Below are 46,339 nucleotides of genomic sequence, written 5' to 3'. Positions count from 1 at the left end.
TGGGAGAGTGAAGATGACCCTTGAAACTGAACAGATCATCGCTCAAACCATTTTGCAGGGCTTTGATGCGCAATATGGGCGATTTCTTGAAATCACCTCGGGCGCTCAAGAACGCTTTGAACGCGGGGATTGGCATGCGGTTCAACACGCGATGAAACAAAGGATAAAGCTGTATGACCATCATGTGGGGCTTGTCGTTGCTCAGCTGCAATGTATGGGGCTAGTGCAATCGCTCAGCCCTTATAATTTGGCTCGAATCAAACAGGTCTATGCGACATTACTGCCGGATTATCCGCGTTTTGAAATTGCTGAAAGTTTTTTTAATTCAGTATATTGCCGGCTGTTTCAACATCGAGAGCTGACTCAAGAAAATCTGTTTATCTTTACTTCACAACCAGCACGGCGCTTTTGCACCTTACCAAGACCATTAGCTCGCGAATATAAGCTCAATGGGAACATGGAAACGGTATTTAATGGGATCTTAAGTGGGTTGCCCATTCGCTTAACGTGGCGAAATTTAGCCTTTGATATTGACTGTATTATGGAAACGCTAAGGCAGCGCTTTCCTGAGATTGTTGAACAGGGTGCTCAATTGCATGTGGCGAATGAGCTGTTTTACCGGAATAAAGCCGCATGGTTAGTTGGGAAGCTATATATCAATCACCAAGTTTACCCATTCTTATTGCCTATTCACCATGATGAAGACGGCAAAATGTATGTAGACGCGTGTTTAACTGGGTTTGATGACGCGAGCATCGTGTTTGGCTTCGCTCGTTCCTATTTTATGGTGTATGCGCCATTTCCGGCTGGGTTAGTTTTCTGGTTACGTGAAATCTTACCCAGTAAATCAATCGCTGAATTGTATATGGCGATTGGTTGCCAAAAACACGGTAAAACAGAATATTACCGAGAATATTTGGCGTATTTAAATTTTTCACGAGAACAATTTACACTCGCGCCTGGTGTGAAAGGAATGGTGATGTTGGTGTTTACGGCGCCATCATTTGATCGGGTATTTAAGATTATTAAAGATAAATTTGCGCCACAAAAAGAAGTGACTAAAGCTCGAGTGCTTGAGTGTTATCAAATGGTCAAAGAGCACGACCGAGTGGGTCGCATGGCGGATACTCAAGAGTTTGAAAACTTTATTATTGAAAAGCGTTTTGTGAGTGATGAGCTAATGACTGAGTTACTGACGGAGGCGCCGTCTCAGGTTGAAGATTTGGGGGATAAAATATTAATTCGTCATCTCTATATGGAACGAAAGATGATCCCGCTGAATATTTTTATGGATGAAGCGTCGGATGAGCAGCTTTATCACGCAATAGAAGAATATGGCTGCGCCATCAAACAGCTGGCTGCCGCCAATATTTTCCCAGGGGATATGCTATTTAAAAACTTTGGGGTAACGCGCCATGGTCGGGTGGTATTTTATGATTATGATGAAATTTGCTATATGACCGAGGTGAATTTCCGTCATATTCCTGAGCCGCTTTACCCTGAACAAGAGCTATCTGGCGAGCCTTGGTATAGCATACGAGAGCAGGATGTTTTTCCAGAAGAGTTTGCTCAATTCTTATGCCAAGATCCAAAAATTCGGGATTATTTGCTGGAACATCATCGGGATCTGTTTAGCGCGGATTATTGGCAAAAATTACAACAGCGTATTCTGGATGGGTATGTAGAAGATGTTTTTGCTTACTCAGAAGAGAAACGTTTTTGCCGTCGATTTAAGCAAACTATTTCAGCAGCTTAGTAGATAGAAAGTGGGCCACAATGACCCACTGTATGGCGAGCAATTTATTGAGCACCTTGGACAGCTTGTTGTGCCAGTTCGGTAATTTTCTCGTAGTTACCACTCTCAAGTGCATCTTCAGGAACCAACCACGAACCGCCAATGCACAGCACACTTTCTAGTGCCAGATAGTCGCGGTAATTAGCAAGAGAAATGCCGCCCGTTGGGCAGAAGCGAACTTGGGAGAATGGACCCGCAATAGCTTTCAAGGCTTTTACACCACCGTTGGCTTCAGCTGGGAAAAATTTGAATTCTTTGAGCCCGTAGTTCATACCTGCCATCAATTCAGATACGGTTGAAATACCGGGAATTAATGGAATGCTACCTTGGCTCGCAGCCATTAGTAACTCATCGGTTAATCCTGGGCTGATAGCAAATTGAGCACCTGCTTGAGTGACTTCAGCGAGTTGTTTTGCATTAATGACTGTTCCTGCACCCACAATGGCTTCAGGGACTTCTTCTGCAATTAATCGGATAGCTTCCATAGCACACTCTGTTCTCAGGGTGACTTCCAATACATTGATACCGCCTTTTAGTAACGCTTTTGCTAAAGGAACGGCTTGCTCGAGTTTCTTGATCACAATGACAGGAACAACAGGACCTTGTTTTAGAACATCTTCAGCGGTCATTTTCCAATTATTCATAATAAATCCTAGTAAGCGGTATAAATTAAAAATTAATACAGTCAGTCATTAATACAGTCAGTCATTAATACTACAAGCACCTTCTTCGGCGCCGGATAAATGTTGTCTTAATGCACCAAACAGCTCTCTGCCACAGCCAATTCGTTCTGCACATAGGTCGGCTTGGTAAGGTTGGCGAGCGGATAGTGTTGCTTTATCGACAAGGAGCTCGATTTCTCCAGTCAATGCATTCACGCGAATTAAGTCGCCATCTTGAACTTTAGCAAGCAACCCGCCATTGTAAGCTTCTGGCGTCACATGAATGGCAGAAGGGACTTTACCAGATGCCCCTGATAATCGACCATCAGTGACTAATGCGACTTTATAGCCTTTATCCAATAATACCCCGAGCGGTGGCATTAATTTATGTAATTCTGGCATACCATTCGCAGAAGGTCCTTGGAAGCGAACCACAATCACACAATCCCGATCTAGCTCTCCTGCTTCGAAACGCGGTGCTATGTCATTTTGGTTATTGAATACGATAGCGGGTGCTTCAATGACTTGATTTTCAACAGGAACGGCAGAAGTTTTCATCACTGCACGCCCTAAATTGCCAGACAATAGCTTCGTCCCACCGTGATGAGAAAAAGGGTGTTCAATGTCAGCGATCACTTCAAGATCATAAGAGCTTTTTGCGCCTTCCCGCCATGCTAATTGACCGTTATCTAACCAAGGTTCGAGAGTATAGCGTGATAACCCGAATCCTGCGATGGTGTGAACATCATCATGGAGTAAGCCCTTGGCAAGTAATTGTCGGATCAATAACGAAACGCCGCCAGCGGCTTGGAATTGGTTTATATCCGCTTGACCATTAGGGTAAATTCGGCAAATAAGGGGAACAATTGCAGAAAGATCAGAAAAATCATCCCAATTGATAATGATCCCCGCTGCACGGGCAATTGCCACAAGGTGCATTGTGAGATTAGTGGAGCCTCCTGTCGCCAGTAGAGCCACAATACCATTTACAATCACTTTTTCATCGACGAGCTTACCAATGGGTAAATAGTTTCCAGATTGTTCGGTCAACCGCGTAATTTGACGCGCGGCGGCGCGAGTCAGTTCATCACGCAATGGGGAATCAGGGGGAACAAAAGAAGCGCCCGGTAAATGCAGCCCCATGACCTCCATGACCATCTGATTAGAGTTGGCGGTACCGTAAAATGTGCAGGTACCAATGCTGTGATATGAAGCCGCTTCAGCCTCCAATAACGCGTTACGATCGACTTTTCCTTCGACATATAGCTGGCGAACTTTGACTTTTTCTTTGTTTGGTAAGCCCGTACTCATAGGACCTGCTGGCACAAAAACAGCGGGTAAATGCCCAAAGGAGAGGGCTCCCATCATTAATCCCGGAACGATTTTATCGCAGATACCTAAGTAGAGTGCGCCATCAAACATATTATGTGAAAGCCCGATGGCAGTGGACATTGCAATAACATCGCGACTCAGTAAGGAAAGCTCCATGCCATCTTGACCCTGAGTGACGCCATCGCACATGGCAGGAACACCTGCGGCGACTTGGCCAATTGCGCCATTTTCCAAGAGAGCCTGCTTAAGTTGATCAGGATATCGGTCATAGGGACGATGTGCTGAAAGCATATCGTTATAGGAATTGATGATGGCAATATCAGAGCGGGTCATGCTTTTGAGAATACTTTTTTCTTCATTTTGGCAAGCCGCGAAACCATGAGCCAGATTTCCACACGCTAATTCAGCGCGATGTACCGTATTGCTACGGGCACGCTCAATTTTGGCGAGATAAGCTTCTCGGGTGTCTTTAGAGCGCGCAATAATGCGTTTGGTGATCTGTAAAAGGGTGTCATTAACCTTTGTTGAAGAAGTGACTCCAGAAATATTTTTGCTCATGATAATGGCTCCATTATACAAACAGTACTCTTTATGTTACCGGTAACATTGTTCAATGAAAACACAATGGTTGCAATGATCAAAATGAAGATTTCGACATATCTGTGATCTGAATCAATAAGAGGGTTATCGATATTTTGGGAATAATCGTGGCTTTTTCAGCCTAACAGAATGATAAATAATAACTATAATGAGTTGGTTAATAGCGGTTATATAAACATAAAGTGGGAAAATATGGCGGGGTTGAGAAGGCTGAAGAAACTTGGGTGGCTGTTGGGCGTATTGTGGTCGTATACCCACGTTGTTCACGCCACGGAAGTGCCAGACGTGGTATTAACCATAGGATCTTATAGCGTCTTAGAGAAGGCTATTTTGTCCAGCCAACAGGGGCATGAAGAGCAAAAAATAGTCAATGCGACCACCACTTTATTAGGAACACCCTATAACAATCAAACTCTTAATATGAATGCACTCTCTACTGAACGACTGATTATTGATTTAACTGCGGTGGATTGCATGACATTCATCGAGTATAGCGAAGCTTTTAAGCATGCAGATGATGCAGAACAGTTTGTATCCAATTTAGAAAAAATTCGTTATGTGGATGCTCATGTGGCATTTAATCAGCGTCGCCATTTCTTTTCGGATTGGGCACAAGGTGATTCTAAAATTGCCACTGATATTACGACACAGCTGAGCCCTCATACAATTTCGGTAAATAAACAGCTCAATAAAAAAAGTAACGGTGAACTGATTATTCCGACAATTAAAATAAAGCCGAGAGTTATTCGATATATTCCGACTCAATTTATTGATAAAAATGTGCTGCAACTATTAAAAACAGGGGATTACGTAGGTATTTATTCTCCCACATCAGGATTAGATGTTAGCCATGTAGGCATTGTTATTAGAAGTGGAGATAAGGTTATATTTCGTCACGCTTCTTCACAACGAAAAAATTTACGTGTCATGGATGTGGAGTTATTTTCTTATCTTCAGGGGAAAAGCGGGATGATAGTATTTAGATAAAATCAGCACGAAAAGCTAAGTAATGTAATTATCGATTATCGCTATTTAGTTTTAGATGATTATTATTTTAAATAAATTTTAATTTTTAAAATAAAATGTAATCGTAAAGACAAGTGATTTTTAGTTACCAATTATTGCCATAACTATTTAAATTGTAAAATATTATGAAAATAAAGGCATTTTAATAGTTTTTTTGAATAAAATAAATAATATAGCTAAGTTGAAAAATATTTTATAAAGCAATGAATTACAACCTAGAGTTGTAAAATGATAGATTTAATTACAGACTACCCCATCCGAATTCCTATCAATTAGCATTAATTCAATTGTTTATATCTATTTTAAAAAAATAGATTGTTTTTATAATGCCCGTTAATGTTTGATGGAGTTTTATTTAGAGTGAGGTGAGTGTGTACATGTCAGAAAAACAAAATATTTATGCTTTACTTGGCAATCATCTTCGTAAGGCAAGGGTTCGTAAGGGATTATCCGGGCAGGAATTAGCGACTATTATCCAACTTAGCCAGCAGCAAGTATCTCGATATGAACTTGGCGTTAATAAGCTTAGTTTAGATAAATTAATCGAGATTGCTATTTTACTTGAAATGGATATTCATGAAATTACAACGATGATCGCTCGACAATTTGAAAAAGAAAAAAATAATTCTGAAGACGTCATGTTAGCAAGTTTTTAATTTATTTAAATGGGACGACTATCCGATAGTTTAAAAAAACTATAATGATTAAATGATTTTAATTATTAATTCTTTATTATTATTAAGTAATGAATTATCACGTTCTGACGATTCTGCTTTTAAATGATAAAAGCAGATAACGATAAAATTAGATTAATATTTTTTATAAAAATATTCTTACTTTGCCTTTATTGATACATTTAATTCGTTTTTTTCACCGTGTTAGTTCATATTTAAGCTAAATTTAGTGAAAAGTTCTCATGGTTTTATCGAGGGCGGTGTGCTTAAATGTGCGGCAATTCAACATGGAAAAAGGGCTGTTTTAAATGGTTAGGGCAATATGGATATTTGTCATATTCCTACTCGTCGGTTGTTCAACGACACCTTCAAAAACGGGTTACTATCTCGACCAGAGTTACCCGTCACAGAATACCAGCGAACGTATTCAGTTCATTGTTCTACATTACACTGTTTCTGATGATGCTCATTCAATCAAAACGTTGACGAAAGGAAAGGTAAGCTCTCACTACCTCATTCCGAGCCAACCTGCGCAAAAAAATGGTCAACCGGTAATTTTGCAGCTTGTTCCTGAACGTTTAAAAGCGTGGCATGCAGGCGATAGCCGTTGGCAGTATCATCATGGTCTTAATGATAGCTCGATAGGTATTGAGATTGTTAATGAAGGTTTTGTGAGAAAAAATGGTCAAGATATATGGCCACCTTTTAATGATTCACAGATTGATGCATTAATTCCATTACTGAAAGATATTATGCAACGCTATGATATCCCACCTGAAAATGTCATTGGCCACAGTGATATTGCACCATTACGTAAGCAAGACCCTGGTCGCGCATTTCCGTGGCAATCATTAGCGCTACATGGAATAGGAGCTTGGCCAGATCCTCAAACAGTCACTAAATATTTGGCAGAACGGCAAGTTAATGCGCCTGTGAATGTGCTAAATCTACAAAAAGCCTTGAAATTTTATGGTTATGCGGGGATCCCACAGACAGGTAAGCTGGATAAAGAAACTAAGCAGACACTTCGGGCGTTCCAAATGCATTACCGCCCGCGGGATATTGATGGGCGACCTGATGCTGAAACAGAAGCCATCGCTTTAGCATTGATTGAAAAATATCGTAATATGCCGAAATTTAAACAATCTTTGAAATCGAACAAGCCAGAAGCCTCGTCTAATCAGCAGGGTGATTAGATAAGCAAGTGCGGGATTTTCCCGCACTTTTGCGTTTTAGCGATTGGCACCATATTCATGGCTGATCTCTTTAGCAGCTTTGATCACCATCGCGCCAAGCTCAGTCACACGATCATCCGTGATCCGCGAAAGTGGACCTGAAATAGAGATCGCCGCAAATGCCTCTTTATGTTCATCATAAATACAAGCACCTATGCACCTTAATCCGAGAGCATGCTCCTCATCATCATAAGAAAATCCTTGTTTTTTAGCCTGTTGTAGATTGTCTTTCAATGCTGATGGGTTAGTCAAAGTATGTGGTGTATAGGCATGTAAGCCTTTTTTACTGAGTAAAGGAATCAACTGCTCTTCGGGTAAGTTGGCAATGAAGGCTTTTCCCGCGCCGGAGGCATGTAGAGGCAGCTTTCCGCCAATAGGGGCTGACATGCGCATTAATGCGTTACATTGCACTTGGTCAACAATCACCGCGTCATACTCAGTGTGATCCAAAATCGCTAAATTGACCGTTTCACCAGATTCTTCCATCAAACGACGTAATATAGGATGCACAAGGGCTAATAAATTACGACTTTCAAGGAAGCTACTGCCGATGATAAAGGCATGAGAAGCTATCACCCATAATCCGAGATCCCCTGTTTGACGCACGAAACCATGTTGTTCGAGGGTCATTAATAAACGGTGGGTGGTGGAATTAGGTAAACCTGCTTGAAGGGCTAAATCAGTGAGAGCGATCCCACCGGTTGATTCGGAAATGTATTCCAAAAGCGTCAGTCCACGACTTAAGGATTGAACTTGTCCGGCAGCAGTTGCCCCACTTGCAGGTCCCTTTGCCTTCTTTATTTTTTTAGTAATTGGTGAAGCCGCCATCAAGTGTCTCCTGACAGGAATGAATATTCGTTTCTATTATGAATGATTTCACCCAAAAATACTCATCGGATCAGCAAAAAGTCGATCTTTGGCAACCTGAGAAACTCTCATCATGACGAATAATTTTCCAATCTTAAGTTGTGATAGGATGTGATTTATACAAATTTAGTTTATTTTCAATTTATTGATGGTTTAGCAATATCGTTATGTGGGGCTGATGGGGCCGAAGGATTATCATTTTCAGGAGGACAGTGCAGTGTCCAGTAAGAAAAACCAATTAGAACAACAATTAAAAAATAGAATTTTAGTCCTTGATGGTGCGATGGGAACGATGATCCAGCGCCATAAACTCTCCGAAGAGCAGTTCCGAGGAGAGCGCTTTGCCGATTGGTCCAGTGATCTTAAAGGCAACAACGATCTGCTTGTCCTCACTCAGCCTGACATTATTCGTGATATTCATAACCAATATTTCGCCGCAGGGGCGGATATTATTGAAACCAATACGTTTAACTCCACCATCATCGCGATGGCGGATTATAAAATGGAAGCCCTTTCTGCTGAAATTAACGAGACCGCAGCTCGTCTTGCTCGTGAATGTGCCGATGAATGGACACGTAAAACGCCGGAAAAACCGCGTTATGTTGCTGGCGTTCTTGGACCCACAAACCGCACTGCCTCGATTTCTCCGGATGTGAATGATCCGGCATTTCGTAATGTCACGTTTGATCAGCTGGTGGAAGCTTATCGGGAGTCCACGCGATCGCTGATTAAAGGTGGTGCAGATCTGATCATGATCGAAACTATTTTTGATACGTTGAATGCCAAGGCCGCGATTTTTGCAGTTGAAACGGAGTTTGAAGCGTTAGGGATCCATTTGCCGGTGATGATCTCTGGCACAATTACGGATGCCTCGGGGCGGACGTTATCAGGGCAAACGACGGAAGCATTTTATAATTCTCTGCGCCATTCTCAGCCTATTTCTTTTGGGCTTAATTGTGCCTTAGGTCCTGATGAACTTCGTCAATATATCGCTGAATTATCTCGTATTTCAGAATGCTATGTAAGCGCCCATCCAAATGCGGGATTGCCAAACGCGTTTGGCGAATATGATCTTGATGCCCAAAATATGGCTCAGCAAATCCGTGAATGGGCAGAGGCCGGATTTTTAAATATTGTTGGTGGATGTTGCGGAACAACGCCGCTTCATATTCAAAAAATGGCACAAGCTGTTGAGGGAGTAAAACCTCGGCAGTTGCCAACGCTTCCTGTGGAATGTCGGTTATCCGGTCTAGAACCGTTGAATATCGGTGCACAGTCTTTGTTTGTGAACGTAGGGGAACGAACTAACGTTACCGGCTCAGCGAAATTTAAGCGCTTAATTAAAGAAGAAAATTACCAAGAAGCGCTTGATATCGCCCGCCAACAAGTGGAAAACGGCGCGCAGATTATCGACATTAATATGGATGAGGGAATGCTAGATTCCCATGCTGCGATGGTACGTTTTCTGAATTTGATTGCGGGTGAACCGGATATTGCTCGTGTGCCAATTATGATCGACTCCTCGAAATGGGATGTGATCGAAAAAGGGCTCAAATGCATTCAAGGCAAAGGGATTGTGAACTCTATTTCGATGAAAGAGGGAATCGATGCATTTATTGATCATGCAAAACTCGTTCGTAAATACGGCGCTGCTATGGTTGTCATGGCGTTCGATGAAGTGGGGCAAGCAGATACGCGAGCACGTAAAATTGAGATTTGCCGGCGCGCCTACCAAATTTTAACCGAAACCGTCGGCTTTCCACCGGAAGATATTATTTTCGACCCGAACATTTTTGCAGTAGCAACAGGAATCGAAGAGCACAATAACTATGCGGTTGATTTTATTGAAGTCTGCAAAGATATTAAAGATCAATTACCTCATGCTTTGATCTCTGGTGGGGTCTCAAACGTCTCTTTTTCATTCCGCGGTAATGATCCTGTGCGTGAGGCGATCCACGCTGTATTTTTGTATCACGCAATCCGAAACGGTATGGATATGGGGATCGTCAATGCGGGGCAATTGGCGATTTATGATGATCTTCCTATTGAGCTCAAAGATGCTGTGGAAGATGTGATTCTGAATCGTCGCGACGATGGGACTGAAAGGCTGTTAGAGCTGGCGGAAAAATACCGTGGGAGCGGTGGACAAGAGCAGCAAATTCAACAAGCGGAGTGGCGTAGTTGGGAAGTTGAAAAGCGTCTTGAGTATTCGTTAGTTAAAGGAATTACCGAATTTATTATTCAAGATACGGAAGAGACGCGGCAGCGAGCCGCAAGCCCGATTGAAGTGATTGAAGGTCCCTTGATGAATGGGATGAACGTGGTCGGGGATCTCTTTGGTGAAGGCAAAATGTTCCTGCCACAGGTGGTAAAATCAGCCCGTGTGATGAAACAAGCTGTCGCGTATTTAGAGCCGTATATTCAAGAATTAAAACAGTCTGGAAGTAGCGCAGGTAAAGTATTATTAGCGACGGTGAAAGGGGATGTGCACGACATTGGCAAAAATATCGTGGGCGTCGTTCTGCAGTGTAATAACTATGAAATCATTGATTTAGGCGTTATGGTGCCATGTGAAACGATCCTGAAAACCGCTCGTGAACAAAACGTCGATATTATTGGTTTATCGGGGCTGATTACACCGTCGTTAGATGAGATGGTGCATGTGGCAAAAGAAATGGAACGTCAAGGATTTACATTGCCACTGCTGATTGGTGGGGCGACAACCTCGAAAGCACATACCGCGGTGAAAATTGAACAAAACTATTCCGGACCAACTGTGTACGTGCAAAATGCGTCTCGCACAGTCGGTGTTGTCGCCGCGTTACTTTCAGACACTCAAAAGAATGACTTTGTTGCGCGAACGCGCCGTGAATATGATACCGTACGTCAGCAACATGGACGCAAAAAGCCAAGAACACCGCCCGTTCCATTAGAGGTTGCGCGTGCAAATGCAGTGAAGATTGATTGGCAACATTATCAGCCGCCAGTCCCTAAATTCTTAGGCGTTCAGGAAGTGACTGCATCGATTAAGATATTGCGTGATTATATCGATTGGACGCCATTCTTTATGACGTGGTCATTGGCAGGCAAATACCCTCGTATTTTAGAAGATGAAGTTGTAGGGGAAGAGGCGCGTAAATTATTGGCGGATGCGAATGCGATGCTCGATAAGCTAGATAGCCAAAATTTACTCACACCCAAAGGAATTTTCGGGATTTTTCCTGCAAATCGTGTTGTTGATGATGTGGAGATCTATCGCTCTTCCGAACGGGATCAGGTGCAAGCGGTGTCACTTAATTTACGCCAACAGACACTGAAAACGGATTTTCCAAATTACTGTTTATCTGATTTTGTGGCGCCGAAAGAGAGCGGTAAAGCGGATTATATTGGTGCGTTTGCCGTCACAGGCGGGTTAGAGGAAGATACGCTAGCGGAACAATATGAAAATGCCCACGATGATTATAATAAAATTATGGTTAAAGCATTGGCAGATCGCTTAGCAGAAGCCTTTGCTGAGTATTTGCACCAACAGGTGAGAACGCAATATTGGGGTTATGCACCCGATGAAAGCCTGAGTAACGAAGAACTCATCCGTGAAAATTATCAAGGGATCCGTCCTGCTCCTGGCTATGCAGCTTGTCCTGAACACACGGAAAAAGAAAAAATCTGGCAGCTTCTGAATGTCGAAGACAAAATTGGAATGCAATTGACTAGCTCATATGCAATGTGGCCGGGGGCATCCGTATCAGGTTGGTACTTTAGTCATCCTGACAGTAAGTATTTTGCAGTGGCGCAGGTGCAAAACGATCAGATTGAAGATTATGCCAAACGTAAAGGCATGACCGTAGCGGAATTAGAGCGCTGGTTAGCCCCGAACTTAGGGTATGATCCAGAGGATTGATTTTTCAGTTATTCGCCTCCATCTTATAGGTAAGAAATCTATTGGGAGCAAATGATGAGCTATGAATTTATAATTGAAGGAAAATTGCCGTCTTCGGCAGTTTATCCTTATCAGATCCAAAATAGTGCAGCACCAGACACATTTTTCATGAGTGAAAGTGCGGTGAGTGCCATGATGAGCATTTTGCAAATTATGGATAAGCTGGATACTGAAGATTCATTGACGGAACATTGCTTTAACCAAATTTGGTTAAGAAGTGAGTTAACGCCAGCGAGAGCGGAAGAAATTTATCTGTTCTTAGAAAACCAAGAGCGAGTTGAGCCGCTTCCTTCGCAAGAGGAGATTGATGCATTCTATCAAGCTCAGCAAGCGGAAGAGAAGTTACTCTCTAAAGAAAGCCCAAAAGAAGGTATGGTTCCGGTTCATAAATTCGCGACTAATGATGGCTGGTTAATTACAGCAAAAGAAAGCGAATTAATTGCTGAGGTATTTTCTGCAGAATTAGTGAGTGAAAACCATTTTGTGGTTTCTCAAATATCGACGCTATGTAAAATTAGCCACCAACAATTGGAATTGATTTTAATTGAATGGGGTAAATTTAATTTATTTGCGAGTAAACATGGCGGGTATCGCGTTAATTAATTCCCATCATTAAACCCTTCAATGAATAATAAGAGGGTGATTAGCTCGTTTTGTGACCAATTACGATAATCACCCAAATTATTTTCTTAAATATTCACTTCATTTGCTTATTTTCGACTTATAGTCCTTATGATTTTTGTATGGGAATGATATCTTATATAGCAGTGGTCAATGCCAAGCTGTGAGTATATGTCATGAAATTACCCTCTCTCTTATTTAGTTTCTGCATTATCTGTGCCCCTTATGTGCAAGCAGAGCCAATAGAGTCGGGTGAATTTCATCATCAATCTTCAAAAGTGGTCGATAACCCGTCTTCAACCCCGAATATTACCCCTGTGGTTTTAGCACCTCAGGCGGATTCAGCATTAGTGGAACCTTTTCCTAAAGCGCTTGAAGTGACTGAGCCAACCCATCTGCCAACTGATTTTCAAAGTCGTATTAAAGACGCAAATGCGGGCAAAGTAGATGCCATGATTGATGTTGGCGTTGCTTATTTAGATGGTACTGATTTTCTCGATGCTGATGAAAATAAAGCGTATTACTGGTTTAAAAAAGCCTCTGATTTAAATAGTAATGATGGCGATTATTATATTGGTATGCTGGCACAGCGGAAAAACGATTATGTGCAAGCGGAGAGCTGGTATCGCAAGTGCGCCGAAAAAGGTGATGCATATTGCCAATACGCCATGGGCTATTTATTTGAGCGCGGCTTAGGCGTCGAAAAAGACTATAAACAAGCCCGTGCTTGGTATTATGAAGCGGCTGAGCAAGAGCAAGAATATGCACAGTTTGCGATTGGTCTTTTTTACCACGATGGGCTCGGTGGTGATATTGATTATGATAAAGCGCTGACATGGTATGAGCGCAGTGCAAGTAATGGTGTGGCTTCCGCAGTCAATAACTTAGCCGTAATGTATGAAAACGGCGAAGGGATGGAAAAGGATGAAAGTACGGCAATTTATCTGTATCGCCAAGCAGCGAATATGGGCTCACCAGTTGCACAAAAAAATATGGGTGATTTTTATCATAAAGGTCATCCGCCGTTAGTTGAACAAAATAGCTACCAAGCCGTTTATTGGTATAAACGTGCCGCGACGCAAGGTGAATTAGCTGCGCAATATGCGTTAGCGCAAGCCTATGAACAAGGTGACGGCGTTGGGCAAGATTTGAGTGAAGCATTCAAATGGTATCAAATGGCGGCAGATAATGAATCCGCTGAAGGTGCCATGAAAGTGGCGGAGTATTATGAAAAAGGACTGGGTGGTATTAAGCCCGATATGGTCAAAGCGATTCAATGGTATATGGAGCTTGCGGATTCAGACATTGTTGAAGCTCAATTAAAACTCGCCAATTTATACCTAGCCGGTCAGATTAAGGACGTCGATATCCAGCAAATTGTTAAGTGGCTGCAAGCCACTGAGAAAGACAATATGGATGCCAAAAACCAGTTAGCAATTTTTTACCTGACAGGAACTGGCGTTCAACAAGATAGCCAAAAAGCACGATCGCTCTTAGAGTCTGCCGCTTTCAATGAAAACAGTGATGCGCAAAATAACCTCGGTGTGATGTATGCGAGAGGGGAAGGCGGGAGCAAGAATATCTTTCGTGCCATTATGTGGTTTGAGCGAGCAGATAAATTAGGGAATGTGACCGCAAAAAATAACTTAGCATTATTGGAAAAAAACCAAGATGCGAAAGCCAACATGCTGGAATACACGGAAAGTGTAAAAAATTCATTACCTTCTAAAAAATGAATGAACAACATCCTTGATCCATTGACTTCTGTAAGCCAATAGCCTTATTGATGTTATTGGCTTCTTAATCATTAATATACATTTTACTGTATTACCATATTTTCAAAATATCATTCTGATATTATTGATAATTATTTTAACTGCACTTTTTCTGATGTCTTTTTTAAAAGACATTACCGATTGACAACACCATAAAAATTATCAATCTTTGTGAATTAGGATGGTATTTTTATTTACCTAAATAATGAAGTATAGTTTTATTAACTGGTTCTTTGTTGAGTATTTGTTGTGAATATCTCTATTAGAGTAGAACGAGTTTAGTTGTTTTTTGAGTATGAAAAAATGAGGTGTCAAATGAGCACTTATTGTTTTTTTATTAAATCCGACGAAGTGGTTGCGTTGGAGATGACGGAAAGCCAAGCAGCGGCAGAGTTGCTGAATGCGGGTTACCAAAAGCAGTTTGAAGAGATAGATGCGAATACCAAAGAATTAGCGCTAGGACGCTTTGCTGATATTCGTGGAGAAGAGTTGAAAAGTACCTATGCTTTTGCGGGAGAGTCAACTTTTAGCGGGCTAATTACGTCTTTCCTTAGCCGCTAGCTTTATTTCTTTATCATCAAGTCAAACGGGCAATCAAAAGATTGCCCGTTATCGTTTTTATCTCACTGCTATTCAAACAGACGCTTACTCAAAAAGATTGCTGTGCAAAGTACGCACAATTTCTTCCACATCGTTACCGGGGACAAGCAAGCAGATATTATGGCTGCTCGCACCGTAACTGATCATGCGAATGTTGAATGACTCCAGCACACCAAAAATTTGTTTACCGAGCCCGTTGACTTGTGACAGCTGGTTACCGATGATTGCGACGAGCGCAAGGTCTTCTTCAACCTCCACACGACACAGAGGCGATAACTCCGTCATTAAGGCATTGGTCAGTAAACTGCCATTCGTGCCGGTGGAGCCCGTTGTATCTAAAGTGAGCGCCACACTGACTTCCGAGGTGGTTATCAAATCGACTGAAATATTATGGCGCAGTAAGATAGTAAATATTTCAGCAAGAAAACCGCGAGCATGCAGCATTTTCAAACTGTGCAATGTCAGTAATGTTTGTTTGCGACGTAGTGCTAACGCCCTAAATTGTGGTGGGTTTTCCGTTTTATCGCTCACAATGGTGCCGCCAGCTTCTGGCGCTTTACTTGATCCGACAAAAACAGGGATCCCCGCACGTACGGCTGGCAATAATGTCGCTGGGTGCAGAATTTTTGCCCCGAAAGTTGCCATTTCGGCGGCTTCGTCAAAAGCGATTTCATCGATTTTCTGAGCATTTGGGACTACACGAGGATCAGTCGTGTAAATTCCCGGAACATCAGTCCAAATATCCACACGAGACAGATTCAATACTTCAGCGAGAAGCGCCGCGGTGTAATCACTGCCTCCGCGACCTAATGTAGTTGTGCGTCCTTTGGCATCACGACCAATAAATCCTTGGGTGATAATAATGGAATTGTCTAAACGGGGTAGCAAGTGCTGCTGAGCGAGCACGTGTAGCTGCTCAAGATCCGGTTCAGCACGACCAAATTGTTCGTTGGTTCTCATAACTTTTCGGACATCGAACCACTGAGAAGATGCCCCACGTTGGCGTAATACTTCGACAAATAATAAGGTCGACATAATTTCGCCGTGGCTGACCATTTCATCCGTTAAGGCATCGGAGGTGGCAAGTGAGGCTGAATCAGCTAAATGGGCAATATTTTCAAGTAAGCGGTCAATTTCTTCGCGAATGACATCCGCCGTTTGCAGATGTTCAATAATGTCATATTGAGTCTGTTTAACTTGTTGCAGTAGCTCGTTACGTTTATCAGTGTCACAACCTTCGGCAAGTTCAATGAGCAAATTGGTGATCCCCGCACTAGCAGAGAGTACAACCACTCGCACATGGTTATTTGCCAGTACGATATCCGCACTTTTATTCATGGCATCGAAGTTAGCGACGCTAGTGCCGCCGAATTTTGCGATAACAAACTGATTACTGCCAGCTACTGTATTCATTTTCTCAATCCCTTTAATTAAACCGCCTATCTTTAAATAGTGCATAAATCCAAAATAATTCGTGTGGTGCTGGCTGAATCAGATAAGACATCAACAGCTTGAAATACGTTGGAGTAATAGATTTATCGACTTTGGCACGTATCGTCAATGATGAATCAAGGTAAATCAGTAATTCTAATGATGGATAAAAGATTATCGGTTTTCTCAATACCTTTTCGGGTATGAGATGACAGTTGGTGTTAGGTTTGGGAGAATAGACTTAATGACAGCAAATTATGAGAACGCAGAAAACCGATAAGCTTCGTGTTCTCTGCGAGTTACAATCTATTTTTATTTGAAATTGTTTTGGGAGTGTTATCCATGAAAAGTATCAATCCAAGCCAAACGGCGGCATGGCGAGCGCTAGAGCAGCATTATGCAGAAATGAAAAATGTGCATATGCGTGACTTATTTGCACAAGATGCACAGCGCTTTACGAAGTTTTCTGCCACTTTTGATGATCAAATCTTAGTGGATTTCTCCAAAAACCGTATTACGCAAGACACATTAGACAAACTTTTGGCATTAGCCAAAGAGACGCAACTGGAAGATGCTATCAAAAGTCTGTTTAGTGGTGAAAAAATCAACCGCACCGAAGACCGTGCGGTACTGCACACGGCATTGCGTAATCGCGACAATACACCGGTGCTGGTGGATGGCAAAGATGTTATGCCAGACGTGAATGCCGTACTGGAAAAGATGCAACAGTTCAGTGCGCGTATTATTAGTGGTGAGTGGAAAGGGTACACTGGTAAAGCAATTACGGATGTTGTGAACATTGGTATTGGTGGCTCAGATCTGGGGCCATTCATGGTGACTGAGGCGCTACGCCCTTATAAAAACCATTTGAATATGCATTTTGTTTCTAACGTCGATGGCACTCAAATTGCGGAAACGCTGAAAGACCTCAATCCAGAAACGACGCTCTTCCTCATCGCATCCAAAACCTTTACGACTCAAGAAACCATGACCAATGCGCACTCTGCTCGTGAGTGGTTATTGACGTTCGCTAAAGATGAAAAGCATATTGCGAAGCATTTTGTTGCGTTATCAACCAACAGTGAACAAGTTGCAAAATTTGGTATTGATACCAATAACATGTTCGAATTTTGGGATTGGGTTGGTGGTCGTTACTCTCTGTGGTCAGCGATTGGTTTATCAATTGTTTTATCCGTGGGATATGATAATTTCGTTCAATTATTGAGCGGCGCTCATGCGATGGATAAACACTTCACGCAAACCCCTCTAGAAAGTAATATCCCCGTATTGTTAGCGCTGATCGGCATCTGGTATAACAACTTTTTTGGTTCAGAAACTGAAGCGATTCTTCCATACGATCAATACATGCATCGTTTCGCTGCTTATTTCCAACAAGGCAATATGGAGTCGAATGGGAAATACATCGACCGAAATGGTCATGCCGTATCCTACCAAACGGGTCCGATTATTTGGGGTGAGCCAGGGACTAATGGTCAGCACGCATTCTACCAGCTGATCCACCAAGGAACTAAAATGATCCCATGTGATTTTATTGCACCAGCGGTGACTCACAACCCATTAGGCGATCATCACGATAAACTGCTTTCTAATTTCTTTGCACAAACTGAAGCGTTAGCATTCGGTAAAACCCGCGAAGTGGTTGATGCGGAATTTGCAGCACAAGGTAAAACGGTAGCAGAGATGGAGTATGTTGCACCTTACAAAGTATTTGAAGGTAACCGCCCAACTAACTCTATTTTGCTGAAAGAGATTACCCCGTACTCATTAGGTGCGCTGATTGCGATGTATGAGCATAAAATTTTCACCCAAGGCGCAATTTTGAATATTTTCACCTTTGACCAATGGGGTGTGGAATTAGGTAAGCAACTGGCGAGCCGAATTCTACCAGAGTTGGAAAATAGTCAGGCTGTTGCCAGCCATGACAGCTCAACGAATGGCTTGATTAATTGCTATAAAAACTGGCGTTAATGACGTTTTTTTAAGCGACTAATAGCCTGTAATTGGCAGGCTATTAGTATCCTAATAAAATATGGTATCTGAGCTAACTCATTATAAATCAAATATTTTTTACAAAATTTTCACAATTTGTGTTGAATTAGTGACTTTTTATATAAATTGTTATCTATCTTTAACCTTGCACTATCACAACGTGCTATTCTATCGCCCAATAATTTAGATGAACGATGCTGGTTGTGGCTTTAACACGCTAGAGTAGCAATCAGGGGATAACCATAATTTCTATGGTGGAATTTGATTGAATGCATGAAACGATTTTTACCTCTCATCCTATAAGTTGGTTCGTAGAAGGCGAAGAGAGTGTTCCTGAAAATGTATTAGGTTGGTTGCAAGAGCAAAGGTCGATGACCAAACGGTTTGAGCAGCATTGTCAGAAAGTGACGGTGATACCTTATTTAGAACGCTATATCTCACTGGATATGCTCACCACCGACGAACAAAAATGCTTACCAATTAGTGAGCGTTATTGGCTACGGGAAGTGATTATGTATGGGGATAATATCCCTTGGTTGATTGGCAGAACGCTGATCCCAGAAGAGACGCTCACCGATAATGACAAAAAATTAGTCGAGCTTGGGCGAGTCCCATTAGGGCGCTATCTCTTTAGTCATGAACACCTAACCCGAGATTATATTGAAATGGGCACCAGTGCTGACCGCTGGGTTCGCCGTTCCTTACTTAGACTGTCCCAAAAACCATTATTATTAACCGAAATATTTTTACCTGAATCACCTGCATATAGATAACTATCTAACATAATTCAAATGACGTTTATGGGTAAAATAGAAGCATAAAGGAGCACGACAACGTGGAGGGAAGTATGGCGCTAAGTAAATGGCATGCATACAGCCGTTTAATGCGTATTGATAGACCTATTGGTTCACTCTTATTGCTGTGGCCAACCTATTGGGCGCTGTGGATTGCGGCCCAAGGCTCGCCAAGTTTGCATATCCTGATTGTCTTTACGGCGGGTGTCTTTTTGATGCGTGCCGCAGGCTGTGTTATCAACGATTTTGCTGATCGTCATTTTGATGGACATGTGGAAAGAACCAAGCATCGCCCATTACCGAGCGGCGATGTCACTGAAAAAGAAGCGAAAATTTTATTCGCTGCGTTGGTGGGACTCTCCTTCTTGTTGGTTTTGACCTTAAATACCATGACCATTTGGTTATCGGTCGCGGGGTTAGCGTTAGCGTGGATTTACCCGTTTGTGAAACGCGTAAGTCATTTACCTCAAGTGGTCTTGGGTGCTGCATTTGGCTGGTCTATTCCAATGGGGTTCTCCGCAGTTAGTGAGTCTTTACCTTTAGTGTGTTGGTTACTGTTTTTGGTCAATATTATCTGGTCAGTGATTTATGACACACAATATGCCATGGTTGACCGTAATGACGATTTAAAAATTGGTGTGAAGTCGACAGCCATTTTATTTGGTCAATATGACAAACGTATCATTGGGCTGTTGCAGGTTGTGATGATAGGACTACTGGTTGTGATAGGTGTCTTAGCCAACTTAGGTCTTGTCTATTATGGCTCATTGGTGCTTGCCGCTGCGTTGTTTGTTTATCAGCAGCAATTGATGATAAACCGTGAACGAGCTCCCTGCTTTAAAGCGTTTATGAATAATAACTATGTCGGTTTAATTCTGTTTTTCGGTATGGTTGTCAGCTATTTCTAATCAGTGAAATGGATAAAAAAAGGGTAATGCAAATGCATTACCCTTTTTTGTTGGTGCGTCTCGCTGATTTGTGAGATTACTCTTTCGGTACTTCTGAGCTTGATTCGGTCGTTTCCGGTGTGCTTATTGGTGCCGGTTTCGGTGCTGAAAGCTCTTCAGTTTGGCTCACGCTTTCAATGGTCAAACGGATTTCCGGTGACATTAAGCGGGCAAGCACTGCATACAGTTTTTTCGCATTGGTAGAGAAAATATCGTTCTCGTTATTATCGATGTACCCTTCATCTTTGAGTGTATCGACCAATGTCGAGAACACGGCCTTATCAAAGAATTCAGGGGCATTAATACCGTGTAGAACGGACAGACGCTGCGCGAGCATGCGGCTTTCTTTTTCCAATGTATTGCGGCTGACTTCTGGGCTTGCATTGAGTAATGATAGCGTGATGGCATAACGTTGCAGTGTTTCACGAACACCTGCTGCCAGCAGCTGTAAAGGACGAATACGGCGAGGATTTAATACCACCATATTATCGTCTTTCAGGCAGATCAACTTTTGGCTGTTCAGCTCATCAATCAATGTATCCACCGTTTCCGTGAGCGCATTTGCGTCATAACGCATAAACAGCTCAGCTTTCAGGAATGGATAAATCAGCGCAACTTGCTGGTGAATTGCGTCACGGCTAATGCGCTCATGGTGCAGCACAATGCTGGCGATAAGCGAAGGCAGAACCAGTAAGTGATGAATATTGTTACGGTAATAGGTCATTAAGACGGCATTTTCGCGTGGCAGAATAATAATATCCCCCATGCTGTCTTTTTCGACTTCAAACTTATTCATCTGCAAAGCGTGTTCAAGCAGCTCTTCAGCCGTTTTGTTCGGCGTGGTTGCATCGGCAGTGTAAGGCACATTGCGCAGTAGCTGCAGATAGCACTCGATTTGCTCAATCAGTTGTTCGCGGGTCAGTGAACGTTGACGCGACGCTAACAGTGCTGTTGAACATAAGTTAATCGCGTTAGCGGCTGCCGCATTATTGATATTCACCATAATGTTATCAGCCAGACTACTGACCGTTGGGTTCAACCAAGTTGGGCGCTGAGGCTCAATAGGGTCAATGGATTCACGCCAATTAGGTACGCGATTATTTAAGTATTGGGTGAGTGAAATTGGCTGACCAAAATTCACATAGCCCTGACCTAAATTACGTAACTTACGTAAACCACGTACCATCGAGAAGAAGCCTTCTTTCTCTTTTTCCGCGCCACGTAATTCTTTCGCATAAGTTCCCACTTCCATCACATGTTCGTATCCAATATAGATAGGGACGATAGTGATAGGGCGAGAGTCTCCACGTAACATGGCCTGCAAGGTCATCGACAAGGTACCGGTTTTAGGTTCCAGCAAGCGACCTGTACGTGAGCGTCCACCTTCCACAAAGTACTCAATCGAATAGCCGCGAGCAAAGAGCTCACTGAGGTATTCGCGGAATACGGTAGAATAGAGTTTATTGCCTTTAAACGTACGACGAATAAAGAATGCCCCTAAACGGCGGAAAATGGGACCTGCTGGCCAGAAATTGAGGTTAATACCAGCTGCAATGTGCGGTGGTACCAGCCCTTGATGATAGAGAACATATGAAAGCAGCAAGTAGTCCATGTGGCTACGATGGGACGGCACATAGACAATTTCATGACCATCTTGAGCCAATTGACGAACACGTTCAGCATGCTGAACGTTAATCCCTTGATACAAGCGGTTCCATGTCCAACCTAAAACTCGGTCAGTGAGTCGTACTGCTTCATATGAGAAGTTAGCGGCGATCTCTTCCATCATCGCCACGGCATTTTGCTGGGCTTTTTGTAATGGAATTTTTTTGCTGCGAGCTTCATCTTCGACGGCTTTTTCAATCGCTTTAGAAGAAAGCAATTTATTAAAAAGCTCATAACGTGCAGGCAGTTTTGGACCGACAGCCGCCAAACGTTGGCGAGAGTAATGAATACGCGCCACACGAGCGAGTTTATTGGCAATAATCGTGTCGGTACCATGCTCTTGCGCCATTTGACCCAGTGAAATACTGGGTGAAAAACGCACAAAGCTATCGCGCCCTAACCAAAGGACGGCGAAGAATTTTTGCACACCGTTTAGTAATTTCAGGGGTGCAGGCTTATGGCCTTCGCGTCCAGGCGCTCGCCCGAACATGACCGATGCTGGCAGCATTTGAATATCTAGATTTGGATTATTTTTATGCAAATCAAGATACGCATGGAATATTTTTACTGACTCTTTACGTGGATCTGGAGAGTAGTAACGGAATACACGCGGACCATCATCAATGAACACATAGGCAGGGAGCTGGGTGCCATTGATGTCGTTATCCACGAGAGGATCAGGTAAACCAATCGCTAAGCATTGTTGGCGAAGCGTGAGAAGGTCGGACTTTGAGTGATATGGCAAAACGTACAGCGTTGGCTTGTTTGGATCAAGCTGCAACTCTGTTATCGGGTCCGTTGGAATTAGTTTACTTTTTACCAATAATTTCAGTGGTAAATTCAACGTGTTGTAATATATTTTACGCCATAGTGACATAAACGATTATAGCCTCTTGTTAGTAATGCTGCGCAATCATATCAGAAAGCAGTGTTTAGATCTGTTATCGATAATTCACTTTGACTGCAAAAGTTGATTATTGTTTAAAAATTAAGGAAAAAATATGGCAAGTCAAACTAAGGGACTCACGCGAGTTATCAAAGCAGCTGGGTACTCCCTTAAGGGTTTAAAGGCAGCATGGGTGAATGAAGCCGCATTTAGGCAGGAAGCGGTTGCTGCTATCATTGCGATAATTATAGCTTTTTACTTGGACATTAGCCAAATTGATAGAATTTTACTGATAGGTTCAGTGGTTTTAGTCGCGATCGTCGAGTTAATAAACAGCGCTATTGAAGCCGTTGTTGACCGTGTTGGCACGGAATATCATGAATTATCGGGCCGAGCAAAAGATATTGGCTCCGCTGCGGTCTTTGTCACCATTGGATTGGCGTTATTTATTTGGGCTACCGTTCTCTGGGAACGTTATTTCGCACTTTAATAGTCTAAAAATAACAAAAGAGAGAAAAAGCAAAGAATTCAGCAATAAATTACAGATTTTGGCTAATTTAACAGTTCCCAATCCCCATTTACCTGTATATACTCACAGTTTGACTGTATAAACAAACAGGGGAACGGGATGAAAGCACTGACAGCTCGACAGCAGCAAGTTTACGATCTGGTGCGTGACCACATTTCGCAGACGGGCATGCCACCAACACGCGCTGAAATAGCAGCAAGTTTGGGATTTCGTTCGCCTAATGCGGCAGAAGAACATTTAAAAGCCTTAGCTCGTAAAGGGGTTATTGAAATTGTTTCTGGAGCTTCCAGAGGCATTCGTCTGTTGTTAGAAGAAGAAACCGAAGATTTAGGGCTTCCTCTGATTGGGCGTGTCGCCGCCGGCGAACCATTGCTTGCACAAGAACATATTGAAAGTCACTACCAAGTTGACCCAGAGTTATTTAAACCTCATGCGGATTTTTTATTGCGTGTGAATGGTATGTCGATGAAGGATATCGGCATCATGGATGGTGATTTACTCGCGGTGCATAAAACTCAGAATGTCCATAATGGACAAATAGTTGTGGCTCGTATCGAGGATGAAGTCACCGTTAAGCGCTTTAAACAACAAGGCAATCGCGTTGAATTGATTGCTGAAAACCCTGAGTTTGCGCCAATCGTTGTTGATTTACGCGAACAGAATTTTACTATTGAAGGGTTAGCTGTTGGGGTTATCCGTAATAGCGATTGGCATTGATGATGAGTGATTGAGTCTGGTAGCAGACTCAATATCTCTTTTTATCGGGTGTTTTTTCTTTATATTGTTCTTCCGTTTATATAGGCTTTTCTTTTTATATAGCCATATAACTCTTATTCACTTCGCTCTATCTATCTATCTATCTATCTATCTATCTATCTATCTATCTATCTATCTATCTATCTATCTATCTATCTATCTATCTATCTATCTATCTATTGCCTCTGCCATTAGGTTGTTATCTATTATAGCTATGGCGCGAGACGTTAATCTTATTAACCTTTGCTGATAGGTTTTTTACGGTTTTTTCTTTGGATTAGACGGGGGCTGATGGTCATGATCGCAATGTTCATGATCTTGGCAACTGGTGATTTCAACGCATTTTTGACATAAACCATGGTTTTCTACAACGGTATGCCTGAGATGAAAATGATTTTCTTCAGCAAGCGTACTAATAGCCTTTTCTATGGTTGTACAATCACTTTCCGTCACATTCCCACAATTATCACAAATCAACATCACTGAGATATGGCTTGGATTATCCACATGGTGGCAGACCACATAACTGTTTGTGGATTCAATTTTATGGATAAACCCTTGTTCCATTAGGAACTCTAAGCCGCGGTAAACAGTAGGGGGTTTAGCTTGAGGTTCTATTTCACGCAGCAAATCAAGAAGGTCGTAGGCACTAATCGCCCCATGTTGCTGTGCAATTAGTCGTAAAACCGTTTCTCTTTGTGGAGTTAAACGAACACCTCGAGACTGGCAAATACGTTCGGCCGTCGTAAGCAGCATATCTTCACTGATTATTGTCATCTTGTCTGGCCCCACCTAAATAGCGCTTCAAATGTTTATTACTGTTTAGTTTATCATAACTTCGGCTCCTGTTGCGTTTGAAATGATGTTTATGGAATAAACAATTTTCCCTACAATTAATACAGAGTTTTAACTTTAATAAACGTATGGTTAATAAATAACAGATACCTTATTTAAATGGTCAGCTTTTTTATTTTAAATAAAACTCTAATTGCTACATTTTGGTTAATAAATTGACGATTTATTTAACCAAATAAAAACAAATATTGAAATTTATGGTTACTGCTTGATGCATATTTTAATTAAGACTTATCTTACTGTCTGTTTTTTATATAGCAATTACTTGTGTAAAAATGACTATTCTTGGGTGTTAAATCTAATAAATTTTCCTTTTATTGGGCTATTAGTTTGTAAATAAATATAAATATAGATTTTTATAATTATAGGGTTTTTGCAATATTTTTAAATTTTTATAAATACAAAATGAAGTCTTCATATAAATCTTTCTAAGTAATTTATTATTTTTTCAAGTTTGCTTACTCATTTAATGCTTAAAGCTTGTTTATGTCGATTTTTCGATATAAAAAACCAAGCAAACTCTCTATTTGGGTGTTTTTTGACAACATATATCACATATGTAGAATTGACATCAGAAAATATCACAAGGTAGTCATCAGAATTCATTTAGTGTTCTATATCAATTTTAATTAATTAATGAATGAATCAATAATTAATTTGGAAGTGAGAATGTTGGCTCAATGATTTCTGTTTTTTAAATCACATAGATGAGATGGATCTTGTTTATATAAAAAAATCTCTAACCTGAATGAAATTCATCAAGTAGGAAAGCTAGAGGAATCTTCAAGGGCGCACTACTTAAGTAAAGAAACTTAATTCTGCATCGTAGAAACAGGAAAGAGAAATAGCAGTTCCTACTCATTCAAAGGAAAACTTTTATGAAACTGAATAAATTAGCATTAACTCTAGCTTTAGGTTTAGGTGTTGGCGTTTCTGGTGCTGCTTTAGCTGCTGACCCAGTAGAAAGTTCACAAGGTGAAATTCGTTTTACTGGTTTCATCAATGATGTTCCATGTTCAATCGACGCTGACAACCTGAAGCAATTAGTTGAATTCGGCGAAATCGCATTGCACGAACTGACTTCAAACCAATTCCGTTCAGATAGCAAAACGTTCGATATCGTTCTGAAAAACTGCTCAACTGAAACTTATAAAAACGCAAAAATCACCTTTACTGGTTCAACAGTAAACGGTTTCCAAGGCTTCACTGGTGACTTACTGGGCTTAGGCGGTAAAGTTCAAAACGCAGGTATCGTAATCACTAACGGTGCTGACAAAGTTGTTGAATTTGGTAAAGCATTCCCAGGTACTGGTGACGGTTATGCGTTAAACAATGGTGACGGTTCAGAAACTACTCTGCACTTCGCTGCATACGTTAAAGGTAACGAAGACCCAACTAAGAAAGCAACAACAGGTCGTTTTGACACTGTCGCTAACTTCAAAATTGTTTACCAATAACAGTAAGTTTCTATAGAGAATAAATATGGCGTAGTCATACGCCATATTTTTCAAACTATTTTCATTGTCTTTGTTTTTATAGGTGCGCAGTTAATGAAAAGCATGAAACTAAATCTAATTACAAAATTAATGCTTTTAATGTTAACGCCAATGGTTGCACTCTCTGAAGAAGCCGTTGATTTTAACACCGACTTCATTGATTCTGACGGTAAGGAAAACGTCGATTTCAGTAAATTTTCTCACGCCAATTATGTCCCACCTGGAGACTACTCTTTAGCGATTGAAGTCAACCGCGCTAAAGTTTCTATGGAACAACCTATCACATTTTTTAATCCTAATTACGACGATAAAATTTCATTGGCATGTGTTACCCCTGAAATTTATGCGCTATTGGGATTAAAAAAGGAATGGGATAGCCAAGTCAAATGGCTAGATGATGGAAAATGTTTGGATATTCGTTCTGTTCCCGATATGACAATTCAAGGGGATTTGGCGAAGAACGTTGTAGAGTTCAATATTCCTCAGGCCTACATGGAGTATTCAGACCCTGATTGGGACCCACCATCACGTTGGGATGACGGGATTATGGGCGCATTTATTGACTATAACGCGACAGGACGCGTTGTTAATAAACAAACCGGCGATAAAGGAGCGAAATCAGGTCTGACGGCCACGGGGACTATGGGGGCAAACATCGGAGCATGGCGTTTGCGTGCTGACTGGCAGACACAAAATGGTGAGCTGAATAAAGGCAGTAAATCATGGTCTTGGAACCAGTTATATGCGTATAGAGCCATTCGCTCGATGAGTGCTCGCCTGACATTAGGTGAACAATATTTAACATCAAATCTGTTTGATAGTATTCGTTTTATTGGTGCAACTCTCGAAACCAATGAAGCTATGCTACCACCTCGTTTACAAGGCTATGCTCCTGAAATTTCTGGTGTTGCAAAAACGAATGCGACAGTCATAGTTAAACAGGATGGTCGTATTATTTATCAAACAGAAGTCAGTCCTGGTCCATTCCGTATTCAAGATGTGAACTCATTCGGTGGCGGTACACTGGACGTGTCTATCCAAGAACAAGATGGCACGACAACAAATTACCGTGTTGAAACTTCTCGACTGGGTACGTTAACTCGTCCAGGACAGTTGATTTACCAATTTGTGATGGGTAAACCAACGAAAGATGACCATAACACTCAAGGCCCTGCATTCAGTATGGGGTCGCTGTCTTGGGGTGCGACGAATAACACCACTGTTTATGGCGGTTTGTTGGCATCATCCGAATATCAAAACATCGCATTTGGTTTGGGACGTGACTTTGCGCCATTTGGTGTGTTATCTGGAAACATCAATATTTCACACGCGCAAATGGGTCGATTGGATGACAATGAAACGTTGACGGGGAATTCCTATAACCTGACGTATTCAAAACAATTCGACGAAATTAATAGTCAGATTACCTTCGCGGGTTATCGATTCTCTGAAAGAAACTATATGTCGATGAGTCAATTTGTTGACCGTCGTTATAAAGGGGATAAGGTCGATAGCGGTAAAGAGCTTTATACCATTATTTTTGGTACCGCATTCCCTGATTACAACGCGAATATGTATTTGAACTATTCACACCAAACTTATTGGAATAGAGCGTCTACAAACCAGTACAACTTTACGCTATCGAACTATTTTGATATTGGCAAAATTAAAAATGTCAGCCTGAGTGTGACGGCATATAAAACGAAATCACGCGATAGCGATGATGACGGTATTTATTTAAATCTGATGATCCCATTGGATAAAAATGAATCAAGTATTAGCTATTCCGGCTCGTATGCAGGGGGTAATAATACCAATAACGTTAACTACTATAGTCGAATTGATAATCGCTCTTCTTACTCGGTTTCTGCGGGTAACTGGGATAAAGACAAGTTAACGACAGCTGGTACCTATAGTTATGATGGTGATAGAAGCCAATTAAACCTCAGCGGAACTTATATTCAAGATAATCAAACAACCGTCTCGATGCAGTTAAAAGGCGGAATGACCATGACAGGCGAAGGCGGGGCATTACACCGTAATAATTCAATTAAAGGCGGATCAAGAATATTAGTCGATACTAATGGTGTCGCGGATGTACCCATCTTAAATGGTGTTACACCCGTCGGGACTAACCGCTACGGTAAAGCGGTGATCACGAGTGTGATGGACTATAACCGTAATAACTTAAATATCGATCTGAAAAATGTGCCAGATAATGCCGAAGCATTGCAATCGACACAATATGCAACGTTGACTGAAGGTGCGATTGGATATCGTAAGTTTAATGTCATTACGGGGCAAAAAGTAATGGGAATTATCAGCTTAGCTGATGGGGACTACCCACCGTTTGGGGCTTCAGTCAAAAATGCGAAAAAAATAGAAGTGGGAATTATTTCTGATAAAGGTTTTGTTTATTTAGCGGGTGTTAATCCATCAGAGTCTCTTGATGTGGTATGGGGTGATGATGCTTCATGTCATATTCAATTGCCTGAAAAATTAGATAACAACATGGAACATAATGTTTTATTACCATGTAAATAATTATAAATAAATTTTTAACGTCAACGGTGAAAATATGAATTTATTAAATAAACGTAATGCGGTAGCAGTGTTAAGTGCCTCATTACTCGCTCAGTCAGCCTATGCGGCAATTGCAATTGATAGAACTCGTGTCATTTATAACGAGGGCGATAAGTCGGTGAGCGTAGGTTTAAGTAATGAACATAAAACCAGCCCATATTTGGCACAAGCATGGATAGAAAACGATAAAGATGAAAAAGTCAATTCACCGTTTATTGTGACTCCGCCAGTGCAGCGACTTGAAGCGGATACAAAAAGCCAAATCAAAATTCAATCGGTTCCGGCTATCGCTAAATTACCTAAAGATCAGGAAAGTGTTTATTACCTGAACGTGAGAGAAATTCCACCTCGTAGCGAAAAAGCCAACGTATTACAAATTGCATTACAGACAAAAATTAAATTGTTCTATCGTCCTGCTGCAATTGCAACTAAAGAAAGAATGGATTCAATTCCTCAGGAAAATGATATCAAACTGGTCAAGCAGGGTAGTGGATATATCGTTAAAAATCCAAGCCCTTATTTCTTATCCATAACTCAATTGAAAAAAGGCAATACGGACGTTAGTAATTTTGAGCCAATTATGGTTCCACCGCGTGGTGAAGCTGGTTTAGGCAAAAACACAGGAGATATCGGGGCATCACCAACCTTAGTTTATCTCAACGATTTTGGCGGTACGATTGACTTGAAATTTAACTGCAGCGCGGTTGAGTGTTCTGTCGTACCTAGAAAATAAGGTCTGCCGCTATGATGTCTATTAAAAATTTAGCCAAGGTATTATTGATATCATCGACTCTTTATACGTCAGGTACCTTTGGATTCTCAGGTTACCTGTATGTGGAAATTAAAGGTGTCGTCTTATCCAAGCCCTGCCAGATTAATAATGGACAAGCCATAGAAGTCGATTTTGGCGATGTCATGACTACGCGTGTTGAAGGTGAAGTGTATAAGCAGCCAATGGACTACACGATTACTTGCAAAGACGGTGTTCAGCCAAAATTGAATATGTATATTGACGGCGTGCCTGCGGTGTTTGACCAGCGGGCGCTTAAAACGAGTGTTGATAATCTTGGCGTACTTTTTAAAGCGGATACCAGTGATTTCCCATTAAAAAGTAAGCGCACGGTTAACTTTGCATCACCCACTAAATTATTTGCGGTGTTAGTGAAGAAAAGTGGCGCAGATCTCCCAGCGAAAGCCTTTACCGCCAACGCAACACTCAAAGTCGAATATCAATAAGGGTGATAAACATGCGGGACATTTATAAGCTCATTGGGATGTTTTTACTGTTTATCATCTTCCCTTTCTCTTCAGTGGCGAAAGACAATGAAACAGACATTCTGATTAAAGGTAATTTAGTTACCCCTCCACCGTGCCATATTGATAACGGCAAAGATATTGAAGTGGATTTTGGTAACGTCTCCATTAAGTCTATTCAAGGTAATGCTCAAAAAAGGCAAGTAAATTACCAAATTCAATGTGAAGAAAATAAGAATAACTGGGCCATGTATTTAATGTTGAATGGCGCCAAAAGTACATTTGATATCAATGGATTAAATGCAGGAATTCCTAACCTTGCTGTTAAGTTTCAGCTGGGCGATCAAACATTAGATTTAGGTAAAAAATATTTAATCAACCCAAGTAACCCTGGTGTACTTTGGGCGGTATTGGTCCGAGATGGCAATAAGGAACTCAAAACAGGTGACTTTATTGCAAACGGAACCTTGCTTGTGGAGTACCAATAATGAATAAAAAAATACGTTTTGGAATTTTATTTGTCTTACTGGGAAACCTTGTTGCGATGGGAACGTATCCTGTGCAGGCTGCACAGAATAATATGAAAATTAAAGGGACGTTAGTGAATTCTCCTTGCGTAGTCTTACCTGAAAATTCAAAGGTTGAAGTCGACTATGGGGATATCCGACTTTTGGACATCTACGAGCCTGGATTTCAATTTCCCAATGAGCAATTCACGTTAGTACTGTCTGATTGTGATCTGACGATTGCACAAAAAATGAAAGTGAAATTTTCAGGAACTGAAAACTTACAGTTACCCGGTTCTCTCGCGTTGACAGGCAGTGATTTAAATCCAGGCTTAGGGATTTTTATCGAGCTATCGGATGGCACTCCGATGAAAATTAACCAATTTTCATCGCTAATGCCAATCAGTAAAGCGGGGAAAAATGAATTACAGTTTAATTCATTTATTAAAGCAACATCTGATGTTGTGAATAATAAGCAAGTGAAGGTGGGTAAAATCTCCGCCACTGCAACATTTATATTTGAATATGAATAATTTTATTATCAAAGTGTATTGCTTTGATTTATTTTGGTTTTATTAAATATATAAAGAGAGCTGAAATGGGAAAACGAATTCAAAGGTTATTATTAATACCGTTGCTTTTTATAAGTTCGCTTGGCTATGGATCGACTTATTTTTCGTATGTTGAAGATATTGTTAATTCAGGTAGTAGCCACACTTATTATTACCAATTTGATTATTGGAAAGCGAATTCTCCTACGGAACCAAATCCGTGTGTTGCTGTTTTAGGCTCCGCAGGTTCTCGAAATTGTTATTTTACGATTAACCATCTACATAAAGCACCGAATATTGGGGGGGCTGGGTCTCGTAAGGACTGGGAATGCGCTATAAATTTTGCGACTTACCCGACGATGGCATCGATTATCGATGCTGCGCAAAACCAATGTGGTCTGAGTTTTCCTAAAAAAGGAGAAACCCGTCACTCAGGTTCTATTACCGCAGATGAGTGTGTTGGGATCTTTTTAGACACAAACCGCACCAGTAGCTCAGCAAAAATGTTACCCGGTGGAATTTGTGGCATTGCACCGCCACCAGCAGGTAAATGTTATTTCAACTATGTTGCCAATAACCGGCTCGAATTAGACCATGGATCGTTAAATGCAGGTGATCTGAATGGGAATACTCAACGCGGGTTCTTCTCTATTGTTTGCAACCAAAACATGCGAGTAAAAGTGTCTTCAAATATGTTGCAGGAATATGTGCCTTTACGTTCGAATGGCGAATTAATGTCGCGAGTGACATTGAACGATCAGCCTGCATGGTTTGGTACTATTATCAATGCAAGAGCAAACACGAATGAACTTGTAACTGTGGAATCCGTGTTGAAAACAAATGGTACGGTTGCACCAGGGAATTTTAGTGGTGTGTTGACTCTGGTTATGACTATTCCATGATGTAAAGAAACAAGAATTTTGTATTCGTCATTTTCCCATGTTGACGGTTTTGCCTACTTAAACGTAATTGTTGGTAGGCTTTTTTTATTCTATTTTTTATTTATTAGAAATAGTAGTTATTCAATATAATACTTATTAGGTATTTTGATTGTCTAATTCTATTCTTACTCTGCAGAGCAAGTAAAAGCGGAATAAGCTTCATCTTTTAAAATATAAATATTATCTTCCATTTTATTAACATTTACATAATATTTTATTTTATCTTTTTCTAATTGTATAAAATTAGAAAATACGTCATTAGGGGTGTTATCAGAATTTGTAACAGATGAGGAATTCATTATCACTGCATAATTACCCTTTTTATCTACAGGGGTATAAGAGAAATAAACAGCACGATCTAGTCGATAAATAGTTTCTTGATTTTTTATATAACCATAAAAATTCATTCTCCCATTATGATTGTCTGAAATCTGTAGAGACATTTTAGATTTGAGAATAATACCTTCAGGAGTACTATTTTCTTTTATCCATACTATTTCAGAATGGCAAAGTTTTATATCTTCTTTCTCTTTTTCGAATGTTAAATATGAGATAGGGGCAATAACTGCAGCTAAAGCCGCAGTAATAAGATACTTTTTCATTTAAATTCTCTGATCGTTAATAGAAACACAGTCAAAATGATTATTTTTTTCTTTGCAGATACTTATTGCTGCATTCTTATCAAATGAATAAGATGCATTTACGTCAGATAGAAAAATAATTCTTTTGGGCTCATCACAAGAGATATTATATTTATCTAGCTTTTTATTAATAAACTCTAGATTAGTTTTAATAGCTTGTTCATTCAGGTTTATAGGTGATTGAAATACACAGCTATCTCGAACTCCGAAAGTTGTATAACTATTTTTAACTGCTCCTTGGTTGGTTAACTTATTGATAAATAAATAAAATAATGATATCGCCACTAGTGGTAATATCATAAAAAATAATATTTTTTTCTTTTTATGACTGTTTTTTACAGTATTCTCTTCTAAAGAATCAATAGGTTTTATATTTAAATCATTAGTAATATTACTGAATGGAGTTTGAAATGACATTGTTCCATGAATATTATCAGAAATAGGAATATCTATAGCTTCATCGGGTTGATGGGCTAATAATTTCTTAGATGGTGTAGTGAGCATTTCTGTAATCTGATAATTATCAGAGGTGATAATTTCATTAGATACAATTAGCTTATTGTCATTATCCATTGCAATACTGGAAAGGTGGCTATCAATTCTAAATCCTTTTTTGGGAACTGTTACAATTGTTTTTGGATCAATACCAACCAGCTCAAGCTTTTTTCTGATTTCACTGATATAAGTATTTAAATTATTATTAGAGCCAACAAGGCCATATTCTTCCCAAACATTTGTAAGAAGTTCATCACGAGTTGCAATTCCTTTTTTTAGATTTAATAAAAGGATTTCACCAAATAAACGAGCGGCGGGTTTAGATAATTCAATATGTTGATCTGGATCATCTTTTAGAAAAATACGGCTTGTTCTTTGCTCAAAAATAAATTTGTTATCGATTGTATAATCATGTTTTTCAATCATAGTTACCATCAGCTCTCTGAAATTCAAATAATTCAATAGCTAAGCCACTCATTAATTATTAGCTTAATGTAACTTAAGTGAAATTTATATTGGGGATTTATAGATTTTATTAATTTAATTATGAGTATAGTCTAAATAGGGATTTGAATAACTTCAAGTATTCGGTGATGAGCTTTTTTGCAATAAATTAGCAAAAATATTGATTTGAATATGAAGATGGAGCTATTAACTAAATTAAACAATAATTTTAGATTATTGTTATAAATAAATTCATTTTTTGTGTTACATCGACAGATAAAACTAAATTTTTTAGAAAGTTAGGCAGGGTTATTTATAAGAATAATCCTAAGTGATTTCGCTTAATTTTATTTATAAATTAGTTTAATGAATAAAACAATTTATTTTTTTTGATTATAAGGCAAGAAAGTAAATTCTTGCCTTATATAATTAAGTACTAGTATTTGTATTCAATTCCTAACCAATAGTTACGACCTTCCTCTATATAGCCATCGGTATATTCATAGGATTTGTCGAACAGATTGTTGATTGAGCTATTCACTGAGAGCCCATGCCCTAAGTCATAGTCTACGCGCAGATCTGTTTTGGCAAACCCGCGCACTTTGTCTTCACTATCTACATAGTTGAATGCCCAGCTTCTAGCTTCTTCTGTAATGGTGATGCTCATTGGTTGATAAGGTGTAAATTTTACCCATGCAAAGGCTTTATGGGTTGGCAATTCAGCCACATGGCGGACGCTGTAATGCTGAGGATCAGCATGGATGTAACTGTAGTTTATGCCCGCCTCCATCCAATCCGTAATTTGCCCAGTAGTGCCTATATCTGCGCCGACATAATTCACTTTACCGCTGTTACGGTTTTGCAGCAGTGTGCCGCCTTTTTTATTCTCGCCCACATGGTGCGCCATAATGGCATCCGAAACGTGGTTATAGTAGGTACTCGCCGTGTAGCTCCACACAGGAGTGAAATGCCCTTTATAGGTTAAATCAAAGGTGAGTGCGCGCTCTGCATCCAAATGTGGGTTAATGAGGAATGAATCGTCATTCTTCATTTTGTTTTCGGTGTAGCGTTCTTTTTGTGTCGGGAAACGACTTCGTTCTGATACGGAGAACTGAACGGTATCTTCATTTTCGAGATGGTAACGCGCCATCATTTCCCAATTAAAGGCATGCTGGTTATTATTGTCATAGTGCTGAACACCTTCCATTGCCCCTGTTTTTTTGTTGTAGATGTAGCGCTTACCATCATCACTATCACGCCAGTCATAACCAATACCACCGATAATATCGAGCTTATCCGTAGCAACTCATTGATATTCGGTAGAAACTGACCAAGTTTGGTCTTTATAACGGTCAAAAGGATTGGTTTTATTGCTACGAGAGCGGTGAACATCTTCTTTCCAGTGAGCGGCAAATGACAGCATATCTAATTCGCGTACAGTAAAGTCAGCGCGTAAATCGGCACCATTGCTGTAGTCATCATAGCGGCTATAGTTGTAATTGCCTTTTTGATAATCTTTTACGGATTTATATTGGTGCAGTGTATTTTTGAATGAGTCGTGGTAAATACGGCTTTGTAGTGCAATATTATCGGTGACCTGTGTGGTGCCATTAAAGTAGATGCTCTCTTTATCATAGGCTGGCCATTGCCAGATTTGTTGTTTATCTGAGTTGGCATTTGGCGCGCTATTTTTGTCGCCATCTTGTTTAATGTAAGTGACGACATACTCATCGGCTTCGCGTGGTGTCCAACCCATTTTCAGCATTAAACGCTTATCATCAGTAGCCGAGTTAGTACGGCGCCCATGAGTACCGGCATAAGGGTTATTATCATCAGAACTTGGTAACCCCATAAAGCGTTGCTTATATTGACTACCACTAACTTGAATAAAGCCTAAGTCATTACGAGCACCAAGACGAGCACTGACGTTATGAGCATTGTCCGCACCTCGAGCAAAACCTTGATTAACGCTTAAGTTAGCTTCAAACGGCTTTTTCGGAGTTGCGGTCGTTAAGTTGATTGCGCCGCCCATTAAGTTAGGACCTTGCAGTAGGGATGTATAGCCAGTAGAGAGTTCTACACTGGCGAGTTCGCTGGTCATAAAGCGCCCAAGATCGAGCGTACCATCATAAGGCACATAGGTTGGAATACCATCGAAGAAAACGGGGACTTGGCGGCTGTCAAAACCGCGTACATTCACTTGGGTTTCATTACGGTTACCGGATTTTTGAATGGCTACACCAGGGAGCGTACTGAGTGCTTGTGCGACGTTAGTTTTATTAAGCTGCTTCATTTGTGATTCAGTGATCACATTAGCATCTGCGGCAAGTGGGGTACTCCACACTGACATAACGTCATGGCTGGTTTCAGTTTGCGATTTTTTAGGTGCACTTTCGGTGTTGTTTACTGCTGCTTGCCCGTGTGCTGCGAATAATGCCATTCCTATTAAATAGGTAATTTTTTTTATTTTCATTATTGATTTCCAGTTAGTTTTTATTGCGATGAATTTCGATATATATATAAATATATAGCGATAGGCGTCGCATTTGCCATAAAACAGCATCCCGCGGCTAACCGCAGGACAAGGTTTTAAATCTGTTATTCAGTACGTTTAAGATTTAAATATCTGTACTTTGATATCTCTCGGGTTTGCGTAGTAGGGCGCTGAGGTGACTAATAAAGGGACACCTGTTTGGGCAAAACGCTCGATAGTTTGTAGGTTAACGCCTCCGGCAATGGATAAGCGGCTATGGGATTGGGTATCAACCACTTTGCGCTGTAATTGCTGTATCTGTTCTGCCGGTAGCTTATCAAGCTGCACAATATCGGCTTTGGCATCAATGGCGAGTAAGGCTTGGTCATAGTCATCGGCTTCGACGATAATCTGTTTTTCAGGTGCAGCGGTTCGCAGTGTATGAATATGAGCTTGCCAATCATGAGGATCAGCTAAGCAATTGCGATGGTTGGTGAACAGTAAAACAGTTTCAGCGCTTCCTGCACGATGGATGATCCCGCCACCAGCAAGAATGGCCGTCAGAGCGAGTGGCTTCGTATTGGGAATAGTTTTCCGCGTGCAAGCCAGTTGCCCATTGGGCTGATATTTTTTTAATAGGGTAACCATCTGGTAGGTGTAGTGACTGACACCGCCACACCATTCCAACACATTCTGTACAGCTTTCCAGCCTTGATGCAATGCCTCTACTGAGCCTGAGGCGCTGATTACGCAGCTTTGTGGCTCCACGATATCTCCATCACGACAGTGACATTCGCTGGTAATGCCTAATTTACTTAGCATGCGTTGAGCGATAGCCAATCCACTGATACAGCCTCCTAATTTGGAGGTGAATGTCATGGAACCTTGCTGATGATCAAGTCCGAGAGCACGGCTAGTTAAATCCCCGTACTGAATATCATCGAGGAGCAGCTGGTCAATAAGGGCATCAGGTATATAGATCATAATGTGAGGTCCGCTTCATCCACGACATCCCATGACACCATTGCCCAGCTTCGGGATGGGAATGGCAGTGTTTTGCCCTCTGCGGTTTGTTTATTGTAATAGGCGTGCAGTTTTTCTTTTTCTTCGGCAGTGAGATCTTTGAGTGACCAGTTTATGCTATCAATGAATGCTTCTGCGCTGTCAAATCCGCCAGCATTATGACTGTTAATAAAGTCGACACGAGCATGAATTCCCATTTGATGAAGGATATTGACCGCATAGATATACGTTGGCAGGCTAACAACCTCACGCCCAATTTCACGGATAATTTTTTCATCTATAAAGGTTGGGTTTACGGTATGAGTGGTATAGACGCGTAAGTTAGTCTGGCGATTCAGCTTTAAGAGCGCCGCTTTTAAATCATCTACAAGGGTAGAACGGGATGCGACGGAGATATCGGCTTTTGGTAATTCGTCCCAGCTATCCTCCCATGCTAGTGGTTTAAATTGGGCATTGGTGATGTTCATTTCTTTGGCTCGGATATTCGCCATCTCTAGCATGCCGGAACTGTAATCGATACCTGTAACGGATTGAAATTGGTTTGCGAGATATAGGCTAATGGAACCCGGTCCACACCCGACATCCAGCAATGTATTGGCGCCCGTAAAATCCATTAATTGGCGAAAGCGAATTAAGTATGGATCATTCGGGTTGGCACAGTTTTGTGCCATTTGTTGGGCTTTTTTATCCCAATGTTCAGGTTCTTTACGTGAACGTTGAGCCTGTTGCATGTGCTGCTGGTACATCTGTGCAAAATCGAGTTGGTGAATAAGCATAATCCCTGACCTTAACAAGTAAAATTGAGTGGAAGCTGAAAATGAGCCGTAATGCTCGGCGCATCAATATTATAGAGTTCTGCCAAGTTAGTGAGCGTTAACATACTTTGAGTAGAGCCTTGCCGCGCTTGATGGTGCTTATCTAACAAAATGACATGGTCGGCAATGGCAGCCGCATGCTGGGGATGGTGGGTGGACATCAATACGGTGATGCCATGCTGCTTCAACCCTTGGACATGCTGTAACAAGCGGATTTGGTTACCAAAATCGAGACTAGCGGCGGGTTCATCCATAATCAATAACTGCGGTTTTTGGATTAAGGCTCTGGCAATGAGCACGAGCTGTTTTTCTCCGCCACTGAGCGTGCTGTACAAGCGAGTGGCAAGGTGGGCGATACCCAATTTTTGTAATTGCTCGAGAGCATCGGTTTGCTCTTTCTCGCTCGGGACTGAGAATAAGGACAAATGCGGTGTAAGCCCCATCATGACCATATCGACAACAGAAAATGTAAATGGCGTATCGTGTGCTTGTGGTACGTAAGCAATCACTTTCGCTATATCCCGTGGTTTTAACAGGCTGATAGATTTGCCTTGTAAGTGAACATCTCCATGAATCGCAGGAAGCAGCCCTAATAATGTTTTTATTAGGGTGGTTTTACCACAACCATTCGCCCCAAGCAGGCAGGTCATTTCCCCTTCAGGTAAATGCAGATTGATACCTTCGATGATGGCTTGGCGATGATAACCAATCGCGACATTATTTAGGGTTAACATACTCATTTTACTCGCCTTGTTTGCAGCAAAATGGCTAAGAAAAATGGCGCGCCTACTGCCGAGGTTAAAATACCCAAAGGTAGCTCAATGGCTGCTATCGTTCGTGCGAGGGTATCGGTGATGAGGAGTAATATCGCCCCGATCGCCATTGCTGCAGGAAGTTGATAGCGAAAGTTAGCACCCACTATCATTCGAGTAATATGAGGCACTATTAGTCCTACCCATCCAATAATCCCTGCAATTGACACGGTACTGGCCGTGATCAGTGTTGCGCTGATAATTAAAATGGTTCGATTTAAGGTGACGTTGACCCCTAAACTTTTGGCTTCTTCGTCGGACAAACTGAGCAAATTCATACGCCAGCGCAGCATCAATAAGGGAATAAAACCCACCATCATGACAGGAAGCACGGACCATAAATCTTGTTGAGTAATGGAGGATAACCCACCTAATAACCAGAATGTAATAGACGGGAGTTGAGTGTAGGGATCAGCTAAAATTTTCATTAATGAAATCGCTGAGCCACACATAGCGCTGATCGCGACGCCAACCAATACCAGAGACAAGATAGGGTCATGCTGGCGCGCTAGACGGGCAATCAGATACACCACGGCTACCGTGATGAGCCCACCTATGAAAGCGAACAGCTGAATAGAAACGAGGGATTGCCCTAAAAAAATTCCCAAAACCGCGCCAACACCGGCACCCGCTGAGACCCCTAGAATATCAGGAGACACGAGTGGGTTACGAAACATGCCTTGATATGCCGCGCCTGCAATCGCAAGTCCTCCACCAATAATGATTGCTGCGAAGACACGAGGAAATCGAATTTGCCAAAATACAGTGCTACTGCGTGGGTTATCCACCGGTGATTGAATGAATAGGCGATACAGTTCTTCCAAGGTTAGTGAGTATTTACCATTGGTTAATGCTATCAACGCACAGAGCAGTAAAATGACCAGCAGCAGCAAAGGCTTAGTTTTCGTGTTCAGCCAGCCTGTAGTCATGACATTTCCATCAGCAAATCAACCTGTGGTGAGGTTAATGATGAATGATAAAACAGCTCAAAAAATTGCCTGAGGTCGTGAGTCATGGTTTCTTCAACGGCATTGTCGAAGTGGCTCTGTAAGCGTCTCATACCCAGTAAACGATTGATGCCCGGTGGTCCGTCTAACCAACCAAATGGCATGCCAGTGAATACCAATAGGTTGTTTGATTTTATGGCACTGAGCCCTGCCCACAGAGGGGAATGAGTAAGGAGTTCAACGGCTTCATCATATTGGGTAATGATAATGTCAGGCTCCCATTGGTACAGTTGTTCCATGGAAACATCGGTTAAACCGTAGAATCCTTCAATATCCACGACATTACGAAAACCCAACATTTCAATCGCTTCGGTATGAATCGAGCCCTTTGTACCTGTTTGTAATCCTTTCGCACCTCTTGCGAGGTAAAAACTGCGGGGGTTTTGTTGTTGGGTCAGTGCAAATTGTTGCGCATTGCTAAGATAGCGTTCTGCGATCATACTCAGTTTTTCAGCCTGTTGATTTACATTCAATAGGCGACCGAGTTGGCGCAGTTGTTGTGGCGCATCAAGAAGCTTGCCATCCATCAGTAGATAAGGGATCCCCGTTTGTTTGGCGACTTTTTCTGCTTGAGAACGGTAAGTATCATCCAGATTGCCTGTATCGAGGATCAAATCAGGATGAAAAGCCAATAACTGCTCAAGGGACAATGTGCTACCCCGCCCAGCAAGGCGTCCATAAACGGGTAAGTTCATCCATTGGGGCGCAAACAAATCGCTATTGCCTTTTTTTAGCGAAATCGAGGCGAAACCCACCATTTTTTCAGGGGCAAGGGCAAACATCAGTAAATCTGCGGGCGGTCCCGCCGTGATCACTTTTTGAATATTTTCATGGGAAGGTAAATGACCAAATAATGCCTCTGCGACAGGGCTACGGCTAAATGCAGGTAAACTATAGAATGCCGTGAGGACCGCGCAGGATTGGAGAAAATGTCGTCTATTCATTGCCATAATTAGTATCGTTATACTTATATTTATATAGCGCGAAAATTAGCGAAGTCAGGCAAGAGAGTCAACAGTAAAAATGCGATACGGCTGAAAAGTCGACGTTTCTGTGATTTAAAGCAATAACAAGGATTGCTATCCATAGGCAGATCGCAGAACATAATGAAATATAAAGGCGTATTATAGATATATGGGATATATGAAGAATAAAAGACCCTCTTTGCAAGATGTAGCCGACCGCGTCGGTATCACGAAAATGACGGTGAGTCGCTTTCTACGTAATCCTGAGCAAGTTTCAGAGTCGTTGCGTGGGAAAATTGCGAATGCAGTTGAGGAGTTAGGCTATATTCCAAATAAAGCACCAGACATTTTATCGAACGCCACAAGCCATGCCATTGGTGTCCTACTTCCATCTTTAACTAACCAAGTTTTTGCTGAAGTGATTCGCGGTATTGAAACTGTGACGGATCGCTATGGTTATCAAACCATGTTGGCGCACTATGGCTATCGGGCGGAAAAAGAGGAAGAGCGTTTAACATCTCTACTTTCTTATAATATTGACGGCGTTATTCTTGCCGAACGTACTCATACTGCCCGTACTCAACGCATGCTAAAAACAGCAGGTATCCCCGTTGTTGAAATCATGGACAGTATTTCGCCTTGTTTTGATATTGCGGTGGGAATCGACAACTTTGAAGCTTCTCGTCAAATGACCGAAGCAATGATTGCACGCGGTTGCCGTAAAGTCGTTTATTTAGGCGCTCGGCAGGATGAGCGAACAATTATCCGTTTGCAAGGCTATGAAAAAGCGATGCTTGATGCCAAGCTTACCCCGCGTAATTTGATGACCCAAGAAAGCTCCTCATATTCCCTTGGTGCACAATTGCTTCAAGAGTGCCGCGTGAAATATCCTGATGCGGATGGCTTATTCTGTACCAATGATGACTTAGCGATCGGTGCCATTTTTGAATGCCAGCGTTTAGGGATCAACGTGCCTACCGATTTAGCAATATCGGGTTTCCACGGACATGATGTGGGGCAGGTGATGACCCCTAAACTGGCGAGTATTTTAACACCCCGAGAGCTGATGGGGCGCAAGGCTGCGGAAGTGTTGTTATCCAGAATGCGTGGAGAGAAATTACCGCAGAAAAAATTCGATGTTGGTTTTAAGTTACTAACTGGTGAAAGTATCTAGTAAGGTTGCATCGAGTCAGCAAAATATTATTGCGATTATCATCACAGTTCCGTCGTTTTCTTCGCCTATCTAATTGCTAAATAAATATCCACTGGCAATAATGTTACCCGTAACCTGTTACCGGTAACATCTTTGGTAGCTCAAGGCTAAGAGCCTAAATCAAATTTAAAATCTAGAATTAAGTCACCTTTTTTCAACACCCGAGGAGTTTCCTATGAGTGATACCCAGAATCAAAACTACTCATTTGTCTTAATGGGGGTATCGGGTAGCGGCAAATCAGCAGTAGCGAGTGGCGTTGCTCAGCAGTTAAACGCGGCTTTTTTAGACGGGGACTTTTTGCACCCGAAATCCAATATCATGAAAATGGCATCAGGACAGGCTTTGAATGATGATGACCGTCGTCCTTGGTTAGAAGCTCTTAACAGTGCTATTTTTGCAATGCAAAGAACGAATCAAGTCTCGTTAGTTGTTTGCTCAGCATTGAAAAAAAGTTATCGCGATATTCTGCGCCAAGATAATAAAAATCTATATTTTATTTATCTAAAAGGAGATGCAGTCGTTATTGAAGAACGTTTAAAAGCACGTCGTGGTCATTTCTTTAAACCTGAAATGTTGAAATCACAATTTGAAACGTTACAAGAACCTGACGCGCAAGAAACTGATGCTTATGCTGTCGATATTCGTCCTGCCCTCGATGTGGTTATCGATAATACCTGTGCCACTATTCGTCAAATTATGACGGGAGATAAAGCATGAACGCACCTGTAGAAACATTAAGTACCTTAACATTGGTACTGACTGCCGTTGGCTCGGTGGTGTTATTGCTATTTTTAGTCATGTACGCGCGTTTACATGCATTTGTTGCTTTGATGATTGTCTCGATTGGCGCAGGGTTATTCTCTGGAATGCCAGTTCAAGATATTACCGCAACCATGCAAAAAGGAATGGCAGGAACGCTTGGATTTCTCGCAATAGTGGTTGCTCTGGGCGCTATGTTCGGAAAAATTCTGCATGAAACTGGGGCATTAGACCAAGTTGCTCATAAGCTGCTGGATTTATTCGGTGAAAAACGCGCGCACTATGCTGTTGGGATTGCCGGATTAATTTGTGCATTACCGCTATTTTTTGATGTTGCGATCGTGTTATTAATCGGTGTGGTATTTGCCGTCGCAAACCGCACAGGCCATAACGTTGTGCGCTTAGCCATTCCTCTGTTTGCAGGGGTTGCCGCTGCGGCCGCCTTCTTGTTACCGGGACCTACTCCTATGCTGGTGGCTTCGCAAATGGGAGCGGATTACGGTTGGATGATCTTAATCGGTTTATGTGCTGCTATCCCTAGCATGATTTTAGCCGGTCCACTGTTCGGAAGTTTTATTAGCAAGTTTGTTCACATTGATATTCCTGCTGATTACCAAGCACCAAAAGCAGTTGACGGTAAAATGCCAAGCTTTGGATTCAGCTTAAGCCTCGTGTTGTTCCCACTGTTACTGGTTGGATTAAAAACGATTGGTACGCACTTTGTTGAAAAAGGATCTAACTTAGAAAACTGGTTAGAGTTTATTGGTCACCCATTTACTGCCTTATTACTGGCGTGCTTATTGGCAATCTATGGTCTGGGTTTCCGTTACGGTATGGACAAAGAGCGTGTGATGGCAGTGTGTTCTGCGGCAATTCAACCTGCAGGTATCATTCTGTTAGTCACAGGTGCTGGTGGCGTATTTAAACAAGTGCTGGTGGATTCTGGTGTGGGTCCAGCTCTCGGTGATTCACTGATTGGTGCAGGCTTACCTATTGCTGTTGCGTGTTTCGTGTTAGCGGGTGCCGTGCGTGTTATCCAAGGTTCTGCGACAGTCGCGTGTTTAACGACCGTAGGTTTGGTATTACCGGTTATCGGTGAGTTAGGTTATTCCGGTGCTCAACTTGCTGCACTAGCAATTTGTATCTCAGGTGGTTCATTAATCCTGAGCCATGTGAACGACTCTGGTTTCTGGTTATTCGGTAAATTTACGGGGGCGACTGAAGCACAAACCTTGAAAACGTGGACTCTGATGGAAACTATTCTGGGTACCACAGGGGCCGTTGTTGGAATGATTTTCTTCACGTTCTTGTAAGACTCTTTTGGGGAGACAAGATGGAAAGCCCACTTCAGATTCTGAAGTGGGCTTTTTTACGTTATAGCACTGTTTTATTTAATGATATTTTAGGCAAAATGACGTCGTTCATTTTACTTGAGGGTACCGATATTCTATGAGCCTGAGAGGCTTGAGTCGTTAAGGAAATATGCTGAGTAAACAGCGAAGAGAGACCTAAATCATGGGTTGCACAGAAAACAATTGAGTCTTCTAACTTCAGTTCTTTTCTAATGAGATGCATAAAGTTGAGTGCATCTTTTGATGCCATAAAAGCCGTAGCTTCATCTAAAAATATGATCTCTGGTTGCTTGAATAAGGAACTCACTAACATGAGTTTCTGTTTTTCCCCTGTAGAAATAGGAAGATCTGCGATAAGTATATCTTCTAGGGTTTCTTGGCTGATTTTTAATTGGGGGCAGCAAAGCATAATGAGGCGAGCCATAGTTGCATCATCGAAAATTCCATTAAGATTAAAATTATCTCTCAAGGAACCATTAAAATAGGCAGCAACACCCGAGTAGTATGCGATTTTTTGCTGAAAATAGGGGCTGGAAATTTCATTCAATTTAATATTGTTAATCGAGATATCGCCAGAGTAATTTTGAGAAATACCACAAAGCACGTTTATCAGAGATGTTTTCCCGGACCCCGATATACCAGTAATACCAATAAACTCCCCTGCTTTAACTGTCATGTTGAGATTATCAACTCGTTTTTTTTCATCAATATTGAGTGTTAAATTTGTTGTTTGAAAAATATGTGACTTACTGATTTTCAAACCATTTTCTTTAAACCTAGGTGTTAGGTTATTGATGAGTTGATTAATACTGGATCTGATGTGAAATAAATGTGTTTTAACAACAAAACTGCGGTTAATTGCGCCTGTGATGGCTGCTGAAAGTCGTCCATTGATAATTAAAACGGCGATAATGGACGCCAAGCTGAGCATTCCATTTCCTACGGCTAGGTAGCAAGTGATATACATGACCATCATAGACAGAAATGAATTGGTTCTGATGATCTCTGCCCAATGATGATTCGCATCATTTAATTTTAATTTAACGTTCTCATCTTCATGGTTCTTGGTATCGACATATTGATGAAAATTATTTTCATCAAGGAAGCGAAGCTCCTGCTTTTTTTGCTCTAATGAGTAGTACAGAGCTGATTTTTCATAGTTAATGCTATTGGTTCGCAACATGTTTTGATAAGAGCGGAAGCGAACCTGCACACAGATAAACGCAAGGGCAGCATAATAAAAAATAACAAAATAGAATAAAAACCCAGCATACTGATAATGCATAATGAAAATAAAATCGTTAATCCAATATCATAGATAATTTGTGGCTTAAGCTCCCAGACTTGTAGAATAGAAGATTCCGCTGTTCTGACTTTAATTGAAGCACTTTTGCAATTAGAACGCTGCAGCAAATCCAGAAAATAGCGGTTGAAAATACCAATATTAATTTTTATTTCTTGGAGATTTTGTTCATGAATGAAATGTTTAATGAAAAACTCAATTCCAATAATAAAAACAAAAATAAAGCTAATATATAATAATGAGCTAATGGATTCGCTATAAACTAATCGAGAATTAAATAAGTTTGAATATAAAGGGAGTAGTAAAGCGAATAAAATTAAAGGCAAAGAAAATAGGGCAGATTTTGGTGTGAGCTTAACTAATGAGTTAAACATTGAATCTTCAGCTAAATCTTTTGGTATACCGCGAAAGAAAAATAAGTTTTTACTTTCAAGTAATTCTTTCGTGACAATGACATTGTTGGTTAGGTTAGAGAGTATTCCAACCTGATTCTTAATGAGAATGTACTCGCTATCTTTTAGCTCCATGATGAAAAGCTGAGGTAAATTTTCATTTTTTGAGTAAATAATGGATGAATACTGATAAGTAAAAAAATCATTATCAATAAAGTTGTTAATATTCTTTAGAATATTGGATTGCTCATAAGGTTTGTTTTTTAAATTTATTTTTTCTCCAAGTTCATTGAAGTATATAAAAATGATATTC

The 46,339-nt window shown here is 41.1% G+C and carries 37 protein-coding genes and 2 pseudogenes; 23 read left to right on the top strand and 16 right to left on the bottom strand.

The window, feature by feature from the left end:
• Positions 1–13: 13 nt before the first annotated feature.
• A complete protein-coding gene (aceK, locus tag PSF16_RS06430) occupies positions 14–1,756 on the top strand; it encodes a bifunctional isocitrate dehydrogenase kinase/phosphatase (RefSeq protein WP_272688984.1) in 1,743 nt (580 codons plus the stop codon).
• 44 nt (positions 1,757–1,800) lie between these two features.
• On the opposite strand, the gene PSF16_RS06425 is transcribed toward aceK, so the two are convergent.
• Both PSF16_RS06425 and edd read right to left on the bottom strand, forming a co-directional pair.
• Entirely contained in the window at positions 1,801–2,439 is a 639-nt protein-coding gene (locus tag PSF16_RS06425) for a bifunctional 4-hydroxy-2-oxoglutarate aldolase/2-dehydro-3-deoxy-phosphogluconate aldolase (protein WP_272688983.1), read from the bottom strand.
• Between the two features lie 57 nt (positions 2,440–2,496).
• A complete protein-coding gene (gene edd / locus PSF16_RS06420) occupies positions 2,497–4,347 on the bottom strand; it encodes a phosphogluconate dehydratase (protein WP_272688982.1) in 1,851 nt (616 codons plus the stop codon).
• Between the two features lie 372 nt (positions 4,348–4,719).
• On the opposite strand from edd, the gene PSF16_RS06415 reads away from it, so the two are divergent.
• The 3 genes from PSF16_RS06415 to PSF16_RS06405 all read left to right on the top strand — a co-directional run bounded on the left by PSF16_RS06415 (position 4,720) and on the right by PSF16_RS06405 (position 7,285).
• The gene (locus tag PSF16_RS06415) at positions 4,720–5,376 is read left to right on the top strand and encodes an N-acetylmuramoyl-L-alanine amidase-like domain-containing protein (RefSeq protein ID WP_228075622.1); all 657 of its coding nucleotides are present in this window, start codon (positions 4,720–4,722) and stop codon (positions 5,374–5,376) included.
• 416 nt (positions 5,377–5,792) lie between these two features.
• Entirely contained in the window at positions 5,793–6,071 is a 279-nt protein-coding gene (locus tag PSF16_RS06410; protein WP_006663388.1) for a helix-turn-helix domain-containing protein, read from the top strand.
• Between the two features lie 326 nt (positions 6,072–6,397).
• Complete coding sequence (locus PSF16_RS06405) at positions 6,398–7,285, top strand: N-acetylmuramoyl-L-alanine amidase (protein ID WP_179897545.1); 888 nt, start codon at positions 6,398–6,400, stop codon at positions 7,283–7,285.
• A 36-nt stretch (positions 7,286–7,321) separates the two neighbouring features.
• On the opposite strand, the gene iclR is transcribed toward PSF16_RS06405, so the two are convergent.
• Positions 7,322–8,152 carry a glyoxylate bypass operon transcriptional repressor IclR gene (iclR, locus tag PSF16_RS06400; RefSeq protein WP_006658589.1) on the bottom strand — a complete coding sequence of 277 codons (831 nt, stop codon included), beginning with the start codon at positions 8,150–8,152 and terminating at the stop codon, positions 7,322–7,324.
• Positions 8,153–8,408: 256 nt separating this feature from the next.
• On the opposite strand from iclR, the gene metH reads away from it, so the two are divergent.
• The 4 genes from metH to PSF16_RS06380 all read left to right on the top strand — a co-directional run bounded on the left by metH (position 8,409) and on the right by PSF16_RS06380 (position 15,088).
• On the top strand, positions 8,409–12,092 hold the full coding sequence (metH, locus tag PSF16_RS06395; protein WP_272688981.1) for a methionine synthase: 3,684 nt from the start codon (positions 8,409–8,411) through the stop codon (positions 12,090–12,092).
• A gap of 54 nt (positions 12,093–12,146) precedes the next feature.
• The gene (locus PSF16_RS06390) at positions 12,147–12,734 is read left to right on the top strand and encodes a hypothetical protein (RefSeq protein WP_006663385.1); all 588 of its coding nucleotides are present in this window, start codon (positions 12,147–12,149) and stop codon (positions 12,732–12,734) included.
• A 194-nt stretch (positions 12,735–12,928) separates the two neighbouring features.
• Positions 12,929–14,488, top strand: a complete 1,560-nt coding sequence (locus PSF16_RS06385) for a tetratricopeptide repeat protein (RefSeq protein ID WP_006658585.1) — start codon at positions 12,929–12,931, stop codon at positions 14,486–14,488.
• Between the two features lie 354 nt (positions 14,489–14,842).
• A complete protein-coding gene (locus tag PSF16_RS06380) occupies positions 14,843–15,088 on the top strand; it encodes a hypothetical protein (RefSeq protein WP_272688980.1) in 246 nt (81 codons plus the stop codon).
• Positions 15,089–15,172: 84 nt separating this feature from the next.
• Here the strand turns inward: PSF16_RS06380 and lysC are convergent, their stop codons facing one another.
• Positions 15,173–16,540 carry a lysine-sensitive aspartokinase 3 gene (gene lysC, locus PSF16_RS06375; RefSeq protein WP_272688979.1) on the bottom strand — a complete coding sequence of 456 codons (1,368 nt, stop codon included), beginning with the start codon at positions 16,538–16,540 and terminating at the stop codon, positions 15,173–15,175.
• Positions 16,541–16,900: 360 nt separating this feature from the next.
• On the opposite strand from lysC, the gene pgi reads away from it, so the two are divergent.
• From pgi to ubiA, 3 genes are all read left to right on the top strand, one after another.
• Positions 16,901–18,547, top strand: coding sequence for a glucose-6-phosphate isomerase (pgi, locus tag PSF16_RS06370; RefSeq protein WP_006658582.1), 1,647 nt, complete (start codon positions 16,901–16,903; stop codon positions 18,545–18,547).
• Positions 18,548–18,837: 290 nt separating this feature from the next.
• Positions 18,838–19,341: a chorismate lyase gene (ubiC, locus tag PSF16_RS06365; RefSeq protein WP_006658581.1), complete on the top strand. Its 504-nt coding sequence runs from the start codon at positions 18,838–18,840 to the stop codon at positions 19,339–19,341.
• 74 nt (positions 19,342–19,415) lie between these two features.
• Positions 19,416–20,270, top strand: coding sequence for a 4-hydroxybenzoate octaprenyltransferase (gene ubiA, locus PSF16_RS06360; RefSeq protein ID WP_036974430.1), 855 nt, complete (start codon positions 19,416–19,418; stop codon positions 20,268–20,270).
• 76 nt (positions 20,271–20,346) lie between these two features.
• Here the strand turns inward: ubiA and plsB are convergent, their stop codons facing one another.
• Positions 20,347–22,851 carry a glycerol-3-phosphate 1-O-acyltransferase PlsB gene (gene plsB, locus PSF16_RS06355; protein WP_036968434.1) on the bottom strand — a complete coding sequence of 835 codons (2,505 nt, stop codon included), beginning with the start codon at positions 22,849–22,851 and terminating at the stop codon, positions 20,347–20,349.
• Between the two features lie 124 nt (positions 22,852–22,975).
• On the opposite strand from plsB, the gene PSF16_RS06350 reads away from it, so the two are divergent.
• A complete protein-coding gene (locus PSF16_RS06350; protein ID WP_006658578.1) occupies positions 22,976–23,350 on the top strand; it encodes a diacylglycerol kinase in 375 nt (124 codons plus the stop codon).
• 138 nt (positions 23,351–23,488) lie between these two features.
• Complete coding sequence (lexA, locus tag PSF16_RS06345) at positions 23,489–24,106, top strand: transcriptional repressor LexA (protein WP_006658577.1); 618 nt, start codon at positions 23,489–23,491, stop codon at positions 24,104–24,106.
• Between the two features lie 297 nt (positions 24,107–24,403).
• Here lexA and zur read toward each other — a convergent pair whose 3' ends face one another.
• Positions 24,404–24,922, bottom strand: a complete 519-nt coding sequence (zur, locus tag PSF16_RS06340; RefSeq protein WP_006663380.1) for a zinc uptake transcriptional repressor Zur — start codon at positions 24,920–24,922, stop codon at positions 24,404–24,406.
• 956 nt (positions 24,923–25,878) lie between these two features.
• Here zur and PSF16_RS06335 point away from each other — a divergent pair.
• The 7 genes from PSF16_RS06335 to PSF16_RS06305 all read left to right on the top strand — a co-directional run bounded on the left by PSF16_RS06335 (position 25,879) and on the right by PSF16_RS06305 (position 32,292).
• Positions 25,879–26,457, top strand: coding sequence for a fimbrial protein (locus PSF16_RS06335; protein WP_006658575.1), 579 nt, complete (start codon positions 25,879–25,881; stop codon positions 26,455–26,457).
• Between the two features lie 102 nt (positions 26,458–26,559).
• Positions 26,560–29,040, top strand: a complete 2,481-nt coding sequence (locus PSF16_RS06330; RefSeq protein WP_272688978.1) for a fimbria/pilus outer membrane usher protein — start codon at positions 26,560–26,562, stop codon at positions 29,038–29,040.
• A gap of 34 nt (positions 29,041–29,074) precedes the next feature.
• Positions 29,075–29,812 carry a fimbria/pilus periplasmic chaperone gene (locus tag PSF16_RS06325; RefSeq protein ID WP_006663378.1) on the top strand — a complete coding sequence of 246 codons (738 nt, stop codon included), beginning with the start codon at positions 29,075–29,077 and terminating at the stop codon, positions 29,810–29,812.
• Between the two features lie 11 nt (positions 29,813–29,823).
• Positions 29,824–30,315: a fimbrial protein gene (locus PSF16_RS06320; RefSeq protein ID WP_006658572.1), complete on the top strand. Its 492-nt coding sequence runs from the start codon at positions 29,824–29,826 to the stop codon at positions 30,313–30,315.
• Between the two features lie 11 nt (positions 30,316–30,326).
• Complete coding sequence (locus PSF16_RS06315) at positions 30,327–30,821, top strand: fimbrial protein (protein WP_006658571.1); 495 nt, start codon at positions 30,327–30,329, stop codon at positions 30,819–30,821.
• Positions 30,821–31,372: a fimbrial protein gene (locus tag PSF16_RS06310; protein WP_006658570.1), complete on the top strand. Its 552-nt coding sequence runs from the start codon at positions 30,821–30,823 to the stop codon at positions 31,370–31,372. Before PSF16_RS06315 ends, PSF16_RS06310 begins: the two co-directional genes overlap by 1 nt.
• 65 nt (positions 31,373–31,437) lie before the next feature.
• Positions 31,438–32,292 carry an MrpH family fimbial adhesin gene (locus PSF16_RS06305; protein ID WP_006663377.1) on the top strand — a complete coding sequence of 285 codons (855 nt, stop codon included), beginning with the start codon at positions 31,438–31,440 and terminating at the stop codon, positions 32,290–32,292.
• 164 nt (positions 32,293–32,456) lie between these two features.
• Here PSF16_RS06305 and PSF16_RS06300 read toward each other — a convergent pair whose 3' ends face one another.
• The 8 genes and pseudogenes from PSF16_RS06300 to PSF16_RS06265 all read right to left on the bottom strand — a co-directional run bounded on the left by PSF16_RS06300 (position 32,457) and on the right by PSF16_RS06265 (position 40,991).
• Complete coding sequence (locus PSF16_RS06300) at positions 32,457–32,933, bottom strand: FidL-like protein (protein WP_006663376.1); 477 nt, start codon at positions 32,931–32,933, stop codon at positions 32,457–32,459.
• Positions 32,934–33,893 carry a winged helix-turn-helix domain-containing protein gene (locus PSF16_RS06295; RefSeq protein WP_272688977.1) on the bottom strand — a complete coding sequence of 320 codons (960 nt, stop codon included), beginning with the start codon at positions 33,891–33,893 and terminating at the stop codon, positions 32,934–32,936.
• Between the two features lie 454 nt (positions 33,894–34,347).
• A pseudogene (locus tag PSF16_RS06290) lies at positions 34,348–36,384 on the bottom strand (TonB-dependent receptor plug domain-containing protein).
• 138 nt (positions 36,385–36,522) lie between these two features.
• Positions 36,523–37,368 carry a ModD protein gene (modD, locus tag PSF16_RS06285; RefSeq protein ID WP_272688976.1) on the bottom strand — a complete coding sequence of 282 codons (846 nt, stop codon included), beginning with the start codon at positions 37,366–37,368 and terminating at the stop codon, positions 36,523–36,525.
• A complete protein-coding gene (locus PSF16_RS06280; RefSeq protein ID WP_036968451.1) occupies positions 37,365–38,183 on the bottom strand; it encodes a class I SAM-dependent methyltransferase in 819 nt (272 codons plus the stop codon). The genes modD and PSF16_RS06280 overlap by 4 nt, the downstream gene beginning before the upstream one ends.
• Positions 38,184–38,194: 11 nt before the next feature.
• The gene (locus tag PSF16_RS06275) at positions 38,195–38,962 is read right to left on the bottom strand and encodes an ABC transporter ATP-binding protein (RefSeq protein WP_006658562.1); all 768 of its coding nucleotides are present in this window, start codon (positions 38,960–38,962) and stop codon (positions 38,195–38,197) included.
• On the bottom strand, positions 38,959–39,963 hold the full coding sequence (locus tag PSF16_RS06270; protein WP_006663370.1) for a FecCD family ABC transporter permease: 1,005 nt from the start codon (positions 39,961–39,963) through the stop codon (positions 38,959–38,961). The genes PSF16_RS06275 and PSF16_RS06270 overlap by 4 nt, the downstream gene beginning before the upstream one ends.
• Positions 39,960–40,991, bottom strand: a complete 1,032-nt coding sequence (locus PSF16_RS06265) for an ABC transporter substrate-binding protein (RefSeq protein WP_036959862.1) — start codon at positions 40,989–40,991, stop codon at positions 39,960–39,962. Before PSF16_RS06265 ends, PSF16_RS06270 begins: the two co-directional genes overlap by 4 nt.
• 193 nt (positions 40,992–41,184) lie before the next feature.
• Between PSF16_RS06265 and gntR the strand changes: the two genes are divergently transcribed.
• The 3 genes from gntR to gntU all read left to right on the top strand — a co-directional run bounded on the left by gntR (position 41,185) and on the right by gntU (position 44,292).
• Positions 41,185–42,180 (top strand): gluconate operon transcriptional repressor GntR, encoded by a 996-nt coding sequence (gene gntR, locus PSF16_RS06260; RefSeq protein ID WP_181480532.1) that lies wholly within the window; start codon positions 41,185–41,187, stop codon positions 42,178–42,180.
• A gap of 214 nt (positions 42,181–42,394) precedes the next feature.
• Positions 42,395–42,937 carry a gluconokinase gene (gene gntK / locus PSF16_RS06255; RefSeq protein WP_006658558.1) on the top strand — a complete coding sequence of 181 codons (543 nt, stop codon included), beginning with the start codon at positions 42,395–42,397 and terminating at the stop codon, positions 42,935–42,937.
• Positions 42,934–44,292 carry a gluconate transporter gene (gene gntU, locus PSF16_RS06250; RefSeq protein WP_006663367.1) on the top strand — a complete coding sequence of 453 codons (1,359 nt, stop codon included), beginning with the start codon at positions 42,934–42,936 and terminating at the stop codon, positions 44,290–44,292. The genes gntK and gntU overlap by 4 nt, the downstream gene beginning before the upstream one ends.
• Positions 44,293–44,353: 61 nt before the next feature.
• Here the strand turns inward: gntU and PSF16_RS06245 are convergent, their stop codons facing one another.
• On the bottom strand, positions 44,354–45,544 hold the full coding sequence (locus PSF16_RS06245; protein WP_272688975.1) for an ATP-binding cassette domain-containing protein: 1,191 nt from the start codon (positions 45,542–45,544) through the stop codon (positions 44,354–44,356).
• Positions 45,460–46,339, bottom strand: a pseudogene (locus PSF16_RS06240) (ATP-binding cassette domain-containing protein); the annotation flags it as partial. The pseudogene PSF16_RS06240 and the gene PSF16_RS06245, both read right to left, overlap by 85 nt.

The organism is Providencia sp. PROV033 (assembly GCF_028484855.1).
Lineage (GTDB): Bacteria > Pseudomonadota > Gammaproteobacteria > Enterobacterales > Enterobacteriaceae > Providencia > Providencia alcalifaciens.
This window is presented reverse-complemented; position numbering and strand designations above follow the sequence as displayed.

What these genes read in the sequence shown, in the direction of transcription:
- aceK (WP_272688984.1), top strand. Translation starts at nt 14, where the DNA reads ATGACCCTTGAAACTGAACAGATCATCGCTCAAACCATTTTGCAGGGC.
- PSF16_RS06425 (WP_272688983.1), bottom strand. Translation starts at nt 2,439, where the DNA reads ATGAATAATTGGAAAATGACCGCTGAAGATGTTCTAAAACAAGGTCCT.
- edd (WP_272688982.1), bottom strand. Translation starts at nt 4,347, where the DNA reads ATGAGCAAAAATATTTCTGGAGTCACTTCTTCAACAAAGGTTAATGAC.
- PSF16_RS06410 (WP_006663388.1), top strand. Translation starts at nt 5,793, where the DNA reads ATGTCAGAAAAACAAAATATTTATGCTTTACTTGGCAATCATCTTCGT.
- PSF16_RS06405 (WP_179897545.1), top strand. Translation starts at nt 6,398, where the DNA reads ATGGTTAGGGCAATATGGATATTTGTCATATTCCTACTCGTCGGTTGT.
- iclR (WP_006658589.1), bottom strand. Translation starts at nt 8,152, where the DNA reads ATGGCGGCTTCACCAATTACTAAAAAAATAAAGAAGGCAAAGGGACCT.
- PSF16_RS06390 (WP_006663385.1), top strand. Translation starts at nt 12,147, where the DNA reads ATGAGCTATGAATTTATAATTGAAGGAAAATTGCCGTCTTCGGCAGTT.
- PSF16_RS06385 (WP_006658585.1), top strand. Translation starts at nt 12,929, where the DNA reads ATGAAATTACCCTCTCTCTTATTTAGTTTCTGCATTATCTGTGCCCCT.
- PSF16_RS06380 (WP_272688980.1), top strand. Translation starts at nt 14,843, where the DNA reads ATGAGCACTTATTGTTTTTTTATTAAATCCGACGAAGTGGTTGCGTTG.
- lysC (WP_272688979.1), bottom strand. Translation starts at nt 16,540, where the DNA reads ATGAATACAGTAGCTGGCAGTAATCAGTTTGTTATCGCAAAATTCGGC.
- pgi (WP_006658582.1), top strand. Translation starts at nt 16,901, where the DNA reads ATGAAAAGTATCAATCCAAGCCAAACGGCGGCATGGCGAGCGCTAGAG.
- ubiC (WP_006658581.1), top strand. Translation starts at nt 18,838, where the DNA reads ATGCATGAAACGATTTTTACCTCTCATCCTATAAGTTGGTTCGTAGAA.
- ubiA (WP_036974430.1), top strand. Translation starts at nt 19,416, where the DNA reads ATGGCGCTAAGTAAATGGCATGCATACAGCCGTTTAATGCGTATTGAT.
- plsB (WP_036968434.1), bottom strand. Translation starts at nt 22,851, where the DNA reads ATGTCACTATGGCGTAAAATATATTACAACACGTTGAATTTACCACTG.
- PSF16_RS06350 (WP_006658578.1), top strand. Translation starts at nt 22,976, where the DNA reads ATGGCAAGTCAAACTAAGGGACTCACGCGAGTTATCAAAGCAGCTGGG.
- lexA (WP_006658577.1), top strand. Translation starts at nt 23,489, where the DNA reads ATGAAAGCACTGACAGCTCGACAGCAGCAAGTTTACGATCTGGTGCGT.
- zur (WP_006663380.1), bottom strand. Translation starts at nt 24,922, where the DNA reads ATGACAATAATCAGTGAAGATATGCTGCTTACGACGGCCGAACGTATT.
- PSF16_RS06335 (WP_006658575.1), top strand. Translation starts at nt 25,879, where the DNA reads ATGAAACTGAATAAATTAGCATTAACTCTAGCTTTAGGTTTAGGTGTT.
- PSF16_RS06330 (WP_272688978.1), top strand. Translation starts at nt 26,560, where the DNA reads ATGAAACTAAATCTAATTACAAAATTAATGCTTTTAATGTTAACGCCA.
- PSF16_RS06325 (WP_006663378.1), top strand. Translation starts at nt 29,075, where the DNA reads ATGAATTTATTAAATAAACGTAATGCGGTAGCAGTGTTAAGTGCCTCA.
- PSF16_RS06320 (WP_006658572.1), top strand. Translation starts at nt 29,824, where the DNA reads ATGATGTCTATTAAAAATTTAGCCAAGGTATTATTGATATCATCGACT.
- PSF16_RS06315 (WP_006658571.1), top strand. Translation starts at nt 30,327, where the DNA reads ATGCGGGACATTTATAAGCTCATTGGGATGTTTTTACTGTTTATCATC.
- PSF16_RS06310 (WP_006658570.1), top strand. Translation starts at nt 30,821, where the DNA reads ATGAATAAAAAAATACGTTTTGGAATTTTATTTGTCTTACTGGGAAAC.
- PSF16_RS06305 (WP_006663377.1), top strand. Translation starts at nt 31,438, where the DNA reads ATGGGAAAACGAATTCAAAGGTTATTATTAATACCGTTGCTTTTTATA.
- PSF16_RS06300 (WP_006663376.1), bottom strand. Translation starts at nt 32,933, where the DNA reads ATGAAAAAGTATCTTATTACTGCGGCTTTAGCTGCAGTTATTGCCCCT.
- PSF16_RS06295 (WP_272688977.1), bottom strand. Translation starts at nt 33,893, where the DNA reads ATGATTGAAAAACATGATTATACAATCGATAACAAATTTATTTTTGAG.
- modD (WP_272688976.1), bottom strand. Translation starts at nt 37,368, where the DNA reads ATGATCTATATACCTGATGCCCTTATTGACCAGCTGCTCCTCGATGAT.
- PSF16_RS06280 (WP_036968451.1), bottom strand. Translation starts at nt 38,183, where the DNA reads ATGCTTATTCACCAACTCGATTTTGCACAGATGTACCAGCAGCACATG.
- PSF16_RS06275 (WP_006658562.1), bottom strand. Translation starts at nt 38,962, where the DNA reads ATGAGTATGTTAACCCTAAATAATGTCGCGATTGGTTATCATCGCCAA.
- PSF16_RS06270 (WP_006663370.1), bottom strand. Translation starts at nt 39,963, where the DNA reads ATGACTACAGGCTGGCTGAACACGAAAACTAAGCCTTTGCTGCTGCTG.
- PSF16_RS06265 (WP_036959862.1), bottom strand. Translation starts at nt 40,991, where the DNA reads ATGGCAATGAATAGACGACATTTTCTCCAATCCTGCGCGGTCCTCACG.
- gntR (WP_181480532.1), top strand. Translation starts at nt 41,185, where the DNA reads ATGAAGAATAAAAGACCCTCTTTGCAAGATGTAGCCGACCGCGTCGGT.
- gntK (WP_006658558.1), top strand. Translation starts at nt 42,395, where the DNA reads ATGAGTGATACCCAGAATCAAAACTACTCATTTGTCTTAATGGGGGTA.
- gntU (WP_006663367.1), top strand. Translation starts at nt 42,934, where the DNA reads ATGAACGCACCTGTAGAAACATTAAGTACCTTAACATTGGTACTGACT.